Source organism: Flavobacterium sp. YO12, from assembly GCF_004119495.1.
Lineage (GTDB): Bacteria > Bacteroidota > Bacteroidia > Flavobacteriales > Flavobacteriaceae > Flavobacterium.
On the sequence record NZ_NRQU01000028.1, the window covers coordinates 1 to 57,671 of the forward strand.

Below are 57,671 nucleotides of genomic sequence, written 5' to 3' on the forward strand. Positions count from 1 at the left end.
AAAAATTTAAACTAAATTTTTAAACGTTTACTAAATAATTAATTAAAATTTAGTTAGTATTTATTTTCTAAAAACAAATAAATTATCAACTTATTTTTTTATTCGATACTATTTTTACAAATTTTCAATCAACAAAAAAACCTGCTCAAAAAATGAACAGGTTCTGAAAAAATATCTTTTTAAGATTTAAGAAGCAATTTCCATACGCTTCAATAAGTTTTTACTCAAAGTATGTTCTGCATAATCTTTATCGATCGATAAAACTTTATCATCAGAACTTGGCAGTTCGTACATTGCATCTGTTAGGATTGCTTCGCAAAGCGAACGTAATCCACGAGCTCCTAATTTATACTCTAATGCTTTATCAACAATGAAATCTAATGCTTCATCTGTAATTGTAAATTCAACCTCATCCATTAAAAATAATTTCTGATATTGTTTTACTAATGCATTTTTAGGCTGTGTTAAAATAGCACGAAGTGTTTCGCGATCTAACGGATCCATATGTGTTAAAACTGGCAGACGACCAATAATCTCTGGAATCAATCCAAAATCCTTAATATCTTTAGGAATAATATATTGCAATAAATTGTCTTTGTCAATATTATCGACATTTTTAGAAGTTGAATATCCAACTGCTTGACGGTTTAAACGTTTTGAAATAATACGCTCCACTCCATCAAAAGCTCCTCCAGCAATAAACAAGATGTTTTGAGTATTCACCTCTACAAATTTTTGATCTGGGTGTTTACGTCCTCCTTTTGGCGGTACGTTTACAACTGTTCCTTCTAATAGTTTTAATAATGCCTGTTGAACACCTTCTCCAGAAACGTCACGTGTTATTGATGGATTATCGCTCTTGCGGGCAATTTTATCAATTTCATCAATAAATACAATTCCTCTTTCGGCTTTGGTTACATCATAATCCGCAGCTTGCAGTAAACGTGTCAAAATACTTTCAACATCTTCTCCTACATAACCTGCCTCTGTTAATACAGTTGCATCAACAATAGCCAAAGGAACGTCTAACATTTTTGCAATTGTTTTAGCAACTAATGTTTTTCCTGTTCCGGTTTGACCAACCATGATAATGTTACTTTTTTCAATCTCTACTTCGTCGTCTAATTGCTGCTGCATTAAACGTTTGTAGTGATTGTAAACGGCAACCGACATTACTTTTTTAGTTTGGTCTTGCCCGATAACGTATTGATCTAAGAATGCTCTAATTTCTTTTGGTTTCTTTAAAATTAAGTCACCAACAAGTTTTGAGCTTCCGCTTGATTTTAATTCTTCTAATACAATTCCGTGTGCTTGTTCAATACACTTATCACAGATATGTGCATTGATACCCGCGATTAATAAATTAGTTTCTGGCTTTTTTCTTCCACAAAACGAACATTCTAATACTACTTTTGCCATTCTTTATTTAAGTTACTAAGCTGCAAAGATACTAAGTTTCTAAGCTTTTTAATTTAAAACTTAAAAACTTAACTCCTTTACAGCTTAATCTTTATTTTTTGTTTCAAGTTTAATTTTGTTTCAGGTTTCATGTCAAGCTTAGTCCCGAGGCCTCGGGATAGTTCCTGCAACTTTCAACCTTAAAGAAAATTATCCTCTTCTTAATACTTCATCAATCATTCCGTATTCTTTTGCTTCGTCAGCAATCATCCAGTAATCACGCTCACTGTCTTTGTGTACTTTATCAAAAGTTTGTCCTGAATGATGCGAGATGATATTGTATAATTCATCTTTCAATTTCAACATTTCACGTAAATTGATTTCCATATCAGTTGCAACTCCTTGTGCTCCTCCTGACGGCTGGTGAATCATAACTCTTGAATGTGGTAAAGCCGAACGTTTTCCTGCCGCTCCTGCACATAATAAAACTGCTCCCATAGAAGCTGCCATTCCTGTACAAATTGTTGCTACGTCTGGTTTGATGTATTGCATTGTATCGTAAATCCCTAATCCTGCATAAACGCTTCCACCTGGAGAGTTTAAGTAAATTTGGATATCTTTTGAAGCATCAGCACTTTCTAAGAATAGTAATTGAGCCTGAACGATGTTTGCAATTTGATCATCGATACCTGTTCCTAAAAAAATAATTCTATCCATCATCAATCTTGAAAACACATCTAATTGAGAAATATTCAACTGACGCTCTTCGATAATATATGGAGTCATATTAGTTGGATTCATCGCCGCTATGATTTTGTCATAGTACATCGCGTTTACTCCTTGGTGCTTTGTAGCAAATTTTTTGAATTCTTTACCGTAGTTCATATGTATCTGTTCTAAGTTTTACTTTATTTAATGTATATATTCTTTTATCAAAGGTTGTACCTCTTTCTAAAGGATGTCAATTTGTCTTCTTTTTTAAGATACTAAGATTCTAAGCTGCTAAGATTCTAAGTTTTTTTTAAACTAAGAAACGTTCACCAACTGAAACCTGAAACAAAAAAAGAACGTCAATAGAAGAAAAACTTCCATTGACGTTCAAATATAATTATTTTTATCTTTCAGTTTCTGTAATAAAATCTTAATTTTTAGAATCAAGTTAATGAAGTCTTCTTCTTAACTTTTGACTTTACAACTCTCGACTTTCAGACTAAAATTTATTCTCCGTAAGAAGCAGCAATAAATTCTTCGTAAGTTACTTCTTTAGTTGTTGGATTTGCTTTTTCTTTAAACAATTCTAACAATTTCTCTGCTACAACTTGCTCAGAAAGTCTTTTCACCTCTTCTTGGTTAGATAAAACTCTTGCTACAATTCCTTGAACTTCTTCGTCAGTTGGGTTAGTTTGACCAAATTGAGCCATTTGCTGTTTGATAGCATTTGTTGTAAAAGCTTTCAAATCATCAAATGTAATTTGGATATTACTTTGAGCCATAGCTTTTCCTTCAATTAATTGAAAACGTAAACCTTTTTCAGATCTTGCGTATTCAACTTCAGCTTCTTCTGCAGAAAGTTTTTTCTCTCCAACAGTTTGTAACCATTTTTTAAGGAACTCAGCTGGTAAATCAAATTTTGTGCTTTCGATCAAGAAATCTTGAACGTCTAATAATAATTTTTGATCTGCTTGTTGTGCAAATTGAGCTTCAGCATCTTCTTTAATTTTAGATTTTAAATCTTCTAAAGAAGCTACTTTTCCTTCTCCAAAAAGTTTATCAAATAACTCTTGGTTTAATTCAGCTAATTCAGCTCCGTTGATTGCTTCGATTGTAAAGTTTACTTCGATATCTAAACCGTGAACATCATCATGAGATACTTTTAAGTAATCCATTAATTGGTGATCGTCTTCAAATAAACCTTTTGTGCTTACTGCAACAACATCTCCAACTTTTTTACCGATGAATTTGTCTCCAGCAGTTTTATTGAAAGTAGATAATGAAATTGTAGTTGTATTATTGATACCTTTTTCTTCGTTTGAGAAAGTTCCAGTTAAATCAGAATCTGCAGACACCACTTCTTGCGGGATTGCTTTTCCGAATTGTTTTTGGATACGCTCTACTTGACCGTCGATTAATTTATCATCAGCCGTTACGATATATTTTACGATATTATTTTTTGCTTCTAAATCAATTTCGAAGTTAGGAACTAAACCAATTTCATATTCGAAAGTTAGTTCTTCAGCATCCCAATCAAAGTTTTCGTTTTCTTTAGCAAGAGGAGTTCCTAAAAGATTTAATCTTTCAGATTGAACAAAACGCTCTAAAGCTAAATCAACTACTTTTTTAACTTCTTCTTGCTTGATTGCTTTTCCGTATTGTTTTTCAACAAGGTCTTTAGGAACTTGTCCTTTTCTAAAACCTTTAACGGTAGCCAATGGCATTTTTTCGTTTATTCTTTTTGCTACTTGACCTTTATAATCCATGTGAACAACGTTTAATACAATCGTTTCATTCACAGCGTCTATTGCTACTCTTTTAATATCCATCTTCTTCTTTAATTTACATAATAAAATTGGGTTGCAAAATTATAAAATTTTTGCAACCCAACCAAGTTTTTAATATATTGTATTTGAAGTGGTTTTTAAGTCACTTTAATACCTTTTATTTATCGTCTCCTACTATTTTATATGCAATAGATTGCAGAATAGATAATATAACACTAAACAATAAAGCTGTCCAGAGTGAATCAACTGCAAATCCTCCTACAATATTAGTGCACAACAAAATGATGACGGCATTAATAACCAATAAAAACAATCCCAAAGTAATCACTGTTACCGGCAATGTCAAAATAACCAATATTGGTTTTATAAAAAGATTCAATAATCCTAAAACCACTGCAACGATAATTGCTGTAGTAAAACTGGCCACATGCACACCCGGCAAAAAGTTAGCTATTAACAAAACCAAAGCAGCCGTAACAAGAAGTCTAAGTAATAATTTCATATCTTTTTCTTTTTAAATTTTAATAAAAGTAACACTTTTTTTATCAAAAAAATTACTCTTTTAAAAACGTTGTTGTCAATTCAAAAAACATTTTTGGATTTTCAGCATGAAGCCAATGCCCCGCATTTGGAATGGTTTCTAATTTTAAATTTGGAAAATGTTTTCGAATATCTTCAAGATCTGAATCCTGAATATAGCCTGAATTTCCACCTCTTATAAATAATGTCGGCTTAGCAAAAACCAAATTGTCTGCCAGCGGTTTTCCAATTGCATCCAAATTATTATTAAAAACAGCGAGATTAAATCTAAACGCTAACTGTCCAGGTTCCTTCCAATATAAATTTTTTAATAAGAACTGACGAGTTCCAAAGTCAGGCACATATTGCGCTACTATTTCCTCAACATCATTTCGACTTGGCTTTACAGAAAAATCAACCGCATTCAACCCCGCCAAAATATCTTGATGGTGCTGTTTGTAGAATTTAGGCCCAATATCTGCAACGATTAATTTATCTACAATCTCAGGATGTGTTGCCGCAAAAAGCATAGCTACTTTTCCACCCATTGAATGCCCGAGAATATCAATTCTGGTCAAATTATTCGCATTACAATATTCAAATACATCCTGAACCATTGCTTCATAACTCCATTCATCAGAATGAAAACTACGCCCATGATTACGTAAATCTAAAATATGAACCTGAAATCCTGCTTCTACATATTGTCCTGCAAGTGTTTTCCAATTGTCAGACATACCAAGAAATCCATGCATGATAATAAATGGTTTTCCTTCGCCTTCTATTTTTGAGTATAACATTTATTTTTACATTAAATATTTATTTATCCTTTCTAAGAGTCTTTTAGAAAACTTATTTCAATTTATTCAAATACATATTTACAACATTATCCAAACCAAGATAAAGCGCTTCTGAAATCAAGGCGTGACCAATAGAAACCTCTAATAATCCTGGAATGTTTTGTTTGAAAAACTGAATGTTATCTAAGCTCAAATCATGTCCGGCATTTATTCCTAAACCTAATTCATTTGCCAGTTTTGCAGCTTCAACATAAGGATCTATTCCTTTTTTATTTCCCAAATCATATTGATGTGCAAAAGCTTCAGTGTACAATTCAATTCGATCTGTTCCTGTTTTTTTCGCTCCTTCAATAACCTCCAAAACCGGATCTACAAAAATAGAAGTCCTAATTCCGTTTCGTTGAAACTCTTGAATAACTTCTGTTAAATAAGATTGATTTGCAATCGTATCCCAACCTGCAGAAGAGGTAATTGCACCAATTGCATCTGGAACTAATGTTACCTGATCTGGCTTACATTCAAGAACTAAATCAATAAAATTATGCTGCGGATTTCCTTCGATATTATATTCTGTAGTAACAATTGCTTTTAAATCGCGCGCATCTTGATAGCGAATATGTCGTTCGTCTGGACGTGGATGAATCGTGATTCCTTGTCCTCCAAAACGTTGAATATCGACAGCAACTTTTAATAAATCAGGAACATTTCCGCCGCGAGCATTTCTAAGCGTTGCGATTTTATTGATATTTACACTTAACTTTGTCATATAAATAGATAATTAATTCTAGTAACACTATATTTGTTACGACAAAAATACAAAGTAAAACGCAGCAGTTTTTGGTATTTTTTGATTATTTTGCATGAAATATCTCCAATTGATTTATGACAGAAATTACAAACTATATCACCAATGATTTCGGACCAATTGATGGTCAGGAAACTATAGCATCGGTTCAAGACTTTTTTGCCGAGGTAAATTTTTCTCATTTCCCTGTTTTGGAGGAAGGAATTTTCATTGGAAGTATTTCTTCTGATGATGTTGAAACTTTTGATTCAGATAAAAAAATAATTGATTACAAATATACTTTAGAACGTTTTTTTGCTAGAAAATCAATGATTTGGCTAGATGTCCTGGAAGTTTTTGCAAAAAACCATACTAATACTATTCCCGTTCTTGACGAAAACAACTCCTATGTCGGCTATTATGAAATAGAAGATATAATGAAGTTCTTTCAAGAAACTCCTTTTATAAAAGAGCAAGGCGGAATTATTATTGTTCAAAAAGGTCTTTTAGATTATTCGATGAGTGAGGTAACGCAAATCGTTGAAAGTAATAACGGAAAAATATTAGGATGCTTTGTCTCTGAAGCTGATTTAGAAAATGTTCAAATTACCATAAAAATAGGATTAGGTGCAATGAATGAGATAATTCAAACTTATAGAAGATATGGTTACGAAATAATCTCAGAACATCAAGAAGACACTTATATCAACAGCTTAAAAGAACGCTCTGATTATTTAGACAAATATCTCAATATTTAAATTAGAAAATGTTCTCAACTAAATAAATTATCAAATTAACACATTTCCTCATTATCTAATTAAGACGAATGAAAATAGCCATTTACGGACAATACTATCAAAACAGCACTGAACCAATTATAAAAGACATTTTCTTGTTTCTTACTTCAAATCATGTCGAAATTGTAATTGAAGAAAACTTTTTGGAAATGCTCTATGAAAAGCAGCTTGTCAAAAAAGAATATGCTACTTTTTCATCAAGTACAATTTTAGATGATAGCTTTGAGATGTTGATTAGTATTGGAGGTGACGGAACAATGTTAAGAGCTGCAGCTTTAGTTCGCAGTTCAGGCGTTCCGCTTTTAGGCATAAACGCTGGCAGATTAGGTTTCTTGGCGAAAGTTCAAAAAGAAAATATCGACAGCTTACTACAGTATGTTATCGATCAAAACTACACCACATCTGAACGAACTTTACTTGGTTTAACGTGCGAACCTAAAAATGATGCCTTTGCAGAACTTAATTTCGCAATGAATGAAGTTACAGTAAGCAGAAAAGATACTACTTCGATGATTACTGTTGAAACTCACCTAAACAACGAATACTTAAGTTCGTATTGGGCAGACGGCTTAATCATTTCTACCCCTACTGGCTCTACAGGATATTCATTAAGTTGCGGCGGACCAATTTTAACACCGGATGTAAAAAGCCTAGTCATTACTCCTATTGCGCCGCATAACTTAACCGCAAGACCACTTGTTATACCAGACGACACAGAAATTACATTGCGTGTTTCAGGCAGAGAAGATCAATATTTGGTTTCATTAGACTCTAGAACTTCTTCCGTAAAAAATGAATCGATTTTAAAGATCAAAAAAACTGATTACAAAATAAAAATGGTCGAAATACCAGGCGAAACTTTCTTAAAAACATTAAGAAACAAACTGCTCTGGGGCGAAGACAAGAGAAATTAACCCTATTTCTTACTGAACACTATACGATAATAGAACATTTTCTCGTTCTGCCTGTAGTGAATCATCATTAAATGTCTCAAATTCATATTGTAAATTGAAAAAAAAGCACATTTATGTAAAGGAACGTTGATTCGTATCGATAATTATTATATTTGCACGCAATTCTGAATTAAATGAAGAAAATTTTTAATTTATTGTTATGTTTTTTTCCCTTTATTACACTAAATGCTCAAATCAATGAGATTGGTGTTTTTCTTGGTGGAAGCAACTTTGTAGGCGATGTAGGAAGCACAACTTACATAAATCCAGATAGGCTGGCTTTTGGCGTTTTGTATAAATGGAACAAAAGCCCTCGTCACTCTTATCGAATTTCTTACACTCAATCTACAATCTCGGGAAATGATTTAGACTCAGATGAAACAGGAAGAAACGGAAGAGGATATCGCTTTGAAAATAATGTAAAAGAAATCTCTGCGGGTTTGGAGTTTAATTTTTTTGATTTTAATTTGCATGATTATCACAGAAAAATTACACCTTATATATACTCTGGATTAAGTTTTTTTATTTATGATGGATTGTATCGCTATAAGACAACCCAAAATATTACACAAAGTACAAACTCAAGCTCATTTGCAATACCAATGACACTGGGTATAAAATCTAATATAACATCTCGCTTTGTCCTAGCGGCCGAAGTTGGAGCACGATATACATTTACAGATAACATTGATGGCAGCAATCCAAACACCAGCAATGCAAACATTTTAAAATTTGGAAATTTAAACAACAATGATTGGTATGTTTTCTCAGGTTTAACGCTAACGTATACCTTTGGACAAAAACCTTGCTATTGCGCACAATAATACAATGAATTTAATAGACTCTATAGATCAATCAAACTTACCAAAACATCTGGCCATTATTATGGACGGAAACGGACGCTGGGCTAAACAACAAGGCTTCCTAAGAGCATTTGGACATGAAAATGGCACAAAATCTGTAAAAAAAACAATTACAACTTGTGCTAAGCTTGGTATCGAGTACTTAACCTTATATGCTTTTTCTACCGAAAACTGGAACCGTCCTAAACTAGAGGTTGAAGCATTAATGAAAATTTTAATCAATTCATTAAAAAAAGAGCTAGTTACACTTCAGGAAAACAACATCAGACTTAATGCAATTGGGAATCTTGAAAAATTACCAAAATCTGCACAAAGAGAACTGCTTGATGTAATTGATAAAACTAAAAACAACACTCGTCTTACTCTTACACTAGCTTTAAGTTACGGATCAAGAGAAGAATTGGTAAATGCCGTTAGAATCATCAGTGATAAAGTTAAAAATAATATAATTTCAATAGACGCTATTGACGATTCAATTATAAATGAGCATCTTTACACGCAAAATTTACCTGATGTAGATTTGTTAATACGAACAAGTGGAGAACATAGAATAAGTAATTTTTTGCTATGGCAGATCGCCTATGCAGAATTGTATTTTACTAATGTCTTGTGGCCAGACTTTAAAGATCAAGATTTATATGAGGCTATTATTAGTTATCAAAAAAGAGAACGTAGATTTGGAAAAACCAGTGAACAAATTAAATAATTTTTTAGTGTTACAAAAAAGAATACAAATAGTCTTTACCCTTTTACTTTTGGGTAGTTTTTCACAAATTAAAGCACAAGAAAGAGTTCCTTTTGATCAAGGAAAAAAGTATATACTAGCCAAAGTTTCTGTAGTTGGTAAAATTAGCTTTAACGAACAAACTGTAGTAACGTTTTCTGGACTTCAAACAGGTCAAGAAATAACTGTACCGGGAGAAGAAATCACTGGTGCAATTAAGAAATTAGGTAAACTTGGTCTTTTTGATGAAATCGCTTTTTACATTAATAAGGTTCAAAATGACAGTATTTATTTAGACTTAAATATTGTTGAACTCCCGAAACTTAATGAAGTTAAAATCACTGGTGTAAAGAAAAGCAAAATCGAAGCTTTAATTAAGGATAACAATTTAACCAAAAACAAAATTGTAAACGAGAACTTAATTACTACCACGAAAAACTACATCGAAAACAAATACAAAAAAGACGGTTTTTACAATACTAAAGTTACCATTACAACGACACCAGATACAATTGCTGGTAATCAGGTTAATATGTTGGTGCGTATAGATAAAGGTGACAAAGTAAAAATCAGCAGCATTGACTTTATTGGAAATAAACAACTTACAGAAACTCAATTAAGAGGAGCGATGAAAGACACGAAACAGAAAAATGTTTTCCGTGTTTTAAAAGCCTCTAAATTTATTCCCGAAAAATACAAAACTGACTTAGAAAAAGTTATCTCGGCATACAAAGAAAAAGGATATCGTGATGCACGTATTATTTATGACTCTGTTAAATATAACAAAGACAAAAATATGCTTGGCATTAAAATTAATGTCGAAGAAGGAAACAAGTATTACTTTGGAAATATCAAATTCTTAGGAAACACAGTTTACTCAGATCAGCAGTTAAATCGTTATTTAGGAATCAAAAAAGGAGAAGTTTATAATGGTGTAATGCTTGAAAAAAGAATTGCAGATAATTCAAAACCTGACGGGGAAGACATTACAAACTTGTACCAAAACAATGGTTATTTGTTCTCAAAAATCAATGCTGTAGAGGTAAAAACTGTAAATGATACTATTGATTTTGAAATTAGAATTACTGAAGGTCCAATTGCCTATTTCAACAAAATATACGTTACTGGTAACGACAAAACAAATGACCACGTAATTTATCGTGAGTTAAGAACTAAACCAGGAAACAAATACAGCAAAGAAGAACTAGTTAGAACAATTCGTGAAATTGGACAATTAGGATTCTTTGACCCTGAGTCTATCAAACCTGAATTTAGAAATGTTGATCCAGGAGCAGGAACAGTAGATATCGAATACCAATTAGTAGAAAAAGGATCTAGCCAGGTTGAACTTCAAGGAGGTTACGGCGGCGGCGGTTTCATTGGAACATTAGGATTATCATTCAACAACTTTTCGGCACGTAAATTATTTGACAAAGATGCTTACAAACCGCTTCCAATGGGAGATGGACAAAAAGTATCATTACGTTTACAAGGAAGTACTTATTTCCAAACTTACAGTTTATCATTTTCTGAACCTTGGTTTGGAGGAAAAAAACCAGTACAATTTAGCTCGTCTATCTCGTACAGTAAACAGTTTAATAATAATTATGTTACAAGAACTGTTGATAGAAGCCAAAGTTTTAATATTTTTACAGTGCAAGTTGGTTTAGCAAAACGTCTTACTGTGCCAGATGATTATTTCGTATTATCACAATCTGTAAGTTACCAGCACTATGATTTGAATAATTACTTTACTGGTTTGTTTACCTTTGGTAATGGAGCGTCACGAAATTTAGCTTACACTATTGGAATTTCAAGAAGTAATAAAGGGGTTAACCCAATATTCCCAACTTATGGTTCTGAGTTTAGTGTCTCAGCTAAAGTAACACCTCCATATTCATTATTTAATGGAGTAGATTATGCTAACTTAGGAAATGAAAAAGAATACAAAACAAGATATACTGGTACAACCACTACTACAGGAGCTGACGGGCAACCAATAAATCCTGGAGATTACACAAAAAGTGAATCTATAAATGGTAGTAATCAAACAGTAAGTGTGGGATCTGACTATGCAAATGCAGATACGGATCAAGCAAAAGTGGATCAGAAAAAATACAATTGGTTAGAATATTATAAAGTTAAATTTAAAGCAGACTGGTATACTAAGGTATATGGAAAATTAGTTTTAAGAACATTAACAGAATTTGGTTTCTTAGGTGCTTACGATCAATCTAGAGGTGTTGTACCGTTTGAACGTTTTTATTTAGGAGGAGACGGAATGGCACAGTATTCTATGGATGGTAGAGAGACTGTACAGCTAAGAGGTTATCCGAACAACTCATTGACGCCAATTATTGAAGACAAAACTAGTTCTAGATACGGGCAGCAAATTGGAGCAACTATTTACAACAAATTCTCAATGGAGTTACGTTATCCAATAACATTAAAACCATCTGCATCAATCTATGCATTGACGTTTTTAGAAGCAGGTTCTTCATATCCAACATTCAGGGATTACAACCCGTTCGATTTATATCGTTCTGCTGGAGCTGGTTTACGTGTATTCATGCCTGCATTTGGATTATTAGGTATCGATTTTGGTTATGGTTTCGATGCTCTGCCAGGATCTGTTACAAACAAAGCAAATGGCTGGGAAACTCACTTTATAATTGGACAACAATTTTAGGAATAATACGTTTGGTTAAAAATCATCGAATAAAGTAATGTTATGAGAAAACAATTTTTATTTATATTTTTAGCCTTGATTGTAGCTAATACAAGTCAGGCACAAGGCAAGACAACAAGAATTGGTTACATAGATATGGAATATATCTTGGAGAATGTTTCTGATTATAAAGAAGCAAAATCACAATTAGAGTTGAAAGCTCAAAAGTGGAAACAAGAAATAGAAACAAAAAAAACAAACATCAATACGCTTAAAGAAAATCTTAAAGCAGAAAAAGCTTTGTTAACCAAAGAATTAATTGATGAAAAAGAAACTGAAATTAAGTTCTTAGAAAACGAAATGCTGGATTATCAGCAAAAACAATTTGGAGCTGACGGAAATTTAATTCGACAAAAAGCAGCTTTGGCAAAGCCAATTCAAGATCAGGTATTTACTGCCGTTCAAGATATTGCAGAAGCTAAAAATTATGATTTTATTTTTGATAAATCATCAGATTTGACAATGCTTTTCAGTAACAAAAGATTTGATATCAGCGATCAGGTTATACGAATCTTGAACAGAACTGACAAAAGAGAACAGTTGACGAAAAAACAATTGAAGGATCAGGAAGTACAAGAAAGTAAAGAAAATGCCATCGATGAAAATCCTGCTATGGCTGATCGACAAAAAGTTCTAGATGAAAGAAAAGCAGCTAGAGAAAAGCTTATTGAAGACAGAAGACTAGAGCAGGAAGCTAAGAAAAAAGAGTATGATGACAGGCGAAAAGCAATACTAGAAGAAAGAGAAGCTAAAAAAAATGGCACGGTTTCTGAACCTGCAAAATCAACTCAGGCAGCAAAAACAACCGAAGCAGTTAAAACTGATGGCACAACAGCAAAACCTGCAGCAGCAACTGAAACAACAACAGCTGCACCTGCAGTAGATAAAGCTGCCGAAAGACAAAAACTTTACGAACAGCGTAAAAAAGAATTAGAAGAAAGAAGAAAAAAAATATTAGAAGAAAGAGAAGCGGCGAAAAAAGCAAGAGAAGCCGAAACACAAAAAACTAATACGACCAATAATTAATTAATATTTTAAAAATGATGAAACAAATCAAAACTTTACTAATTGCTGCAATACTAATTTTAGGAGCAAGTAACACAATGAACGCACAGGCGAAGGTTGCCCATGTTGATGTAAGCGACATTATGTCGAAAATGCCTGCTATGCTTGATGCTCAAAATCAACTGCAAAAATTAAGTGGTACGTATGATGCTGAATACAAAAAAATGGTTGATGAATATCAAACTAAAATCAAAAAGTACGAAGCTGAAGCTGCAACTGTAACAGAAGCTGTTAATGGAGATCGTTCTAAAGAAGTTCAAGACATGCAAAAAAGAATTGTTGACTATAGAGACAATGCTCAAAAAGAATTGCAACAAAAAGAAACTGACATTGTAAAACCATTAATGGAAAAAGTAAGAGCTTCTATCCAAAAAATTGGAAAAGCTAAAGGTTTCCAATATGTTTTAGATGGTTCTACTCTTTTATTAGCTGATGGTCCAAACATTACTGCTGACGTAAAAAAAGATTTAGGATTCTAATAAAACCGAATTCTTGAATTAAAACTGTTCAAATTTTTTAAAAAATTTGAACAGTTTTTTTTTACATTTATTTAAAATAAAAAAGACGTATCATTCGCAAATTACAATTAATTTCAACTATCATTTTGTTTCAAAAAATACTAAATTTGTACTATGACAAACGATAATCCTATAGGTGTTTTTGATTCTGGAATTGGAGGAACTTCAATTTGGAGCGCTATTCATAACTTACTTCCAAATGAAAAAACAATTTATCTAGCCGATAGTAAAAATGCTCCGTATGGTCAAAAAAACAAAGAGCAGATTGTTGCTTTAAGCAAAAAAAATGTTGATTTTTTACTGGAAATGAAATGCAAATTAATTGTTGTAGCCTGCAATACAGCGACAACTAATGCTATTCGTGAACTCCGTAATGATTATGACATTCCGTTTATTGGAATTGAACCTGCAATAAAACCTGCAGCCAATAACTCTAAAACACAAGTTATTGGTATCCTGGCTACAAAAGGAACATTAAACAGTGAGTTGTTTAATAAGACTGCAGAAATGTTTCAAAATACAACCATTATTGAACAGGTTGGTTATGGACTTGTTCAGTTAATTGAAGATGGAAATTTGTATTCTCCGGAAATGACACAGCTTTTAGAATCATACTTGCAGCCTATGATAGATGCAAACATTGACTATCTAGTTTTAGGATGCAGCCACTACCCCTATTTAATTCCTCAGATTAAAAAAATACTTCCTGAACATATTCAGATTATAGATTCTGGAGAAGCAGTAGCAAGACAAACTCAAAATATTTTACGCGATAAAGTAGGTTTTACAACAGCTCAAAAAAGCGAACCTATATTTTACGTTAATTCAAATCCAATTGTTTTAGACTCCATTTTAGAACATAAGTACAACGTAGTCCAAAAAGATTTTTAATTTTATTCTATTTTTCTCTTAACAAACCAAATACCATCTAAAGATAAGTTTACAGACAATTTATGATAATTTTCTTTAATTAAATTGTTTGAAATACTTCCTTTTTGCCCGTACGAATATGAAATATTTAAGGCAGAAAAAGTATTTTCGATAGGCAGATTAACTCCAATTGAAATTGAAGCATTGTTGATTCTTTTTCCGTCTATTTCAAGATATCCCGTATCAAAATTTGCACCTGCAGAATATTTGACCCTGTCCCAATATTTTCTGTAATTTCGTTTTTCGTTAAAATAAGTAAAACCTAACGCAAATCTGTCTTGATTTACATAATCTCCATAGAAATCAGATTGTTTTGTATCATTCCATAAACTTTTTTCATAATCAAAAGTCATATTCAATACTTTTTTGAATCGTTTACTAATACCAATTCCAATTTCTAAAGGCATATAATAATCCTCTACATCAGAAACTGTTTCAGGTTGAATATCACTCACCACCTCATCATTTATCGACTCAACCGACTGTACTTTTGAACCTTTAATTTGTGCCGGTAATTTAACTGTTGCGCCAATAGTAAACGTAGAATCAATTTTATACTGAGTTCCCAACGTTGCACGAAGTCCATTATAATCTGTGTTTTTATGTATAGTGGTGATTGAATTGAGAATTGTAAAAACTCTGTCATCAACTGTGTTTCCAAACAACAAAGCTGCAGACGCTCCTACTGTAAGTTTTTTACCAAATCGATATCCATAAGAAAAATCAAAATTATTCAATCCTCCTGAACCTGTTGCTGATAAACTATACGATTCCTGACTATCTGAAATTGGCAGGATAAGATTAGAAATTTTAAATGCCGAGCTAGAATACGGACGCAATGCAACACTAAAACCAGAATTTTTAGTAACTGGAAAAGCAAAAGCAATATGAGAAAATTGAAAATTGTTACGATTCTCCTTTTTTGAATTGTTTTGATAGGTTGTCGCAATAGCTTTTCCGCCAACATCAAACATAAAATGATTTAATGGCAGCGAACCTAAAGAAGCTGGATTAAGATTATTAATAAAACTATCTGATGGCAGTGCAATTCCTGCAGAACCTATTGAAGGAAGCAATCCAAAATCAGCATCATACAAACTGCCTACTCCATACAATGAATATGGCGAGCTGGAAATACTTTGAGAAAATGATGAAAACGATATTAAAATGGCGCAGTAAAAAAAAACTATTTTATTTTTCATTTAATAAGAGATGTAATATATTTTTAGTTGAATTTTATTGTTTAAATGCTTTTGATCTCCTAAAACAATTCGATTTACAGTTTTAGAAATACCTGGAAGCGTAAGGATTAAAGAAGATTTAGAATCAGAGGCTCGAAGCATTTCCTTTTGCAAAAAATTACCTAACGGAATTGTATATCCGATGTTCTCATTAAACTCATCACTTTTCTTATTCAAAATACCATACACTTGTGCTCCCGCAGAATTTAGCAACGAACTGCTGATTCTATTTAAATTGTCGCCTACGTATATTTTTAAGGAATCAGCCAGCGGATATTTTTCAGAATAAGAATTATTAACTGGTTTTAAAATCAATTGTGCGTCGACAATGGCGCCATTATCTGAAATATATTTCAATTGTCTTAAGTTTGGAAAATCGATCCGACAAGCCACTCCTGTTCCAGACTGAATAAATCCCTGTCCGTTAGTCGCTGTGCTCAAAAGTTTACTGCTCGATATAGGCAGGTTTTGAATTAAAGTTCCTGTTTTATCTAAAGAAATAGAATTAAACTGCTTTGTGGCATCTAAAATAGAAAAATCTATCACAAAGGGAACCTCATCAACGCCCGCTCGATATTTGGAGTAATACAAACGTACTAAACTCTTAGAAGTATTAAACCCAATAACACTTGACGAGTTAGATGATGATGGTACAATTACAAGCCCTTTTAGATACTCTGTAAAAGTGTCAAAATCTGTAATATCTCTTTTCTTTATTTTTTGAAAAAGAGCTTCTCCAAATGCATTACTCATTTTTATATTAATCGAATCTTTTCCAACTGGGCGCGGCTTGTATGAGAATGTTCCCAAACTTTCCTCCTCATAACTCAAACTCGAATTATTGTAAAAACTTCCAGAATCAGTATTTGGTTTAACTTTTTGCGTTAAGCGATGAATATTAAATGTTTGAATTTTAGTTGTATCGCCATAAAAATAGTTATCATACTTTAATACCATGGAAATAGAATCAAAAACGTAATTTACATTCTCGGTATCGGAACCTTCATTATTTAAAGCATAATTACTTGATGACAATTGAAAATAACTACTCGATTTTATCTTCCCAAAAATGGGATCATCGTAGTTTCCAACCAAGATTCGACTCTGGTTTGAAGTCACCAGCGAATCAAAATTTATGGTAGACATTTCGACCGTTACAGTATCAATCATAACAACCTTATTGTTCAAAGCCAAATAATCAGATCCAACTACAAACTCTCCTGCATCAGTATCTGTTCCGCATGAAAATAATGTAAAAGCAAAAAACAACACAAACAATAACTTACGCATAATCAATTTTTTGCGCAAATATATAATGGCGTGGTTTAGACGGCATCATAACATATACAGTCTTACATTTTTGCTCTATAAAAGGCAAAAAAGCATCTATAATAGATAAAGTAACGTCAAGAACTCATTCGCCTTTAAAAAGCCTGATTTAGTCTATCAAAATGGGCAATACATATATCTTCTTTTTTTTAAATCCTTCCCCTGCCTACTTTTGAACCAATAAATAAATTTTAATACACTATGAATAATTTTAAAAAAGGAATATTATTCGCTTCATTACTTTCTAGTCTCTTCTTTATAAGCTGCAGCAATGACAACGAGGATGATGAATTAATGGGAAACTGGGTAAAGAAATCGGCTTTTGATGGGCCGGCAAGGTCTAGCGCCACAAGTTTTGTAATTGGTGATTATGCTTATGTTGCCGCTGGTTATACTGGCGATGTATACTTGAAAGATTTATGGGCTTACAACTCAAATGGAGACTATTGGGAGCAAAAAGCAGACTTTATTGGTGTAGGAAGAAGTTCTGCCTCTAGCTTTGCATTAAACAATAAAGGCTATATTGGACTTGGTTATGACGGAACTAATAGACTTAAAGATTTTTATCAATACGATCCTTCCAACAACAGCTGGACTCAAAAAACAGATTTTGCTGGAACAGCTCGTTATGCTGCTGTAGGTTTTCAGGCTGGCGGTAAAGCTTATTTTGGAACGGGCTATGATGGAAATTATCTAAAAGATTTTTATCAATATGATGATCAAGCAAACACCTGGACACTTGTAAATGGTTTTAGCGGTAATAAAAGACGTAATGCAACCGTATTTGTAATTGCTGATAAAGCGTATCTGGCAACAGGAATTAATAATAGTGTTTATCAGGGAGATTTTTGGGAATTTGATCCTGCAACTGATACTTGGACAAGAAAAAGAGATATTGACAAAAATACTACTGATGATTATTCGTATAATGACGAATATGCAATTGTACGTGCCAATGCATCAAGTTTTAGCATGAATGGACTAGGATATGTAGTTGGAGGCGAAAACATAAAAACAATTTGGGAATATAACCCAAGTACAGATCTTTGGGTTGAAAGAACACCGCTTGAAGGAGCAACAAGAACTGATGCTGTAGGTTTTGCTATAAATAATCGCGGTTTTTATATGTTAGGAAGAATTGGCTCTTCTTATTTTGATGATGCCTGGGAATTTAAACCTTTAGAGGAACAAAATGACAATGATAATTAATAATAAACGATTCTTCTGGAGTAATATCCAGAAGAATTTGTTGCTTTTGTGTCTTGTTTTACAAATGGTTTCTTGCGGGAAAAAAGAGATTTATAGAACAGAGACATTTCAAACCAATTCTGGCTGGGGATACTCGATTTCATATAAAGATAAAATTATCATTAAACAATCGATTATACCCGTAATCAGTGACAACAAAAGTTTTTCGACAGAAGAAGATGCTTTAAAAACTGCCCATTTAGTAGTTGAAAAACTCAGCCAAAACTTATCGCCAACAGTAACTAAAAATGAATTAATTTTATTAAAAATAAAATTATAAATGAAAATCGGAGCCATCAAAAATACTAACTCAAACAAAATTCTATTCCATTGTATTATATGGGTTTTCTTTATTCTGACTTCTTTAATTCAGTTTTATGAAAGTCCGTTTAGAATCAATAATGATTTTTATGTTCAGTGGGCATCAGGAATAATGTTGTTTTACCTCAACTATTATTATATGGTTCCATCTCTTCTTTTACAAAAAAAGTACTGGCAGTATTTTTTATTTGCATTTATAATCATTGCCGTTTTCATGATTATCAGAATTAATTATTTTATTCCTGAATTCAGACATTTACCTCCTTCAAATATTGCTCGTCCGCATTTCATGCCAAATGACACTATTCTTTTACGAAAAACTGACAACTTAAAAATTGAGATGAAACGTCCGCTTTTCTTTAAAATCGGCCCCTCCTTTTTCTATATTTTAATTCTTACTATAAGTGCAATTATTAGAACCTTGGCAGAGTTTTACAGTAACGAACAAAACAAATTAATTGCCGAAACTCATCGAACAAATACGGAACTGACTTATTTACGCAAACAAACCAATCCGCATTTTTTATTCAATTCTTTAAACAGTATTTATTCTCTAGCACATAAAAAATCTGATTTGGTGCCTGACGCCATCGTGACATTATCTGAGTTAATGCGCTATATGTTGTACGAAACAGACAATAAAACGGTGGCTTTAGAAAAGGAAATAAATTACATTCAGAATTATATTGAACTGCAAAAACTACGACTTAACAACATTGAAGATATTGTAATTAATGTTCATGGCGACACTAAAAACAAGTTTATTGAACCTTTGCTGCTGATATCGTTTGTTGAGAATGCCTTTAAATACGGAACAGATTATAAAGGTGCGGCGCATATCAAAATTAAAATTTTCATTTCAGAAAACAACCTTGATTTTTGGATTGAAAATACAATTGAGAATTATACAAAAGACCCTGAAAATTCAGGAATTGGATTAGTAAACATTCAAAACAGATTGGATTTACTTTATCCAAATGCTCATGAACTAACTATAAACCAGGATAACCAATTTTACCGCGTGCATTTAAATCTAAAATTAGATGAAATTAAAACAACTGTAAATTAAATTTTGAGATTATGGACAGAAAAAAATTCATCCGAAATGGTCTTTTGGGCATCACAGCTTTGGCTGGTGCTTCAAAATTATTAGAGTCGTGCTCTAAAAGTGATAATGATGATTCTGGCACTGATTCATCTGACGACGGAAGCTGCACAGTTTCGCCATCTGAAACTAAAGGTCCTTTTCCTATCAAAACACCAAGTCAATTAGTTTTAGAAAATATAAAATCTGATCGAGTTGGAGTTGCTCTATTAATCAATTTAATTATTGAAAACAAAAACAATAACTGCCTGCCGCTCTCGAACGTTTTAGTTGACGTATGGCATTGCGACAAAGACGGCAATTATTCTGAATACGGCGGAACTCAAATGCAGCAGACAGATTATACTTCTGTTCATTTTTTAAGAGGTAGACAAACGACAAATGCCAAAGGAGAAGTTTCATTTATTTCTATTTATCCCGGCTGGTACCAAGGCAGAGCTCCGCATGTACATGTTGAAGTTTTGTCAAGCAGCGGATCTTCATTATTAGTTACTCAAATTGCTTTTCCTGAAAGTACTTCGAGTACTGTTTACTCAAGTACTAATTATGCTGCTCATGGACAAGCTGACACCTCTAACACGAGAGATAATGTTTTTGCAGACAGTCTTGCCAGCGAACTGGCAGTTTTAACAGGTAATTTGACTGATGGTTATACTTTGACCAAAACAATTACTGTAAACGGATAATTGAAATCAAACCAGTATTTTATGATAATTTTAAAACTTAATTTACTGGTTTAAAACTACTTTTGAACTCCAAACCGAATAAATTTAAACTCCTGCAGATGAAATGTGTAATTATAGATGACGAACCATTAGCTGTTGAATTACTGGAAGATTTTGTACAAAAAGTCGATTCACTTGAATTGATCAGTACTTTTAATAATGCTATTGATGCCGTTTCATTTATCAATCAAAATAATGTTGATTTGATTTTTTTAGACATTCAAATGCCGCATTTTTCTGGGATAGATTTTTTAAATACTATCGAGAAAAAACCGCTTGTCATTTTTACAACTGCTTATTCTGATTATGCTGTAGAAGGATTTAATCTTGGTGCTGTCGATTATTTAGTAAAACCAATTCCTTTTCACCGTTTTCTAAAATCAGTAGTACGCGCGCAGCAAATTGTTAATCCTGCTGCAACTGTTTCTTCAATTGCTGAAAATACACTTACTCCAGAACTTGAGCAGGATTTTATGTTTGTAAGAGCTGAATACGAAAATGTTAAAATGAATTTTGCTGATATCTTATTCATCGAAGGTTTAAAGGATTATGTAAAAATCTATACAACCGATAATAAATATACACTAACATTAATCAGCTTGATAAAACTTGAAAATTTACTTTCAAGCAAAGGATTCTCCAGAATTCATAGATCTTATATCATTAACATAAAACATGTGAAATCAATACAAAAAAATAAGGTTTTGATTAGTGATAAACGGATTCCTATTAGTGAAAGCTACAAGAATGCTTTCTTTGAAAAAATCAATTTATAATTCGATTAAATAAAAAAATCCAAATTCAAAGGTTTGACTCTTTTGGAATTTGGATTTTATATTTTTTGTGATTTTTTATAATTTATTCTTCATTTTTAAACCATCCAGAATACATCACATAATTGTTTGAAATACGTTCGATTTCACCTGCAAAATCAGACTGGTCAATATCTTTTACTTTCTTCGCTGGAACACCCGCAAAAATAGTTCCCGAAGGAACAACTGTATTTTGTGTTAAAACCGCTCCAGCGGCAACAATCGAGTTACTTTCTACAATACAATTATCCATTACAATTGCTCCCATTCCAATTAATACATTATCCTGTATTGTACAGCCGTGAACAATGGCATTATGTCCTATCGAAACGTTATTCCCTATAATTGTTGGATGTTTTTGATAAGTGCAGTGAATTATCGCTCCATCTTGAATGTTTACTTTATTTCCAATTTTTATAAAATGAACATCTCCTCTAATAACGGCGTTGAACCAAACACTGCAAGAGTCACCAAATGTAACATCTCCAACAATTGTAGCATTTTCAGCAACATAGCAATCTTCTGGAATCAAAGGCGATTTCCCATTTACAGATTTAATAAGCATGATATTTTTTTAATTAATTGCAGGACAGTTACAATCGTAACGTTCCTTTTTACAAAATAAATTAATTCCTAAAGTTATTTGATGATATCCTCCAGTATCAAATTTTACATCACCCATAACTTGAGAATAGGTATAAGCAAACATAAAATTTTTATAGTTTACTCCAATAATAGGAGTGAAATATTGCAATTTTTGAGATGAAACACCACCTCCCGAAGTAAATTGTGCACCATCAAAACTTCTTCGATAAGACAAAGCTGCCCACAAACTTCCAAAATCCATATTTTTGTAAGCTTTCATGTTTAAATCGATTGACTTTTCTTTCGTTTGATCAAACAATTGAAACAAAATTGAAGGCTCCCAAGTGATCTTGTCTCTTTTACCAAATACATATCCGGCACTTAAAAGAAACTTTCTTAAATTATTACTTTCGTAATCTGTATACAACTCTCGTCGTGTTTCAATCAGCCCCTGAATTGTAGCGTGTGCATAAAAATCAAGAAAATTATACGAAGCACCAATGTCTACATTAAAATAAGAGTCTTTTTGAATTGAACCAAAAACAATAGGATCAAAAGTTCCTCCAAATTTAGTTTCATCTAACTGGCTTTGAATCAATCCGCCGCTGATACCAAATGAAAGCTGATTTAAGTCGATTTCATCTCTTGAAAACATAAGATGATGTGCATATGTAACTTTTACGCCTTTTTGAGAATGATACCCATTTTTATCATTAAAAACAATAATACCTGCTCCTGATCGCTCGCCTACTCTGCCATTAAAACTTAAAGTTTGAAGCGAAGGTGCATCTTCCTGACCAAACCATTGTTTCCTAGCTGTCAATCTAATTTTTGCACAATTTGCTGCTCCAGCCATTGATGGATGAATCAAGTAATAATTATCTGACAAATAATCTGAATAAACTGGAATTCCTTCTTGAGAATAAGAAAAAAAAGTCGTGATTAAAAAAATAAATAAAAACCTGATTCTTAACATCATAATAACCGATGAGTTTACAAATATTTTATACTCTTAATAATTAAGTACGAATTTCTTGAAAAGAGTCATAATTATTTTATTAAAAAATCAAATATAGGTATTAGTAGAAAATAACTTTAGTAAATTTGCAAAAAATTACTACCATGACAAAAATCACTATAAAAGAAACACAAAATCCTACTATATTAAAGTTCGAATTTGAAGACTTCATTACTCAAAATCAAAACTTTGAGTTCAAAAATATCGACGAAGCACAAGCTTCTCCTTTAGCACAGCAATTGTTTTATTTACCATTTGTAAAAACGGTTTATATCTCAGGAAATTTTATTGCTATCGAAAGATACAGTATTGTTGAATGGGATGATGTAAAAGATGCTGTTGCAGAACAAATTGCAGCATTTGTAGACAAAGGCGGTGTTATTATAACAATCGATGAAAATAAGACTAAAAAGCAGCCTATTACGGTTTACGGAGAAACAACTCCAAACCCGGCAGCTTTAAAGTTTGTGGTAAGCAGAATGCTGACTAGAAATGCAATTGAGTATAAAAACATCGATCAAACGGCTTCGTCTCCGTTAGCACAAGAGTTATTTAAATTCCCTTACGTAAAAGAGGTTTTTATTGATGAGAACTATATTTCTGTTACTAAGTATGAAATCAACGACTGGGCAGAAATCACTTTGGAATTAAGAACTTTTATCAAACAATTTATCGAAAACGGAGGAACTGTTTTAGATGAAAGCTTAGTTCAAACAGCCACTAAAAATGACGTTACAAAAGATGAAGCATTTGACAAACTAGATGTTACGTCTCAGCAGATTATTAATATTCTTGAAGAGTACGTAAAACCTGCAGTTGCTGCAGATGGCGGAAATATCGCTTTTGATTCTTATAATGAAGATGATAAAACGGTAAAAGTGATTTTGCAAGGAGCTTGCAGCGGATGCCCATCATCTACTTTTACTTTAAAAAGTGGTATCGAAAACATGTTGAAAAGCATGCTTAATGATGAAGCTATTAAAGTTGAAGCAGTAAACGCATAACAATAGTTTTGCTTTAAATAAAGAAAAGCGTTCGATAATCTCGGACGCTTTTTTTATATCTCATTGTTTTTCAATAAATTATTACGTGATCAGATTACTATTTCACGAAAAATTCGTTAATATTGTATTATAAACCAATCAATTAGAAAATTATGGGATTAAATTCATTCTTTAAAAATTTATTTGGCACTGCCAAAGAAACTGTGGTTGATCTGGCTGACCAAGCCGAAAGTACTTTTGAACAAGCTAAAGAAGCCGCTGCTCCTTATATTGATAAGGCAGAAACCTTTGCTGATGAAACTATTTCGAAAGTCAAAGAAGCTTCTGAACCTATAATCGCGAATGCGGCTGATTATGCGCATCAGGCAAAAGACATTGTAAGCGAATATGCTGATAAAGCATCTGACGCATTAGACAATGTAGTTGAATCTGTAAAAGAAAAACAAACGAATTTACCAACAATACTAAAACAATTGCATCAGAAACCGTTGCCGATGCAAGCGAAGCCAGTGCTGCAGAAATAGACAAAATTTCTGATAAAACAGACAAAGATTAAGAATACATGGCTTTTCTATAAAAAGAAATATTTTTATATTTGCACCATTAATACACCTTCTCTGAGAGAAGGTTTTTTTATTCAAAAAAAAGATGAACATGAGTCCAGAACAACTGAGTAATTACGCAGCAAAATTTATTGACATTCTAATCGATTATTCGCCAAAGCTAATCTCAGCCTTTTTAATCTTATTTGTAGGTTTATATGCAATACGATTAATCAATAGAGTTATTAGAAAAATAATGGTTAAGAGAAATCTTGATCCTACTTTAACTAAATTCCTTGCCGACATTTTGTTGTGGGCACTTAGAATTTTATTATTCGTTACTTTTATTTCAAAACTAGGAATTGAAACTTCTTCGTTTGTAGCTATTTTAGGAGCAATGGGACTTGCTGTTGGTTTATCACTGCAAGGATCTCTTTCTAATTTTGCAGGCGGTATGCTGATTATTGTTTTCAAACCTTTTAAAGTAGGCGATACTATCGAAGCTCAAGGGGTTATTGCAACTGTTTTAGAAATTCAAATTTTTGTTACCAAAATGCTTACAGGAAATAACCAAACGGTTTTTGTTCCAAATGGGGCGTTATCAAACGGAACAATTATTAACTACTCAATGCAGGGAGAAAGAAGAGCCGATTTGACATTTTCAATTTCATATGATTCTGATATTAAAAAGGCAAAAGATATTCTTTTAGATGTTTTAAACAAAAATCCAAATGTACTTAAAGCGCCGGCACCAGAAGTTTTTGTAAAAAATCTGTCTGCCAGCTCTGTTGATTTTGCAGTACGCCCGTGGGCAAAAAATGCTAATTATGGTACTGTTTTTTCTGAAACATTAGAGAATTGCAAAACAGCTCTAGATGAAGCAGGAATTTCTATTCAGCCATTTACAATTCAAAAATAAAATAAGTGTTATTTTTTTGATGGCAGTGTCATCATAAAATCTTTTAGATAATACGGTTCAAAATAAGCGACATCTACAGTGTCGCTTTTTTGATACTTATCATAACTGATTTTACTCATTTCTCTAGCCGAAGGATATTTAACTTCTTCTAAAAAGATAAAATTTTCTTTTGTTAAAACAGCTTTACATTTATCAGCACAATCTCCAACAAAATAAATAGTATCTGTATAGTCAACAAAAGAATCTTCGTTTATAATCTCTGCTTGAATTGGTCTTTCTATTTCAATTTTTGCATTAAAAACAGCGCTGTAAACTTCCATTCTTCTAGCATCAAGCATTGGAATAATTTTTCCTTCAGAAACAGAAACCTGCGAAGCTAAGGTTTGCAAAGTATCAACTGCAATTAGCGGAATGTTTAACGCATAGCACAATCCTTTTGCAGCCGAAACTCCAATTCTCAAACCTGTATAAGATCCTGGCCCTTGACTTACTGCGATTGCATTTAAATCTTGAACTGAAACTCCAGATTCAGCAATAACCTCTTCAATGAAAACGTGCAGTTTTTCAGCATGTGAGTAACCTTCTTCAGCGATCTCTTTACATAAAATAGTTTCCCCGTTTTTTGCAATGGATACTGAACAATTTTTGGTTGCTGTTTCGATATTTAAAATAAAAGACAAAATATTAATTTTAAAAATTTGTATTATTTAGAAACTACTTTTTAGCTGTTTCTTCTTTTTTAAGCTTCACTTTATCTCCAGAATTTAAATCTTTAGATACTGTTGTATAAGGACCTGTAATTACAACATCCCCTGCTTTTAAACCAGACATTACTTCGATATTCGTATCATCCTGAATTCCCGTTTTAATGATTCTGATTTTTGCTTTATCTCCTACTTTTACAAAAACACACTCAAACTTTTTATCGCTTTTTGGAGCTGCTTTTTTGTCTTCATTTGGATCTTCAACTTTAAAGTCTTTTACAGCAGTAGTATCTGATTTTACAACTACAGAACTAATTGGCACGGCTAAAACATTAGTTTTAGTTGTTGTAATAATATCAACTGTAGCGGTCATTCCAGGTCTAAAAGGAGAATACGTACTAGGTTTTCCTTCTAATAAATCTTGGTAAGATTCTTTTAAAATACGAACCTTAACTTTAAAATTTGTTACTTGGTCTGACGTCAAAGTTGTACTTGCTGAGTTTGAAATACTGGTTACAATACCTTTAAATTTCTTTTTTAAGTAAGCATCTACTTCAACATTAGCTTCGTCGCCAATTTTTACTTTTACAATATCATTTTCGTTTACATCAACTTCAACTTCCATATTGTTTAGGTTTGCCACTCTCAAAAGCTCTGTACCAGCCATTTGTTGCGTCCCTAAAACACGTTCTCCTAACTCAACATTTAAAACTGAAATCGTTCCGTCTGCAGGAGCATAAATTGTTGTACGGCCTAAGTTATCACGTGCTTCTGTTACCGATGCTGATGCACTTTGAACATTGTAATAAGCATTTTGCTTTGTCGCTTTTGCAACTTCGTAGGTTGAAATAGCCTTATCCCAATCTGATTTTGAAATTACACCTTTATCGTACAACGTTTTATTACGTTCGTAACTTGCTTTGGCTTCTTTAAAACTCGCTTCAGATTGCGTTAAACCTGCTTTTGTTCCAGATAAATTGGCAACCGAACGCTCTAAACCAGAAGTATACAAATCAGGATTTATCTTAACTAGTAAATCTCCCTTTTTTACAACTTGACCTTCTTTTACATTTAAAGCAATAATTTCACCTGAAACCATTGATGATAATTTTACTTCTATTTCAGGCTGAATTTTACCAGTTGCTGAAACTGTTTCAACAATTGTTGATGATGCTACTTTAGAAATTTCAACTTCTTTTCCTTCATCTTTACTTCCTATTACTCCTGCTTTGGAAAGACCAACTAATGCGAAAATAAGTACAACAGCTCCGCCGAGTAAGAAGTAAATTGTTTTTTTTGACATAATAAATTATTTTGAAATAATTGGAACAATTGGAATTCCGAAATAGAATTCGATTATTTTAATCTTAAACATATAATCGTATTTCGATCTAATAACATTTGACTGTGCATTTGTCAACAAAGTTTGTGCTTGTGTAAAATCGAATGAATTCATTAAACCAACATCATACTTTTCTTTAGCATAATTATATGCCTGCTGTCTCGCTTCTAACGTTACTACTGTTGACTCATAAGTATTTAAAGCGCCTTTTGCATCTGTAAAAGCAGTATAAACGTTACGTTGCAAATCTAAACTTTTTTGCTCTAAATCTATTTTAGATTTCTCTAAAGTTACTTTGTTTCTTTCAACATTATTTCTAGTAGCAAAACCATTAAATATAGGAACATTCAATTGAAAACCAAAGTTATGTCCTTTATTCTTACTAAACTGATCAAAAATAGGATCAGGTCCTACTGTATAAGGTTTATCATTTGCATCTAGTTTAATCTGATCGCTGTAACTTGCTCTCGTATTAAACCCATAAAAACCTGTAAGTGTCGGCTGATAAGCTCCTTTTGCGATTGCTACATTTTTCTCAGCAATTTCAAGATTAGTTTGAGCCAATTTTAACTCTGTTCTAGTCTCTTTTGCTTTATTGTAAATATCAATAGGATTTTGCGCCATGATGTTATTTTCATCTTTTGCATTAGTGTCATCAACAACATCAAAATCTGTAAATTCTTTAAGCTGTAAAAGCTGTGCTAAACTTAGTTTCGAAATCAATAAATTATTCTCTGAAACGGTAATATTTTGCTGATCAGTAGCAACTGTAGCTTTTAAATCATATAAATCGCCACGAGGAATTGTACCTGCATTTACCATTTCTTCAGAACGTTTTAAACGCTTTTCATCAATAATAAGCTGCTCTTTTTTAATTTTCAAATCTTCTTTATTCGATAAAATTTGAAGAAAAGCATTTGCCACATTCAGCGAAATATCTTCCTGCATTTTTAACAATTGATACTTTGAAGCTACAATCGCTAATTTAGCTTTTCGATATGCGTTTTGATTTTGCAGACCTTTGTAAATATCAACACCAGCATTAAGTCCTACAGAAGAATATTGCGTGGTTTGATTACGCAAAAGTCCTGTTGTAACATCCTGATTCAAACCAATATTCCAAGAATGCGAAGCATTTCCGCTTACTGATGGTAAGTAGTTGCCAAATGCTCCTTTTTTATCAATATCAGCTGTTTTAACATCTAGTTCTGTCTGCTTTATAGTTATATTATTATCTAATGCATATCGTACACATTCCTCTAGTGTCCATTGTTTTGTTTGAGCATGCCCTGATAATCCTAAACCGAACAACATGGCGAAAACAAGACTATTATATTTATTTATTTTCATATATTTTGAGTGAAAGTACAGCGGCCAAGCTGCACAAATTTAACATTTTTTAAAACCAAAAAACTTCTTACAATTTCAATCTATTTTTTCTCGCCTTCGTTGATTAAACCTTGGTTCCAGATTTTAATATTATCGGTGTTTTTAATACCGCTTTTAACCTGAACATAAATTCCATCGCTTACTCCTAAAACTAAATCTCTTCTTTCGAATTTCTTAGGAGCCGTTTCGACTTCAACATATGGTTTTTGTGTTTTTTTGTCAAACTGAACCAATGACTCTTTTATAGCCATTACTTTATCCGCTTTTTCAAGAATAATAGATGCATTTGCACTTAAACCAGCTCTGATAAAAGTACCGTCATTATTTTCTAATTTGGCTTTAATTTCAAACTGAATTGCTCCATTTTCTGTTACTCCTTTTGGCGCTATATCAGTAAGTACGGCTTCAAATTTTTTGTTTTCAATTGCTCCAACTGTAATTTCGATAGGCATTTTCTCTTTAATTTTACCTACTTCAGATTCATCAATTTTTCCAATAAAAATCATTCTTCCAACATCGGCAACGCTGGCAATAGTAGTACCCTCATTAAAGTTGTTACTTTCAATAACCTGATTTCCTACTTTTACAGGAACCGCCAAAACCATTCCGTTTACAGTTGAACGAATTAAGGTATTTGCGTAATTTCCTAATGATGTTGTTGTTCCTGTTTTAACAATATCTAAGCTTTGTTTTGCAGCTAAATAATTTTGCTTCGCTTGTTTGTAAGCCAATTGCGCTGCATCAAAATCGTTAGCAGAGATTACATCTTTATCAAAAAGTGTTTTTTGTCTTTGATAAATTTTCTCTTGATTATCTAAAGCAATTTTTGCTGTTTGCACTTGATTTTGAGTACTGCTTACATTAGATACATTGGCAACGACTCTAATTTTTGCAATCATGTCGCCTGCTTTGATTTTTTCTCCTGCTTTGATATAAACTTCTTCAATAATACCTGAAATGTTTGGTTTGATTAAGACTTCTTCATCAGGTTGAATATTCCCAGTCGCAATTGTATTTTTTACAATTGTTTTAATTTCTGCTTTCTCAGTTTTAAATACTATAGGCGGCTCTTGATTCTTTGCGTACAAATAGTAAAGTGCGCCAAAAAAAACTACGGCAATTAAAATTAAAATGGTTACAGTAAATCCTTTTTTCATTTTGTTTTTGGTTTAATCGATTATTTTTGATTGATAATTTTATTCTGTTCGTAAAGCATCTACCGGCTTAACATTAATGGCAGTTTGTGCAGGAATAAAACCTGCCAGCAAACCGGATCCTACTAGTATAAGTAAAGCAACGAATACAACTCCTAAATCTACACTTGGATTGGCAAACATAGTATTACTGCCCGGGGGCATCGAATCTAAAACCATATTTAAAATCGCAATAATTCCAGTTGCGACGGCTATTCCTAACATACCTGAAATAATAGTTAAAAATATAGATTCAGCTAAAATTTGACCACGAATAGCAGCAGGTGTTGCGCCCAGTGCTCTTCTAATTCCAATTTCTTTGGTTCGTTCTTTAACTACAATAAGCATAATATTTGAAATTCCGATAACACCCGAAATCAAAACCAGAGTTCCAACAAAATAGGCAATGATTTTCAAAATATTAAACAAACTTTGTACTTTATTAAATTGCTCATACAAATCAAAATTCCCCACTGCTCTGTCATCAGTTGGATTTACAGAATGAAGCGCTTTAATTAATTCTAGAATTTTTGGTTTTAATGAAGTAATCGAAGTTTCATCTTTTGCAGTAATAGCCATCCAACCCACTTTGTCTCCAAAATTAAAAGCCTGCTGAAAAGTGGTAAAAGGAATAAAGATATTCTTTTGCTCTTGCTCTGCATTTCCTCCTTGCTGTTTAGAATTATAAACTCCAACAACCATAAAGTTTATGCCGTTAATTTTTACATAGGTTCCAATACATTCCTCTTCTTTACCATAAAGTTCGCTGATAACACCTTTACCAATTACTGCAACTTTTCTTCTTTCTTGAATATCTTGCTGATTTACAAATCTACCTTTTATGATATCCATCGGCTGCTGTTTTATCAGCTCTGGATAATCTCCGTATACTGTAAATGCAGATGTTTTTGTACCACGAACCACGTTATTTGTCCCATTAAAATCTCCTAACTGATTCCTTGGCGAAACATATAATAAGTCTGGTAATGCCGCTTTTAAGGCTGCAACATCACTATTTCTAAAATCGTAACGACGTATTTTAGGAAGTCCTTTATAGGCTTTTGAAGTCGTCTGACTCCACATAAACATGGTATTAGTAGCAATTCCGTCAAATCCTTTTTTAATTCCATTTTCCAAGCCATTACCTGCCGCAAGTAGAATTACAAGAATGAAAATTCCCCAAAAAACACCAAAAGCAGTCAGAATCGTTCTGAAAGGATTTGCCGTTAAGGCCTGTAAAATCTCGTCCCAATTATCTTTCTTAAACATAATTATTCGTCTCTAAGTGCTACAATAGGTTTAATTTTGGCTGCTCTGTATGCTGGAAAAAATCCAGCAAGTGCTCCTGCAAATACAAGCAATGCAAGCGTTGTTAAGGCTACACTGAAATCTACCTCAGGATTCTGAAAATATTCACTCTGTACCATCGGTCCAACAAATTCCAACAATAACAAACTGGCAAGCAATCCGACAAAACCAGCAATTGTGGTAATAAATATAGATTCATGAAGAATCATTGTAATAATAGAAAATGGAGATGCGCCTAAGGCTTTTCTAATTCCAATTTCTTTTGTTCTTTCTTTTACAATAATCAACATAATATTACTAACACCAACAACCCCGGCAATAATAGTACAGATACCAACCCACCAAAAAAACAATCTGATGTATAAATTTAGATCATAAAACTGCTTTGCATCTTTAACCGAGTTGTAAACTCCTACTCCACCATCATCATCTGGAGCAACTATATTTTTACTCTTCAATAAATCTTTTAAATCCTGAGTAAACTTTTCAGATTGCGCCAAAGCTTCATCATAATCATTTGTCTTTTTTAAAGTAAAAACAAATTACTGATTTTATCTCCGGCACCAAAAGTTCTTTGTACAGTACTCAATGGCAGATACGCTCTCGTTTCTTCTCTTTCTCCTCCCGGATCACTAAAAATTCCAACTACTTTAAAATTAATTTTATTAATTGAAATTTCTTTCCCAAGAGCTTCTTTGTCTTTAAACAAATCCGTTTTTAATTTCATTCCGATAACAGCGACTTTTTCATTATTCTGTAAATCTTTAGCATTTACATATCGCCCCTGAACTATCGTAAGATTTTCAACAGCGCCATAATCTGGATCAACTCCTCTGTACTGATAATTCCCTGATTCCTTTCCGTATGCAAAAGGCGCTCCCCAATAATTCTGTGTTGAAGCTCTTAAATCTAGTTTATCTTCAAACTTTTGAACTGCTTGATTAAAATCACTGTTTCGATACTGAATTCTTCTGCCTGGGTTAAGTCCTTTGTACTCTTTTGTTGTTGTACCAGACCAAACCTCGATAAGACCAGCAGCATCACGTTCAAATTGTTTTTCAATACCATTTTGAAGACCTTTACCAGCTCCTAGTAAAATCACCAAAATAAAAATCCCAGAAGCAACGGAAACACCTGTTAAGAAGGTTCGCAGCCGATTTTTGGAAATTGCCTCAAATATTTCTTGCCAACGCTCAATATTAAACATAAGATGAAGCTCTAACTTGTTCTACTAATTTATCATCGATAATTAATCCGTCTTTCAGGACAACATTTCTTTTGCACATTGCGGCAATATCTGGTTCGTGCGTAACGATCAAAATAGTCTTTCCTTCATCGTTAATTCCTTGAATAAGCTCCATAACTTCGTATGAAGTCTTAGTATCCAATGCACCTGTTGGCTCATCAGCCAATAAAACTTTAGGATTTGATGCTAATGCTCTTGCAATCGCAACACGTTGTTTTTGTCCTCCTGAAAGTTCATTAGGTAAATGATGTGAATGCGAGCCCAAACCTACTTTTTCAAGATACTTTAACGCAATATCATAACGCTCTTTTCTTTTTATTCCTTGGTAGTATAAAGGCATTGCAACATTATCAAGAGCTGATTTGTAGTTTATCAAATTAAAGGATTGAAATACAAAACCTAAAAACTTATTACGATATTTTGAAGCCAAAGTCTCGTTTAACTTCTTAATTGGAGTTTTGTCTAAAATATAACTTCCCGAATCGGCCTCATCTAAAATTCCCAAAATATTAAGAAGCGTAGATTTACCAGATCCAGACGAACCCATAATCGCAACTAATTCTCCTTCGGCTATATTAAAATTTATCCCTTTTAACACATGTAATTCCGAACTTCCCATTTTATAGGATTTGTGTAAATCTTTGATCTCGATCATGGTATTGTTAAATTTTTAAACAATAATAATATTTTTTATAAGTAATTTATGATAACAAAACGTTAATAATTTCGTTTCCATATCTAAATAAGACGGCGATCTTAACCAATTGTTACACTTTTTTAAGATAATTTAATTGTTTTCTTAATTTTGTTGCACTTTAAAAATTTAATACAAATGAAATTTCTTTTAAGGTTATCATTATTTACTGCATTTACAGTAATTTCCAGCTGTTCAACAACTCAAAAACTTGAAACGCTAAAGCCTGAGCCAGATGACGCAAGCCCGTTGGTTTATGATGCAAATCCATCATTTATAAATTTACCAATAACCGTAAAACTTACCGATATTGAAAGCCAGACAAACGCTTTATTAACGGGATTAATTTATGAGGATAATGATATCGAAGATGACGACATTCAAATGAAAATTTGGAAACAGGCTCCTATAAAAATTCAAAATGATCCTGCCAATCCGGATAAAAAAATAAAAACAATCCTGCCATTAAAAGCCAATATAAAATACAGAATAGGAACCAAGAAACTAGGAGTGGATCTTTACGATATACGCGAATTTAATTTAAACGGCGTAATTACTTTATCCAGTGAAGCGGCTTTGACAAATTGGAAACTGAATACCAAAACAGAATTCAAATCACTTGATTGGAACGAAAGTCCTACAATGAGTGTTTTTGGAAAAAATATGCCTATTACTTATTTAATAAATCCTGCTATCTCCATTTTCAAATCTAAATTGGAGCGCAAAATAGATGACGCAATTGAAAAGTCTATGGATTTTAAACCTAATGTTTTATCTGCTTTAGAAAAAATCTGTACACCATTTCAAATGAGTGATACTTATGAAAGCTGGCTTCGAATTGTTCCTGTCGAAATTTACTCGACAAATGCAAAGCTAAAAAACGATTCTTTTTTAATGGATATGGGTATGAAATGCAATATGGAAACTATTGTAGGCAAACAACCAGAATCTAAATTCAATGCTAATAAAATTGTTTTAAAGCCCGTTACAAAAATTCCGAACCAGATTTCAGCAAATATTGCCGCAATTTCAAGCTATGTAGATGCTTCAAAAATTATGACTAAGAATTTTGCCGGACAAGAGTTTGGTTCTGGAAGCAAAAAAATAACAGTTAAAAATGTTACTATTTGGCATAAAGACGGAAAAATGGTAATCGCTCTAGATGTTTTAGGTTCTATAAATGGAACGCTTTATTTAAACGGATTTCCGCAATACAATCCACAGACTAAAGAAATCTATTTTGACAAACTTGATTACGTTCTAGACACTAAAAGCAAGCTAATGAGAACTGCAAGCTGGCTTGCGCAAGGATATGTAATTCGAAAAATGGAACAAAGCTGTCGTTATTCTATACAGCCTAATTTAGAAGAAGGCAAAAAAAACATGGCTGCTTATCTTAAAAACTACTCGCCAATGCCTGGAGTTTTTGTAAATGGAAAAATGGAAGATATTCAGTTTGACAAAATACAGCTGACGAATCAAGCGATCATTGCTTTTATAAAAATCAACGGAACGGTTAATGTATCGGTTAACGGATTGAAATAAAAAGAAAAAGGCAGAATAATTATTCTGCCTTTTTCTTTTTAGATTGGTACATCTTATAAATAAGATACCCAATTATACCTACAAGTAAATATGGAATAACCATTAAATAAACGATTCCATCATTTACTGCTTCCGCTTTTTTTACATTTGAATCACCGCCAAGTGCCGCTCTACACATTGCACATTGGGCATTTGCAACAACTCCAACAAAGAACAACAAGATTACAAAAAATATTCTCTGCATCTTGAAACTTAAAACTTGAAACTTACTTTTATTTTTAATTAGCATAATAAGGAGAAATCATTAAATAAACCACAACACCTGTAACCGCAACATACAACCAAAGCGGAAAAGTAATTTTAGCTATTTTTTTATGTTTGTCAAATCGTTTTGCAAGTGCTCTTACATACGTGATTAACACTAATGGAATTATCGCAATTGACAACAAAATATGAGTTAATAAAATAAAGTAGTATACATAACGTACAATACCTTCTCCTCTAAACCTAGTAGAATCTGCCGTCATATGATACGCCACATACATCACTAAAAAAGCAACCGACAAGCCAATTGCAAGAGTCATTAATCTTTCATGCAGCTTTCGTTTTCCGTTTTTAACAGCAATTACTGCCCAAACTAAAACAATTGCTGTAATACCATTTGTTGTAGCGTATATAGGAGGTAAAAAAGAAAGCGGCTCTACATTAATTCCAAAATTTTTCAATTTGATTCCGAACAAAATTCCGACAACCACCGGTATCACAATCGAAACGGCAATAATAAATTTGCTGAACTTTTTTTCTAAAGACTGATCTTCCATTTTTATTCTTCTAATAATATTTTAATATCTTGTTGAATTTCTCTAACTCCTTTTTTATCTAAACCATCATAATAAATACTTGGGTTACCATACTCATCTTTTCTGCAGCGTATATTCCCATCTTTATCTATTAAAGCAAATAAACCTGAGTGCTCAAAACCACCGCTTACTTTTTCATTTTCTCCTGCATAAAGATTAAATCCTTTATTCGATAAATCCATAATTGTAGTTTTATCTCCAGTTAGAAAATTCCAAGTTGATGATTTCACTCCTAATAACTTTGCATGATCTTTTAACACTTGCGGTGTATCGTGAGCCGGATCTATGGTTATAGAAACTATTCCGAAGTTTGGATTACCAAAGAACGTTTTCTCAATCTCCAACATGCTTAAATTCATTTTTGGACATATTGACGGGCAAGTAGTAAAGAAAAATTCTAATACATAAACTTTCCCTTTGTAATCAGCGTTAGACACTTTAACGTTGTCTTGATTAGTCAATTCGAATTTCGGCGCCGGGCCAATGGTTATTAATTTTCCATCTGCTTTAGAATTTTTCAATCCTACGTTATCCAAACGGTTTCCTTTTACAACTTCACCATTCTTTATTCTATCTACTATTTTAGGTACTGCATAAATTCCAAAAATTAGAATAATAAATGAAATCCCTATGTATGATTTATTTTTGAACATTATATGTGAGTTTAAAGTTGTTTAGTAGCGTTATGATTCTTTTTTAATGCTGCACGGTATTCGTACAAAATAATCTTAAAATCATCGAGCATTTCATTACTCAATTCTGACGGATGAAAAGTATTGTACCCTTCTTTGTACTCGTCCTTTTTATCTTTATCTCCGCCTTTACGACCTCTTAAGTTTCTTTCTTTATCTATGATATAAACATTTGGAGTTCCAAGGTTTTTATCTAGTTTTCCTTTTAAATGCAATTGATTGTAAAAAGTTTCAATTTCAGCAGGTGGAGCAAAAATAAAATTCCATCCTTTAACATCTGTAAAAGGCTTAAGTGCGTCAAGTACTTTTTGAGCTTCTTCTTCTGTACCTTCTGGACAGACTACTACGAATTGAAGGTCTTCAAAACCATAATAACGTTTGTATATTTTTTCGTTGAGATTAAAATAATTTCCTCTGTTACTTAAAATATCAGAACCCGAAAATCCTAAAACCGTAATTTTTTATCGAGAGAAACTTTTTTGCCATCTAAAGATTTCCAATCTCCAAAATCAGCAATCTTTGGTGTAATTACCGGAAGTGTTGTAAAACTATTTACGCCTGAAGCAAAAAACAAATAGGCTACAATTGGCAAAACAAAAAGTACAAAAAGAACTATATTTTTTTCATTGTATTAACAGAAGTTATTGAGGTACAAAAATAAAAAAAGACTCCGCAAAACGGAGCTTCTTTTCGAATTAATATCATGTTAAAAAATTCCATTTAATAGTAGAATCTTTAAAAACCCCATAAATATAATGTCCTTCTGTCAATAGAATAAACAATAAATATAAAACTAGGAATATAACAGGCGATACAACAGACCATCTAAGGTTGCTTTTTTCACCTTCCATGTGCATAAATGCCCATACTATATAATATGCTTTGAAAATAGTTAAGATATAAAATATCCAGTTTAATAAATTCAAACCAACAAAATGAGTAAGTTCTAATGATTCTGGTTTAAGAATACCTAAAATAACTTCTACTGTAGTTACTACTGATAGTAAAGCGAAAACAAACCAGATTCTTTTTGTATTTGATACGTGCTCGTGTGACATAATAATTAAAATCTAAAATTAAACTAAGTAGAAAACTGTAAATACAAATACCCAAACTAAATCTACAAAGTGCCAGTATAAACCAACTTTCTCTACCATTTCGTAGCTTTTTCTTTTCTCGTAAGTTCCTAATAATACATTAAAGAAAATAATGATATTAATAATTACTCCAGAAAATACGTGGAATCCGTGGAAACCTGTAATAAAGAAGAAGAAATCAGCAAACAATTTGTTTCCGTACTCATTTCTAATCAAGTTTGCACCTTCTACTACATATTTTGCAGTTGCTAAATGAGCTTCAGATTCTGCTCTATCAAGAACAGTTTTCTTCTTTTTCTCAGTAAGCTTTTCTGTTCTGATCAATAATTCAGGATGTGCTTTAAATCCTGCTTGAACTTCGGCAACTGTGTAAGATGGCAATGCATGAGCATCTTCCATGAACCAAGTTGTTTTATTTCTTGTCAAAGCTTCTCTTTGTTCTGGTAATTTTACAGCAAAATCTGCAAGAGCAACTCTTTTACCGTCTTTGTCAACAAATTGTAACAAACTACCTCCTACTGTTTCAACTGCACCGTACTCACCTTTAATGAAGTTTTTCCATTCCCAAGCTTGTGAGCCCACGAAGATTAAACCTCCAATAATTGTTAAGAACATGTAAATTGCAACTTTTGTTTTCTTTAATTGATGCCCTGCATCAACAGCCAAAACCATTGTTACAGATGAAAAAATCAAAATAAAAGTCATTAAGGCTACATAATACATAGGAGCCGAAACACCATGCATAAAAGGAAAGTGTGTAAACACATCATCAGCCAATGGCCAAGTTTCAATAAATTTAAATCTAGAAAAACCATAGGCTCCTAAAAATCCAGAAAAAGTCAAGGCATCTGATACGATAAAAAACCACATCATCATTTTACCATAACTTGCTCCTAGTGGCTGAATCTCATGACCGCCTCCCCAAGTTTTTTCGTCGTTGTTTGCAGTAGTAACTGTCGCTCCCATAAAAGATATTCGTTAAAAAGTTCCCAAATTTACGTTTTTTTCTTATTTAAAGAAATATAAAAATAAAAATAAATATAACCATAATAAATCCAAAAAGTGCCAATACATCGCACCTAGTTCTATTCCAAGAGTTTGAGTCGAATTGTATTTTTGTTTAAAATGATTATAAATTATAATTAAAAGTGAAATTAACCCTCCAGCCAAGTGCAATAAGTGCGTAACGGTTACTACATACAAGAAAGTTGTAGTAATTGAGCTACCTTCTCCAGTAAAATAATACCCGCTTTGAACGATTTGTCCAAAACCAGCAAACTGCAGCACAACAAACAAGATTCCTAAAGCTAATGTTCCTAATAAAAAAGCAGTTGTAGCGCTTCTATTTCCTTTTTGAATGGCTTTTTTAGCCAAATAAAAAGTAACACTGCACCCAATAATAACTGCTGTACTATAATAAAACGCTGTTGGCAATTCAAAATTCTTCAACCAGTCAGCTCTTGACTTACTCACCACAAATGCACTTGTAAGTCCAGCAAACATCATGGTCATACTAACCATCGCGAACAACAAAATCAACTTAGCTGATTTTGATTTTCTTACTTGCTCTTCACTTTTTGTCATTGTCATTTCCATAAATAACTATCTTAAAAATTTATCTACTATATATACTATCTGCAACAGCGAAATATAAGACACACTAACTAACATTAATGTTCTTGCTGCTTTTGCAGTTCGAAGCTGATACAAACGAACAGCAAAAAATAACATCCATAAACCTAATAAAAACACTAGAACTGCAGCTATTGGCGAAATAAACAATTGCCCTGTATACCCTAAAACCGGCAGTAATGAAGCAATAATAAGCCAAACTGTATATAAAATAACCTGCAGAGCTGTCCCTTTATCTTTTTTTCCGGTTGGAAGCATAAAGATTCCTGCTTTTTCGTAATCTTCATATAAAAACCAGCCAATTGCCCAAAAATGAGGAAACTGCCAGAAAAATTGAATTAAAAATAATGTACCTGCTTCTATGCCAAATTCTCCTGTCGCAGCAACCCAGCCTAACATAAAAGGAATTGCTCCAGGAAATGCACCTACAAATACAGACAATGAAGTTACTGTTTTTAATGGTGTATAAATACTTGTGTATAGAAATATTGAAATTGCAGCAAACATTGCTGATTTCGCATTTATTGTATAAAGCAATGAAATACCAATAATAGTAAGTAAACTAGCAACAATTAGCGCTGTTGTTGGTGACATACGTCCTGAAGAAACTGGACGGTTTTTTGTGCGATCCATTAAAGAATCGATATCTTTTTCTATTACTTGGTTAAAAGCATTTGATGCTCCAACCATACAATAACCTCCAACTGCTAAAACCGCCAAAACACTCCATTTAAAAGGATGCTCATCATTTACACCTAATAAATATCCAGCAATTGAAGAAAACAAAACACTAATAGCTAAACCTGCTTTAGTAATCTCTTTGAAATCCTGAAATATTGCTTTTATTGAAAATGTTTTTTTTGAAGCGTTCAATACCGTAGTGTTTGTATTTTTTTTGAGTGGTGCAAATGTACAAATTTGATTGTAGAATTTAGAACTATAAATTTAGATTTTTTTCAATAAAACTGTCCCAAATCGAGAAGTTTCAATTCTTTAACACAATTACTTCGAAAAATCTTATTAAAAATTTCAATAATCGAAGTACCAATTAAAAATATCAGAGCGCAATCCTACCGTAAACCAAGTGGTATTTTGTTTAAAAGTTAACGTAGTTTCTTTTGTTGGATCAAAATTTCTATAAATAAAATTTCCAAAAAGCTTTAAATTAGTAATTGGGTTTATTAAATAACCGCCTTGAATATCGCTAATAAAAATACTTGTTTTATTTCCCTGCCCTACTTTTACGCCAGTATTATAAGGTCTTTTTTCATCATAACCTTTATAAATATTTCCACCATAATTGTAATTGTCTTCTGCAGTGTCAAAATCTAATCCTCTTGTACCGGTTGTAATTTTGGCATCTGCAAAAATACGCCCTTTATGATAACGTGCAATTGCCGCTAGTTCTTCAAAATTACCTCCCCATTGATGCCCAATACTTTGATTATTGTGTCCGTAGTTTGTAATTACAGCACTGTGCGAGTACACATAAGGTCGAACGTGATTGTATTCTAACTGCAAAAACAGATTTTTTACTTGAAATGCATTATAATATTTGGCTCCAATTTGACTTCCAAATTTATTCTTCCAACTTTTATTTGCTGCTTTTACATCTGATACGGAAAATTCATCTATTAAAAACTGTCCGTATAAATTGATCTGATTATTCCATTTGAACTTTGACGTTATCCCTAAAAGTGCATTTCCGCTTTTTGAGGAAGATGTAAATTCAACTGTGCGATAAAAAATAATTGGGTTTACAAAATTAACATCAAATCCTCTATTATTAGAATCTGTCCAAACTACAGATTCAAAAAAGCCAAAATTTAATTTGTTTGAAACATTCCAGCTTAAGTAATGATTTGCCATAAACTTTGATGCATATGTTTTCTCGATTGTCACATCTGGGCGAACATCCTTAAGCCACATATAAGTATTGGTGTATTTTATCTTCCAAAAAGTGGTATTAATTTTAAAATAAGGATATGGACTGGCTCCATCACTTTCAAACAAAGAACGATACCCGTCTCCAATAAAATTTCTTCCATAACCCAACTGAAAATCGAAAACTTTACTTGGTGTGAAAGTTATATCAGCTTCTGCTAAAGGAAAATCATAAGCATCAGTTTTAAATCGCTTGGCAATTCCAACTCCCGGGATAATTGCAGGATTTCCCCCTGACGGTTTTATCGATTCGGCATAATCATTAAAATAACCAGCAAAACGACCTTGACTTTCAAAAACTGTTGTAGTGAAATTAATTTGCTTTCCTAATCCTCCTCTAAAATTCAACGCGCGAGTATTGACATAAGTATATGAAGCATCAATATCTGAGGCCTTTCCCATTTGCAAATCGACAATTGGATTTAATGCCAGCCAATAATCCTCTCCTTGAATCTGAACCATATTTTCATTCCAAAATTTTCTTCCCAACCAAGTCGAACCTTTTTTTTGAAGTGATTGATTTACCGCTTTCAGATTATAATATTTAGACACTTCTGTATAAGTATAGGGTTTTGAAGCTGTATGGTTATTAATTCCTACTTGATTGAGAGCTCCATCAAACTGTGCATAATAACTGTGTGAAAAAGGTACATTTAAATGACTTTCAAATTCAGGCATTTTGTACTTTTTATAGACTATACTATCTAATTCTGTTGTAGGTTTTTCGACTGGTCTTAAAATTTCGGCGGCAGCCAAAGCTTCTTGGGCTATTTGATCTGCATTTTTTAAAGGTATGTCAACGGAAATGGTATATTGGGAGTAAGTTGGTTTTCCACTGTAAGTTGAAGGTTTTACTTTAGGAAAATTACTAAAAACGCGTTTGACTTCATCAGACAATAACTCATTTGCCGCATTGACATAAATTACTTTAAAACTGCCATTGGCATCAACTTCAAAAAGCACTTTAACTTCTCCTTTATAATTGTTGTGCCGAAGATTTTCGGGAACTTTAAAATTATTAAATACAAAATCCTGAACTTCTTTATAAAAGCAGTTTTCAAGATTTTTAGATTGAAGATTTTCACAATTTGAAAAAACTGGAAATTGCTCTGTGGAAAAACCGAGCTTTATTTTTGTTTCTTGTGAAAAGAGAAAATAAGGATATAAAAGAGCTACAACAAGTAAAAAAATCTTGTTCACGTAAATTTAGACTTATAATTAATACCGATTTGTAGTATTGCCACCGTCTGAAATTACTTTTGCTGCTGAAGTTCCAATACGTTTAACTCCTAAACGAATCATTTCTACTGCATCTTCATAAGAGCGAACGCCGCCTGCAGCTTTTACAGACAAAGGAGATGCATTTTCTAACATTATAATTACAGCAGGAATTGTTGCACCGTTTGGCAGATCATTTTCGGTTTTATAAAATCCTGTTGAAGATTTCACAAAAACTGATGCGTAATCTTCTTCATTAAAATTGGATACAACTACATTTTTTATAAGTGAAGAAAGCTGAATAATTTCTTTCTCGTTTAAAGCTGCTACTTCTATAATCCATTTTACGGTTTTATTATTTGCCAGCCCAATCTGAGTTCCTATTAGAACTTCTTGTTTCACTAATTCCGTATTACCATTTTTGAACGCTTCATAATTACAAACAAAATCCAAATCATCGGCTCCATTTTCAATTGCTTCATTGGCTTCTTTTATCTTAATTTCTAAACTTGATTTTCCTTCTGGAAAATCTATTACGGTACCAACAAGTAAAGCTGAGTTTGCTTTTACAATCATTTCTTTAGCCATAGTCACGAAATTTGGCCTAATCATAATTAATTTAAACTTCTCCTGAATCGCTTCTTCAATTGCTTTTTTTACGACAATAGTATTCTCTTCTTCTGTAAGTCCGGCTTGAGAAGCTGTTTTTAAATATGTTGAATCTAAATATTGGTTAACATTCATAATTTTGAAATTAGATCGAATTCTACAAAAATACATTAAAATTCTGACAAAATAAGTTTTTACAAACCTTTATTTTAAATCATAAAAAAACCCACCGAAGTGGGTTATTATATTCTTATATTTTGCTAATCTGTTTTTTAAAAGCTATCGCAGAAAAAACTGCTACGACTGCACCTAATGCATTTGCTAAAATATCTGTTACATCTGAAGCTCTGGTAACTGTTAGAATACTTTGCAAAATTTCGATTGTAATTCCGAAAAAAACGGAAAATATAAACGAAATCAAATAGGCTTTATAATCATCTGCTTCTTTGCCTTTAAGTTCCTTTTTGAAAAACAAGATCCATGAAATTGTAAATCCAAAATGAAAACAAAAGTGCACGATTTTATCTATACTCGGAAAATTAACTGCTGGTATTTTGCTTGAATCTATCAAACAAAAGTATGCAATGATTCCCGAGCAAATAATCGCCCAGATTAAAAGGATTTGTTTAGGCACCTATTAATTGTTTGTATGCTTCATCAGACAATAATGATTCTATTTCTGAAGCATCTGCAATTTTTATCTTAATCATCCATCCTGCTCCGTAAGGATCAGAGTTTACTGTTTCTGGAGCGCTTTCTAAACTATCATTAAAAGCAATAATTTCTCCTGTTAAAGGCAAAAACAAATCTGAAACTGTTTTTACAGCTTCAACTGTTCCAAAAACCTCGTCTTTATCAAGTGTTTGATCTAAAGTTTCTACTTCAACATACACAATATCTCCTAACTCTTTCTGTGCGAAATGAGTAATTCCTACTGTTGCAACATCTCCTTCGATGCTAACCCATTCGTGATCTTTTGTGTACTTTAAATTTGCTGGTATGCTCATAATTGTGTGTTTGAAAATTGATAATTTAATAATTCTGCAACAAATGTAATAATCTTCTAAGAAATTCCTGTTTAGAAACCCAAATTTAATTTCCGAAATTATATCGAAGCGTGAACCCGGATCTAATATTCGTTAAAGGAAATGATGTTGAAATAACAGCCTTTGAAAATGAATGATCGTAATAAAATATTGCTGTCAAGTTTTTACTAAAAGAATAATCAGCTGTTAATTTTAACGACCAGATATTTTGTCCTGCCGCAAGTTGATTATTATCGTAATCTAAATATCGTACTAATGTTTCATTATTTCTAAATGAGAAATCGGCCTTAATATTTATATCACTCTTAATAATTCCTGTTGGAGAATCTGCTAATCTTGACGAGAAAATAACATCTTTAAAACGATATCCTAATCCAACTATATATTCGACTCCTCTAACTTCTGTCAATAAGTTATTATCAAAACTCATTGATAATGCTCTATCTTTTTTAATCTCAGAGAGCACTCGTAAAGAACTCTTCAATTCAAAATCCATTCGAATTAATGGACTAAACTGCTCAACTAAGTTAACGTTAGACATAATAATTTGATTATAGAAATTAGTATTAACGTCTTGCGTTTTAGCAGGATCATTAAAATCAAAGTTAGATCTAAACTGATTCACAGTATAAGATGCTCTATAATTATGCTGTAATGAGAAACGCTTAAACTTATCTTTAAAATACTTATAGCGCATTAATCCATTATATTTAATACTCCAGTTTGGAATTGGAAAGCTTCTAAAAATATCTGTAGATGAACCAGAAGCATCAGCGCCTGTATATGCCGCCAAAAATGATGGTAACAAAACAGCTTGATTACTTTTTGTATATCCAATAGGATACCCTTGATTGGAAACATATATTTTATAATTAGGATCTGTTTCTGCTGGAATTGGATTATTTGCATCTCCATATCTAGGAATTTCTACTCCTGCGCCATAATGTTCTTCTGCCAAACGGTTTGCAATTATTAAACGATTGTTTCTAAAATCATCAAATGCTGCAGACTGTGTTTCATTACTAGTTGAAAAAGCTGTTTTAATCAAAACTGTCGAAATAGAAAACATTCCATAAGTATAAGGCGACAACGGCAAATATTCTCTCGTTGCTGGATCAACACTAAACTGTTCTGATGAGTTTTCAGAATAGGCGCGATCCATTGCCAAATCAATTTTTAAGTCGGGAAGCAAATCAATGTTTGCTGTAACTTTTAAAAGCTTATTTGAAACTTGTGTAAAACTTTGATTGAAATCTTGGTAAGTTGTCAGCCATCCATTTTTTGCAGCTTCGTAACGAACGTCATCTTGGCTTCCAAATACAAATCCTAAACTTGGTTTTGATGTTCCTAAGAAACCAATACTTGGCGTATATCCAGGTAAAACGGTACCGCTGTTTTTGGTGTAATTAATTTGAACATTTTTCACACTGGTCAACACTCCAATTAAACCATCATAAAAAGGACTGCTGCTTACAACTGGTTTTGCTGTATTAACAATTTTCTCACCTGGTTTTGGCGGTGCTGCTGTTTTAGGTTTTGCGGGAGATTTTGCACCCGGCGTTAATCCTAAATACTTATACAACATATTCATGTTTAAGGTTGTAGTAAGTGTATTAGAATTTGCGTTTTGAATTGTATTTCCTAAATCATATATATTACCATTGGTATCTTCGTATTGTGTAAATGCAGTTGAAGCACGATTCCAACTGTAGTCTGCTGTATAAGAATAACTCGCTTTTACAAAACTAAAGATTGGAATTTTATTGATTGGAATATCATAGTTCAATATTAACTGTTGAACGTGCTGATTTGGCGTACCAATGTCCCAATAATCATCCCAAATATTAAAATCTTCTTTTGGAGAGTTATCATCGTTTAAGAAATTTCGAACTATATTATTTGATGCCGCTGAGTAATTTAGTTTTAATGATTTAGTTAAGTTGAAACCAAAACCATATTGATAATTAAAGGCAAAATTTCTTCTGTATAAAGGATCAAGTCCAATACCTTCAACTTCAACTAGTCTATACTGCTGACGGTTGCTTTGTCTTAAAATATTAGTATTAAAAGATATGTTTGACGGCAGATAATTAAAATTGATGTCGCTTAACATTTTCCAATAATCGCTTTTCTTCATAAACTTTGTAGTCTTGAACGGAACTACTTCTTTGGGCTGAAATGTATAGGCATAATTTACTGCTGTACTAGACTGCTCGTCTTCATAACTTTCAACTTCATAATCGTGTCTTTCGACCTGATTGTATGATTGTGAAAATGTAAAATTCTCTACATCATAAACATGAGGTTTCTGCTCTGGAGCTCTATCTTTTCTAACACCTATAAAGTTGATGCTTTTACGTTTCGTATAGTCTACAGCACGAGTTCTAATATTGTCTTTTTCAGCCTCGTTTGTCGTTTCTCTTATTAACTGATCTAACTTAATATCCTGATTAAAAGGGTCATATTCTGGCGTAATTACTTCTTCACCGATTGCATAATTAAACGGCAGGTTGATTCCCCATTTTGGAGGCAATAATTTTCCTAAATTCAAATTCGTTACAATGTTGTATTGCTGTACATCTTCACGACTGCGTTCGTTTGCTCCTTGCTCTAAAGATCCAAAACCTATTGTACTTTTTCTACCAGTTGCAGAAACAGTTGCAAAATCGGCCATATTAGTATCAACATTTAATATTGCTGCCATTCCGCCTTTATTCTCTAAATCTGCTAATCGAAGTTCATTAAACCACACTTCTCCTTTTATATCTTTATGATCGGCCCTGCTTTTTACTCCAACCATTAAGTTTCGCACTAAACCAAAATTAGGATTTCCTTTTATACCTAATTTTAATCTTCCATCACCATCTCCTCCACTTGATAAATCATCATCTGGATAATAAATTCCGTTAATATCACGCTTATCAGAATTGATATCAATAGACATGGCTTTAATTTTCATACTGGTCAATAAATCAAGAGCTAAGTCTATGTTATTCTCTTCCATCCAAACCAAATCTGGACTTATAGTACACGAACCTCCTGTTCTGGTAACTTTTAATGGAATTTCTACTTGATAGAAGTTTTGTGTAAAGTCATTTCCAAAACGAATGAAACCAACCATTTCATCATCTTCAAGTGTATTTTCATTTGGCAGAGATTCAGCATGTAAAAACATTTTAAGTTTTTTGTATTGACGCATATCAACACTTACGTTTTTAAAAACTGCTCTTGAATCTTGATACTGTAAACCTACACCGCCAATTCGCACTGCCAAAGATTGCTCGTTTTGATTGATAACAGTATTGTTATTATACAGTTGCTCTCTTCGAACTCCGGGTGGAATTACATAATTTACTGGACACTTGGTTCCGTTTTCTTGAATATTTACTGCTGCTACATCAAACTCTACTCCATCATCGTCTGGATTTGGGTCATTTGCATCAAGGGTTCCTGTATATCTTCTCCATTCTCCTCTCACTAAATCTAAGGCTCCAAAACGCACGGTAGTCTGATTATTAAATCCAGTCATGAACATACGCATGAAACGAATAGATCTAAAATCTGTAATATTACCAATCGTGTTTTGTGGCTGAGAAACTGGAATTTTAAACTGAATCCATCTTGCTGTTGTTGTTCCTCCGTTTGGCAGTTCTACATTACTTACTTCTCTAATATCTGTAACATAATTTTGCCCTACCTGCATTCCCGGCTTTACATCAATACTATATTCATAATAAGCATTTATGGTACTCATTGTATTATCGCGATTAATATCTTCAACATCTGGAAGAGTCGTTGAACCACGATTTGGATCATTAATACTTACTGCTGAGTTGCCTTCAACTCCATTATAGTTTTTATAACGTTCAAGAACCCCGCCATCAGTATTTAAATAATAGGTATAATCGTCTGCTGCAGGGTCAGCTTCTCCTGCATAATTTGTATAAATTGCTCCTTCTTTTGAACTTGGCAGACCGTCTAAACCAACATCTTGATTTCTTCGGTTATCTGGATTGGTGTCAAAAGCATAGATTAAAGATTGTGATGCAGGGACATCTCCCCAAAGCGGCTGCGGATTAACCATAATTTGATCTGGCCCCAATCCGTTTTCATATTGTTTTCTTCCGTCTTTTAAAACGTCTTCGGAAATTTCTCCTAAGTTGAAATATATTTTACCTGTATTAGTTCCCGGTGTTTCTCCATTTCCAACATAAGGATCCAGCACCCAAAACTGAATATACTCTACATTTCCTTGTTCAAAATTTGTTGAGTTTAAAGCTCGCATGATTCCACCAAAATTTGACGATGGATTGCTTGAACTAAAATTTGGGTTATTATTATAAGGTCCTCTATCTGATGGATAGTATGTTAAATCAAGTGTATTAACTACCTGAATCTGTCCTTGAGCAATATCGGTATTTGGATATAATTCTCGGCTGTAAATTCTTCTTGTTGTATTTAAAGACAAATCATCATTTGAAATTCCAGATGGTTTTGAGGAATAAAAAATTGGATCAATGGTATACCAAGATAGTTTTGCTCTTTTATAACCGTATTCTAAAGTGTTTGAATTGGCATTAAATGTATTATCATTTATAGAATTTACAAATGGTGTTGATGCTAAACTCCAAGCATAAGCAGATCGCATATCGATTGTAGTCTGTGAACCTTCAAAATCATCAACATAAATGGTTGCCTCTCCTTCAAAATCACTTGCTTTTGGAGCATCTGGTCTTAAAAATGCAACTTCACCTCGTATAGATAAATTCGATGGCACATCTGTATCAATATTAGGCAATTTGTTTGCTAATCTTGTCAAAAACGGAACTTCTGTTGAGTAATTTCCATTAAAACCAAAAATGGTATTATTTACTGACTCTTGACCATAACTTGATTTTTGAGTAAATGGTCTTTCGGTCATTTTTAAGTAAGTTCCTCCAACAACAAATTTATCTGAAATTTTATGCTCGACATTGAACCCCATAAATCTTCTAGTCTGCTGCCCGAAGATTGAATTATTTTCTAACGAAACTTCGATTGGCGTATTTGATGCCTGAAGTGAAGGATCTAAAATTTGTACTCTTCCTAGTTGGTAATCGACACTATAATCGATCCCTTCAACTAGTCTTCGTCCGGCTGCAGTAACAACGACAGATCCTTGAGGTACATTAAATGCTCCAATAGGTATTCCGTTGCTTCCTGACGATTTATATTTTCCTCTTAATAAGAATTTATTTTTATCACTGTCTTGCAATGCTCCTGCCTGAGTGTTTTTATACATATTTCTAAAAACATACTTTTGCTGATTGGCATTGTAAGTTGTTGGATCGTTATATGTTTCTCCTGCGCTGTTTTGTAATTTTTTAAAGATAAGCTCTCCAAAAGGTTCTTTTGTTGTAAAAATTACACGCCCGTTCTGAACATCGACTGTTATTCCAGGAATGTAATCAAAAAATCCATCTCCACCTGTTTGCGGATCATTATTGTAGTTTAAGCGATCTAAGTTGAAAACGTTTAATAATGGCGTTTGTTCCACTTTACTATCTGGCGCTGGATTTGGAGGAAAAGTAGTTCCTTGAACTGGTGTAATGTAGTTTATAGGCGATGGATCTGTGTAAAGGATATTTAACCTAAAATCATCTTGTTTAATTTGATAGGCTTGTGGAATCTGATAAACGTTTTTCATCATCAAATTCCAAACTGGATTCTTAACGTTTGTCAAATTACTTTTCAGCATTTTCAAAACTAAGCTCTGTGTTATAATTGCCTGATTGCCATTATTGTTTCCAGTAACGACTGTTCCGTCAATACCATCACTTCCAAATTCTCCTACTTGGTACACTTTCCCGCCAACTGTATATTCAAAAGCTACTGCTAGAATTTCATCGTTTGCCAAACGCTGCTGTAACGATAAATATCCTAATTGAGGATTAAATGTATATTCTGCCGCTGTTAATTTTCGAGCATTTTCTAATACTGAATAATCAGTGGCTTCGCTTACATTGGTGTTGTTGAATCCTGATTTTGCAGTTACTATCTCTCTAATATTAGAATTTAAATATGCTCCTGCTTGACCAATGGTCGCTGGATCATATTTATTATTGGTATTATTTGTTGGTGTATCTACAGGATTATTAAAAAATCCAGTGCTAGAACTTATTACAACAACTTCGTTATCTGGAATACCACTAATCTGGCCTTCACCTAAATCCTGAAGCGCTATAATGTTTCTTAAGTTATTATTGTTTGTGCTTATACGATTTTGTTTGTTGGTTACCCAAACTTCTAATCTTGTTATCTGTACACGACTATCAATAATTGGATAATTCCTTAGAGATGCGTCATACTTATTTCTAAAATATTGAGATAAGAAAAAGTGTCGATCGTTATCATAATCTAAAGCATACAAATCAAAGTTTTGAACTGTTCCTCCGTTTTCGGCAACGACGCTTTTTGTTTGTGATTTTTGTTCTGAAAAAACGCCTGTAATGGTTGTTTTTCCAAATTGCAACTGTGTTTTAACTCCAAACAAACTCTGAGCTCCACGAATTAAGGTACTATTAAGCGGCATGCTGACATTACCTACTTCTACTTTTTGGATGATATCATCTTCTGACGGGGTGTATGCCAGTTTAAACAAGTTTTGAAATGCAAATGTTGATTGTGTATCGTAGTTTGCATTTACCTCTAATCTAGTTCCTACTTTACCCATTAAACTCATACTGATTCGCTGATCGAAATCAAATGTAAGACTTGATCTATTGCGAGGTGAGAACGAAGGGTTGTCTTGTTTTGTATAACGCATACCTAAATCCATCTCAACAGATCCGGTAGGTTTTACGTCGATAGTATTACTTCCAAATACGCTTTCAAAAAGGCTTGAATTAATATAGTAACGTGGCAGTAAATCTTTTTTGGCAGCTTCGCTGTTTGCTTTCTTGCCATCGATTGCATCGGATTTCTTTCTAAAATAATCTCTTCTGGATTCTTTTAAAACTAAATCTTCGTATTCTTTGGGTGTTAAAATAAGGGGATAATCAATGGAAAAACCATCGACTGATTTTGTATAAATGTAACGATCTGTAATTGGATCATATCGATAAGCTGAGAGTATACTAGGCGGATTTTCTAACTCTAATTTTCCAACAGAAAACTGAGTTTTGGTTGTATCTTGAGCCGCCGGATTTACTTGTGATCGCAAAACGTTACCACATAATAAAACCAGCAAAAAAATACAAATTTTACGCATACAATTCGTTTATCAAGATTGGGTTTACAAGCTTTTTAATGCTTTTTTAATAATCGTTTCTACGGTAGCTTCCGGATCTTCTTTTACAATCTTCTCGACTACTTTTTCTGAAGTTTTTCTAACAAATCCTAAAACTTCCAAAGCAGATAACGCTTCATCTCTATTTGTATTGTTTTGAACTACGGAAACTTCATCTAAATCGTACAACTTTAACACTTTTTCTTTTAAATCAAGTATTACTCGCTGTGCAGTTTTGTTTCCTATTCCTTTTATAGACTGGATAACACCAACGTCACCCGATGCTATGGCATTAATAATTTGTCTTGGTTCAATAGAAGACAACATTGTTCTTGCAATATTGGCTCCAATTCCTGAAACAGACAAAAGCATTCTAAATATTTCTCGCTCTGATTTTTCGACAAAACCAAATAAAGTATGCGCATCTTCTTTGATTTGAAGATGCGTATACAATTTTATAAAATCAGCATTAGGAATTAATGAAAAGGTATGCAACGATATGTTTACATGGTATCCCACTCCACCACAATCAATTACAACTTCTGTGGGATTTTTTTCAACTAATTTCCCTTGCAAATGTGCTATCATAGTATTATTTATAAGTATCAAATATAACAAAAATGCAATAAAATTAAGACAATATTATTTGACCCTTACTTTATTGTACTACTCTGCTAATTTGTTTTTTTTACTTTCTTTTTGCTGCGCGTCAATTACCGCAATTGCTGCCATGTTGACCATTTCTTCAACACTTGCTCCTAATTGAAAAATGTGAACTGGTTTACCCATTCCCATCATAATTGGCCCAATAGAGTTAACTTTATATAACTCTTTCAACAATTTGTATGTAATATTTGCTGACTCTAAGTTAGGAAAGATTAATGTATTAACTTTTTTACCTGCTAATTTAGAGAAAGGAAATTTTTCTTTAAGCATATCTGGATTTAAAGCAAAATCTGCTTGAATTTCACCATCAACAATCATGTCTGGATGATTTTTATGCAAGTAAGCAACTGCTTCTCTTACTTTTGAAGCACTTTGACTTGTTGATGATCCAAAATTCGAATAAGAAACCATTGCAATAACAGGCTCAACACCAAACATTTTTGCTGTTTTTGCTGTCATAATAGCGATGTTTACTAAATCTTCTGAACTTGGGTTGATATTTATTGCTGTATCTGACAAGAACATTGGCCCACGAGATGTAAGCATCATGTTTGCAGTTGCAACAAGTGATGCACCTGGTGCTTTTTCAATTAACTGAAGCATTGGTTTTACAACACTTGGATAACTTCTTGAGTAACCTGTAACTACAGCATCAGCCTCTCCTTCATTAACCATCATTGCTGCAAAATAATTTCTTTCGCGCATAAACTTCTGAGCATCAAGCAATGAAACTCCTCTTCGTTCTCTTGTTTCCCAATAAGAATTTGCAAATCGATTTCGTCTTGCTTCTTCTTCATTCGTTTTAGGATCAATAATTTCAAGATCAGCATCAAAACCTAATTCAGCTTTTAATTCTAAAATTAATTCTCTATTTCCTAATAATACTGGCGAACCAATACCGTCTTCATAAACAATTTGAGCTGCTTTTAAAACATTTAAATGATCTGCTTCTGCAAAAACAACTCGTTTAGGATTTAATTTAGCACGATTGGTAATTAAACGCACCATTTTGTTATCGTTACCCATACGTTCACGAAGCACATCTTCATAAGCTGCCCAATCTGTAATAGGTTTTTTTGCTACGCCAGATTCCATTGCTGCCTTAGCAACTGCAGGCGCTACAATAGTAATTAATCGAGGATCAAAAGGCTTAGGAATGATATATTCTTGACCAAAACCAAGCTTTGTTGCACCATAAGCTACGTTAACTTGTTCTGGAACTGGTTCTTTTGCTAAAATAGCTAAAGCTTTTACAGCCGCCATTTTCATTTCTTCATTAATTTTAGTAGCACGTACATCTAACGCTCCTCTAAAAATATATGGAAAACCTAAAACATTATTTACTTGGTTAGGAAAGTCTGAACGTCCTGTAGCCATAATAACGTCTTTTCGCGTTTGAACAGCCAAATTATAATCGATTTCCGGATTTGGATTTGCCATTGCAAACACAATCGGATTTTCTTTCATTGTCAATAACATTTCTGGTGACAGAATATCTCCTGATGATAATCCGATGAAAACATCTGCTCCATTAACTGCATCTGCTAAATCAATTTTAGGACCGTTAACTGCGTACTTTAATTGTAATTCTGAAAGTGAAGGATTGTCTTTTGTTAAAAGTCCTTTACTATTATACATTAAAATATTTTCGACTTTTACTCCTAATAAAACATATAGATCAGTACAAGCAATTGCTGCCGATCCTGCTCCTGAAACAACCACTTTTACATCTTCGGCTTTTTTGCCTGCTAATTCAAGTGCATTGATTAAGGCTGCAGAAGAAATAATCGCAGTTCCGTGCTGATCATCATGCATTACTGGAATGTCTAATTCTTCTATTAATCTTCTTTCAATTTCGAAAGATTCTGGTGCTTTGATATCTTCAAGATTGATACCTCCAAAGGTTGGAGCAATATTTTTTACGGTTTGAATAAATTCTTCAACATTTTCTGTATCGATTTCTATATCAAAAACGTCTATATCTGAGAATATTTTAAACAATAGACCTTTCCCCTCCATTACTGGTTTTCCTGCCTCAGGACCTATATTTCCAAGACCTAAAACAGCTGTACCATTTGAAATTACAGCTACTAAATTTCCTTTTGCGGTGTATTTATAAACGTCTTCTTTGTTTGCTGCGATTTCTAAACATGGTTCAGCAACTCCCGGCGAATAAGCCAGTGATAAGTCTCTTTGGGTTGCATATTTTTTTGTTGGAACTACTTGAATTTTTCCTGGAGTTGGCTCTGCGTGGTACAGTAATGCCTCTCTTTTTTTACTCTCTTTGTTCATTATTTTTAGCTTTTATTCTAGCTTACAAAGATATAAGTCTTAGCTTAAAAAGGTATGTTTTTACTACTTTCTTTTGTTAAAATGTTAAATTAATAACGTCAAAAAAATAGCCCATGACATAATGGACTATTTAAAAAGTTATATTTCATAAAATTATTTACTGTGAGATATAGGAATTTAAGTGATTAATGGTGTCTTTTTGAATTTCGATAACAGCTTTTACCACATCGCTGATCGAAATTATTCCTACTACAATTTCGTTTTCTAAAACTGGGAGATGCCTGATTCTCTTTGAGCTCATCAACTCCATACAATCCTCGATATTATTAGATAATTTAACCGAAAAAACATTGCTTTCCATGATTTCATGCACAAGGGTTTCTTTGGAAGATTTATCTTTTAAAACTATTTTTCGAGCATAATCCCTTTCAGATAAAATTCCTTTTAAGTCATTTCCGTCAATAACTAGGATTGCTCCTATGTTTTTTTCGCCCATTACTTTCAAAGCTTCATAAACTGTTGTTGTTGAATGTACCGAATAAACATTTTTACCTTTTGCGTTTAGTATTTGATCTACAGTCATATCTGAAAAATTTTAGATTTATAAAGTTAAAAAAAAATCGCACACTATTTACTTCTAACACTATATTTTAAAAACACAACATACTCATTTTAAACATTATACATTGTTTTATAACTTTTTAAAACTATACACTAAAGAACAAAAACATTTACGGCTCTTTTTTGCCAAAAATCAGCTTTTTTAACTTTTAAAGTATTCTCAAGAAAAAAGCCCTTTTCTAGATTTAGAAAAGGGCTTATTATATTTTAAAGAAACTTATATTTACATAGCAACTACAATAAATTCGCTGCGTCGGTTTAATTGGTGTTGTTGTTCGGTACATTTTACGCCGTCTGCACATTTATTAACTAACTGTGTTTCACCATATCCTTTTGCTGTTAATCTACTGGCATCAACTCCTTTACTTATTAACCAGTCTCTTGTTGACTGGGCTCTTTTATCAGATAAAATTTGATTACTTTCAGATGAAGATCGGCTGTCTGTGTGCGATCGAATATCTAATTTTAAATTCGGATACTGATTTAAGGCTTGTACAACCTTAATTAGTGAAGCTTCGGATGATTTTTTAATTGTAGCTTTTCCTAAATCAAAAAAGTTCATCGGAATGTGAAGTAATTTTACCAAATCTGACCCGACGTTAATAGTTCCTATTTTCAAAGGTTTAATAGCCAATTTATTTACCGCTATTTTCTTAATTTCGGCTGGCTGCACATTTTTATGCAATCCAATTGGTAATTCAGTTTTACCATTTTCTTTCTTTAAAGCAATTGAAACATCTTTTCTGTTAAAACCGTCTTTGACAACTCTGATAGAATATTTCTTTCCGCATTTTACATTTTCAAAAGCATAATTCCCTTTTTCATCTGATTCAACATTTTGCAGCGTATTGAAATTTTCATCAAACAAAATAAGAGAAGCATTTGCTAAAATTTCATTTGATTCAGCATCTGTAATTATTCCTGACAGTCCTTGTTCGCATACCAATTTTTTTATTTCTGTAAATCGATAGATATTATCTGAATCATTCATATTTTCGCGATTTGACGAAAAGAATCCATTTCTCTTTTTACTGTCGATTACAAAAGCAAAATCATCTTGTTTACTGTTTACTGGCTGTCCAACATTTTGAACTTCGTCCAACGTTCCGTCTTCATTCATTTTTACAACATACACATCAAGACCTCCTAGTCCTGGACGTCCGTCTGAAGAAAAATACAATTCATTATCACCTGAGACAAATGGGAATGTTTCTCTTCCTTCTGTATTTATATGTGCTCCTAAATTTTCAGGTGCTCCAAAAGTTCCATCAGTATTTATGGTTACTTTGTACAAATCAGATTCTCCAAGAGTTCCAGGCATGTCTGAAGCAAAATACAACGTTTTCTCGTCTATGCTTAGAGCAGGATGTGCGGTGCTGTATTGATCACTTGTGAAAGGCAACTCCTTTACATTACCCCATTTATCACCAACCAATTCTGCTTTATAAAGTTTAAGAAGCGTTACATTCTTATTATTTTCTCCTCTTTTACCATCAATAAAATTATTTCGGGTAAAATACATTGTGCGTCCATCTTTTGTAAACACGGGAGAAGATTCATTAAAATTTCCATGGTCTTTTTTATAGAAAAGTTTCACTTTTCCAACACTTCCATCTGGTAATAAATCTGCTGTAAAAAAAGTAGAAAAGGATTTATTTGTCCATTTAAAGTTTTTTCTAGCTATTCCGCCAGTATCTCTTGCAGAAGTAAAAACAATCTTGTTATCATAAACTACTCCTCCGTAATCTGAAAATTCAGAATTAACTCCAGCATCGGCGATTACAAAACGTCCCGAATTGGATTTAATTTCGTCTAAATAATTTTTCTCATTTCTAACTAAAGCAGCTCTATTTTGTGACGCAGCTCTGGTGTTAAATATTTCTAAGATTTGATCTGCTCTTTGATAATGTCCTACTGATTTTAGGGATTGTGCATACTTGTATAAATATTCTGGTAACTGATTTTTATTGATTCTGTAAAGTTCTCCATACCATTTTTCTGCATTTCTTAAATCGGCTGTAAAATAATAAGAGTCTGCAAGTCTTTGAAGCAGTTTTTCGTCATAATCTCCTTTTGCCATTACGCTTTTGTAGGCCTTTATAGCGTCTACATATTCATAATTATCATATTTTTTATCTGCTTTACTTACTAGTTTTGCATATTCTTTTTTTGCTTTCTCCTCTTTTTTGGCAAGTTTAACTTCCTTGCTGCTTTTAGTTTTATTTTCTTTACTTATAAGTTTTGTCTGCGCATTTATTTGGAAAAAGAAGCATAGTAATAGAACTGAATAACCTATTTTTTTAATTTTCATTATGGCATATATTAGAAGAATCTTGGAGATATCATTTTATTATAATTATTAAAAAACTCAAAACGAAGGAATATTTCGTGAGAACCTGAATTATAGTTGTTTAACTTAGTAGTTTCGCGATCATAAGCGTAACCTATATACATTCCTTCTGAGACTTGAAAACCTGCCATTGCGCTTAATGAAGCACTCCATCTATAAGCCAATCCTACGACAAACTTTTCATTAAACATAAAATTTCCTGATAAATCAACTTGTAAAGGGGCTCCTTGCACCATTTTTGTTAGAACAGCTGGTTTAAATTTGACATAATAATTAAGATCAAATACATAACCTGCCATTAAGTAATAGTTGATTTTATCTTTAAAAATTGCGACATCATTGTCATCATATCTATTTGTTTCTATGAAGTTTGGAATAGAAAAACCAACATAAGCTTTGTCTGAGTGCCAATAAACTCCTGCTCCAATATTTGGTGAGAACTTATTATTTAAGTCTTGAAACTGTGGATCTCCCTGATCTTCGGGATTAAGTTTGTTTATGTCTAAATTGAATAAATTAGCTGTTGCTTT

At 32.8% G+C, this 57,671-nt stretch carries 50 protein-coding genes and 2 pseudogenes (1 of these 52 running past the window's edge); 17 read left to right on the plus strand and 35 right to left on the minus strand.

From position 1 onward, the window contains the following. Positions 1–186: 186 nt before the first annotated feature. The 6 genes from clpX to BOW55_RS10975 all read right to left on the minus strand — a co-directional run bounded on the left by clpX (position 187) and on the right by BOW55_RS10975 (position 5,981). Complete coding sequence (clpX, locus tag BOW55_RS10950; RefSeq protein ID WP_089054474.1) at positions 187–1,419, minus strand: ATP-dependent Clp protease ATP-binding subunit ClpX; 1,233 nt, start codon at positions 1,417–1,419, stop codon at positions 187–189. A gap of 189 nt (positions 1,420–1,608) precedes the next feature. Then, positions 1,609–2,283: an ATP-dependent Clp endopeptidase proteolytic subunit ClpP gene (clpP, locus tag BOW55_RS10955; protein ID WP_129024150.1), complete on the minus strand. Its 675-nt coding sequence runs from the start codon at positions 2,281–2,283 to the stop codon at positions 1,609–1,611. A gap of 332 nt (positions 2,284–2,615) precedes the next feature. Next, positions 2,616–3,938: a trigger factor gene (locus tag BOW55_RS10960; RefSeq protein WP_129024151.1), complete on the minus strand. Its 1,323-nt coding sequence runs from the start codon at positions 3,936–3,938 to the stop codon at positions 2,616–2,618. Positions 3,939–4,053: 115 nt separating this feature from the next. Beyond that, positions 4,054–4,398, minus strand: a complete 345-nt coding sequence (locus tag BOW55_RS10965; RefSeq protein WP_129024152.1) for a phage holin family protein — start codon at positions 4,396–4,398, stop codon at positions 4,054–4,056. Between the two features lie 52 nt (positions 4,399–4,450). Beyond that, complete coding sequence (locus BOW55_RS10970; protein ID WP_129024153.1) at positions 4,451–5,215, minus strand: alpha/beta fold hydrolase; 765 nt, start codon at positions 5,213–5,215, stop codon at positions 4,451–4,453. 52 nt (positions 5,216–5,267) lie between these two features. Continuing rightward, the gene (locus BOW55_RS10975; protein WP_089054469.1) at positions 5,268–5,981 is read right to left on the minus strand and encodes a pyridoxine 5'-phosphate synthase; all 714 of its coding nucleotides are present in this window, start codon (positions 5,979–5,981) and stop codon (positions 5,268–5,270) included. Between the two features lie 116 nt (positions 5,982–6,097). Here BOW55_RS10975 and BOW55_RS10980 point away from each other — a divergent pair, with 116 nt between their 5' ends. The 8 genes from BOW55_RS10980 (at position 6,098) to murI (ending at position 14,538) form a co-directional block, all read left to right on the plus strand. Beyond that, positions 6,098–6,757, plus strand: coding sequence for a CBS domain-containing protein (locus BOW55_RS10980; RefSeq protein ID WP_089054468.1), 660 nt, complete (start codon positions 6,098–6,100; stop codon positions 6,755–6,757). 68 nt (positions 6,758–6,825) lie between these two features. Then, complete coding sequence (locus tag BOW55_RS10985; protein ID WP_129024154.1) at positions 6,826–7,710, plus strand: NAD kinase; 885 nt, start codon at positions 6,826–6,828, stop codon at positions 7,708–7,710. A 173-nt stretch (positions 7,711–7,883) separates the two neighbouring features. Beyond that, complete coding sequence (locus BOW55_RS10990; RefSeq protein ID WP_129024155.1) at positions 7,884–8,573, plus strand: DUF6089 family protein; 690 nt, start codon at positions 7,884–7,886, stop codon at positions 8,571–8,573. 4 nt (positions 8,574–8,577) lie between these two features. After that, a complete protein-coding gene (locus BOW55_RS10995; RefSeq protein WP_089054504.1) occupies positions 8,578–9,318 on the plus strand; it encodes an isoprenyl transferase in 741 nt (246 codons plus the stop codon). Beyond that, a complete protein-coding gene (locus BOW55_RS11000; RefSeq protein WP_164975025.1) occupies positions 9,251–12,025 on the plus strand; it encodes an outer membrane protein assembly factor in 2,775 nt (924 codons plus the stop codon). Before BOW55_RS10995 ends, BOW55_RS11000 begins: the two co-directional genes overlap by 68 nt. A gap of 42 nt (positions 12,026–12,067) precedes the next feature. Beyond that, positions 12,068–13,090, plus strand: coding sequence for an OmpH family outer membrane protein (locus BOW55_RS11005; RefSeq protein WP_129024156.1), 1,023 nt, complete (start codon positions 12,068–12,070; stop codon positions 13,088–13,090). A 14-nt stretch (positions 13,091–13,104) separates the two neighbouring features. Then, the gene (locus BOW55_RS11010; protein WP_199170255.1) at positions 13,105–13,608 is read left to right on the plus strand and encodes an OmpH family outer membrane protein; all 504 of its coding nucleotides are present in this window, start codon (positions 13,105–13,107) and stop codon (positions 13,606–13,608) included. A gap of 153 nt (positions 13,609–13,761) precedes the next feature. Next, the gene (gene murI / locus BOW55_RS11015) at positions 13,762–14,538 is read left to right on the plus strand and encodes a glutamate racemase (RefSeq protein ID WP_129024157.1); all 777 of its coding nucleotides are present in this window, start codon (positions 13,762–13,764) and stop codon (positions 14,536–14,538) included. 2 nt (positions 14,539–14,540) lie between these two features. Here the strand turns inward: murI and BOW55_RS11020 are convergent, their stop codons facing one another. Together BOW55_RS11020 and BOW55_RS11025 are read right to left on the minus strand one after the other, a co-directional pair. Then, the gene (locus BOW55_RS11020; protein WP_129024158.1) at positions 14,541–15,779 is read right to left on the minus strand and encodes an aromatic hydrocarbon degradation protein; all 1,239 of its coding nucleotides are present in this window, start codon (positions 15,777–15,779) and stop codon (positions 14,541–14,543) included. Further along, positions 15,780–17,108 (minus strand): DUF4270 family protein, encoded by a 1,329-nt coding sequence (locus BOW55_RS11025; RefSeq protein WP_129024159.1) that lies wholly within the window; start codon positions 17,106–17,108, stop codon positions 15,780–15,782. Positions 17,109–17,348: 240 nt separating this feature from the next. Between BOW55_RS11025 and BOW55_RS11030 the strand changes: the two genes are divergently transcribed. The 5 genes from BOW55_RS11030 to BOW55_RS11050 all read left to right on the plus strand — a co-directional run bounded on the left by BOW55_RS11030 (position 17,349) and on the right by BOW55_RS11050 (position 21,322). Continuing rightward, the gene (locus BOW55_RS11030; protein ID WP_129024160.1) at positions 17,349–18,356 is read left to right on the plus strand and encodes a kelch repeat-containing protein; all 1,008 of its coding nucleotides are present in this window, start codon (positions 17,349–17,351) and stop codon (positions 18,354–18,356) included. Further along, on the plus strand, positions 18,346–18,675 hold the full coding sequence (locus BOW55_RS11035; RefSeq protein WP_241686539.1) for a DUF4907 domain-containing protein: 330 nt from the start codon (positions 18,346–18,348) through the stop codon (positions 18,673–18,675). The genes BOW55_RS11030 and BOW55_RS11035 overlap by 11 nt, the downstream gene beginning before the upstream one ends. Further along, a complete protein-coding gene (locus BOW55_RS11040) occupies positions 18,676–19,785 on the plus strand; it encodes a sensor histidine kinase (RefSeq protein WP_129024162.1) in 1,110 nt (369 codons plus the stop codon). 11 nt (positions 19,786–19,796) lie between these two features. Then, positions 19,797–20,507 (plus strand): intradiol ring-cleavage dioxygenase, encoded by a 711-nt coding sequence (locus tag BOW55_RS11045; protein WP_129024163.1) that lies wholly within the window; start codon positions 19,797–19,799, stop codon positions 20,505–20,507. A gap of 98 nt (positions 20,508–20,605) precedes the next feature. Beyond that, positions 20,606–21,322, plus strand: a complete 717-nt coding sequence (locus tag BOW55_RS11050) for a LytTR family DNA-binding domain-containing protein (protein WP_129024164.1) — start codon at positions 20,606–20,608, stop codon at positions 21,320–21,322. Between the two features lie 82 nt (positions 21,323–21,404). On the opposite strand, the gene BOW55_RS11055 is transcribed toward BOW55_RS11050, so the two are convergent. After that, positions 21,405–21,923 (minus strand): gamma carbonic anhydrase family protein, encoded by a 519-nt coding sequence (locus BOW55_RS11055; RefSeq protein WP_099720282.1) that lies wholly within the window; start codon positions 21,921–21,923, stop codon positions 21,405–21,407. Positions 21,924–21,932: 9 nt separating this feature from the next. Next, the gene (locus tag BOW55_RS11060) at positions 21,933–22,922 is read right to left on the minus strand and encodes a type IX secretion system membrane protein PorP/SprF (protein WP_129024165.1); all 990 of its coding nucleotides are present in this window, start codon (positions 22,920–22,922) and stop codon (positions 21,933–21,935) included. Positions 22,923–23,065: 143 nt separating this feature from the next. Between BOW55_RS11060 and BOW55_RS11065 the strand changes: the two genes are divergently transcribed. From BOW55_RS11065 to BOW55_RS11075, 3 genes are all read left to right on the plus strand, one after another. Next, entirely contained in the window at positions 23,066–23,965 is a 900-nt protein-coding gene (locus BOW55_RS11065; RefSeq protein WP_089059108.1) for a NifU family protein, read from the plus strand. Between the two features lie 152 nt (positions 23,966–24,117). Then, the gene (locus BOW55_RS11070; protein ID WP_241686540.1) at positions 24,118–24,489 is read left to right on the plus strand and encodes a YtxH domain-containing protein; all 372 of its coding nucleotides are present in this window, start codon (positions 24,118–24,120) and stop codon (positions 24,487–24,489) included. 124 nt (positions 24,490–24,613) lie between these two features. Then, positions 24,614–25,426, plus strand: a complete 813-nt coding sequence (locus BOW55_RS11075; protein WP_129024166.1) for a mechanosensitive ion channel family protein — start codon at positions 24,614–24,616, stop codon at positions 25,424–25,426. Positions 25,427–25,434: 8 nt separating this feature from the next. On the opposite strand, the gene tsaB is transcribed toward BOW55_RS11075, so the two are convergent. From tsaB to BOW55_RS11110, 7 genes and pseudogenes are all read right to left on the minus strand, one after another. Further along, positions 25,435–26,106, minus strand: a complete 672-nt coding sequence (gene tsaB / locus BOW55_RS11080) for a tRNA (adenosine(37)-N6)-threonylcarbamoyltransferase complex dimerization subunit type 1 TsaB (RefSeq protein WP_129024167.1) — start codon at positions 26,104–26,106, stop codon at positions 25,435–25,437. Between the two features lie 34 nt (positions 26,107–26,140). Continuing rightward, the gene (locus BOW55_RS11085; RefSeq protein ID WP_129024168.1) at positions 26,141–27,433 is read right to left on the minus strand and encodes an efflux RND transporter periplasmic adaptor subunit; all 1,293 of its coding nucleotides are present in this window, start codon (positions 27,431–27,433) and stop codon (positions 26,141–26,143) included. A gap of 6 nt (positions 27,434–27,439) precedes the next feature. Then, a complete protein-coding gene (locus tag BOW55_RS11090) occupies positions 27,440–28,822 on the minus strand; it encodes a TolC family protein (protein WP_129024169.1) in 1,383 nt (460 codons plus the stop codon). Positions 28,823–28,902: 80 nt separating this feature from the next. Continuing rightward, positions 28,903–30,018, minus strand: a complete 1,116-nt coding sequence (locus BOW55_RS11095) for an efflux RND transporter periplasmic adaptor subunit (protein WP_089054449.1) — start codon at positions 30,016–30,018, stop codon at positions 28,903–28,905. Positions 30,019–30,057: 39 nt separating this feature from the next. Continuing rightward, positions 30,058–31,323, minus strand: coding sequence for an ABC transporter permease (locus tag BOW55_RS11100; RefSeq protein ID WP_089054448.1), 1,266 nt, complete (start codon positions 31,321–31,323; stop codon positions 30,058–30,060). Positions 31,324–31,325: 2 nt separating this feature from the next. Next, positions 31,326–32,569: pseudogene (locus BOW55_RS11105) on the minus strand (ABC transporter permease). Then, on the minus strand, positions 32,562–33,263 hold the full coding sequence (locus BOW55_RS11110) for an ABC transporter ATP-binding protein (protein ID WP_089054446.1): 702 nt from the start codon (positions 33,261–33,263) through the stop codon (positions 32,562–32,564). Before BOW55_RS11110 ends, BOW55_RS11105 begins: the two are co-directional and overlap by 8 nt. 177 nt (positions 33,264–33,440) lie before the next feature. On the opposite strand from BOW55_RS11110, the gene BOW55_RS11115 reads away from it, so the two are divergent. Further along, entirely contained in the window at positions 33,441–34,847 is a 1,407-nt protein-coding gene (locus tag BOW55_RS11115; RefSeq protein ID WP_129024170.1) for a DUF4403 family protein, read from the plus strand. 19 nt (positions 34,848–34,866) lie between these two features. On the opposite strand, the gene BOW55_RS11120 is transcribed toward BOW55_RS11115, so the two are convergent. From BOW55_RS11120 to BOW55_RS11205, 18 genes and pseudogenes are all read right to left on the minus strand, one after another. Beyond that, a complete protein-coding gene (locus tag BOW55_RS11120; RefSeq protein WP_241686541.1) occupies positions 34,867–35,091 on the minus strand; it encodes a hypothetical protein in 225 nt (74 codons plus the stop codon). Between the two features lie 34 nt (positions 35,092–35,125). Next, on the minus strand, positions 35,126–35,668 hold the full coding sequence (locus tag BOW55_RS11125) for a DUF420 domain-containing protein (RefSeq protein WP_129024172.1): 543 nt from the start codon (positions 35,666–35,668) through the stop codon (positions 35,126–35,128). A 2-nt stretch (positions 35,669–35,670) separates the two neighbouring features. Further along, entirely contained in the window at positions 35,671–36,360 is a 690-nt protein-coding gene (locus BOW55_RS11130; RefSeq protein WP_129024173.1) for an SCO family protein, read from the minus strand. Positions 36,361–36,371: 11 nt separating this feature from the next. After that, positions 36,372–36,991 (minus strand): annotated as a pseudogene (locus tag BOW55_RS11135) (hypothetical protein). A 109-nt stretch (positions 36,992–37,100) separates the two neighbouring features. Beyond that, a complete protein-coding gene (locus tag BOW55_RS11140; protein WP_129024174.1) occupies positions 37,101–37,457 on the minus strand; it encodes a cytochrome C oxidase subunit IV family protein in 357 nt (118 codons plus the stop codon). A gap of 18 nt (positions 37,458–37,475) precedes the next feature. Beyond that, positions 37,476–38,462 (minus strand): cytochrome c oxidase subunit 3, encoded by a 987-nt coding sequence (locus BOW55_RS11145; RefSeq protein ID WP_089054439.1) that lies wholly within the window; start codon positions 38,460–38,462, stop codon positions 37,476–37,478. Positions 38,463–38,504: 42 nt separating this feature from the next. After that, the gene (locus BOW55_RS11150; RefSeq protein WP_089054438.1) at positions 38,505–39,092 is read right to left on the minus strand and encodes a cytochrome c oxidase subunit 3; all 588 of its coding nucleotides are present in this window, start codon (positions 39,090–39,092) and stop codon (positions 38,505–38,507) included. Between the two features lie 6 nt (positions 39,093–39,098). Then, entirely contained in the window at positions 39,099–40,001 is a 903-nt protein-coding gene (cyoE, locus tag BOW55_RS11155; protein ID WP_089054437.1) for a heme o synthase, read from the minus strand. A gap of 156 nt (positions 40,002–40,157) precedes the next feature. Further along, on the minus strand, positions 40,158–42,272 hold the full coding sequence (locus tag BOW55_RS11160) for an energy transducer TonB (protein WP_129024175.1): 2,115 nt from the start codon (positions 42,270–42,272) through the stop codon (positions 40,158–40,160). A gap of 18 nt (positions 42,273–42,290) precedes the next feature. Next, the gene (gene deoC / locus BOW55_RS11165) at positions 42,291–43,034 is read right to left on the minus strand and encodes a deoxyribose-phosphate aldolase (protein ID WP_129024176.1); all 744 of its coding nucleotides are present in this window, start codon (positions 43,032–43,034) and stop codon (positions 42,291–42,293) included. Positions 43,035–43,149: 115 nt separating this feature from the next. Further along, on the minus strand, positions 43,150–43,533 hold the full coding sequence (locus BOW55_RS11170; RefSeq protein WP_129024177.1) for a VanZ family protein: 384 nt from the start codon (positions 43,531–43,533) through the stop codon (positions 43,150–43,152). Beyond that, positions 43,526–43,906 carry a glycine cleavage system protein GcvH gene (gene gcvH, locus BOW55_RS11175; protein WP_089054433.1) on the minus strand — a complete coding sequence of 127 codons (381 nt, stop codon included), beginning with the start codon at positions 43,904–43,906 and terminating at the stop codon, positions 43,526–43,528. The genes BOW55_RS11170 and gcvH overlap by 8 nt, the downstream gene beginning before the upstream one ends. A gap of 85 nt (positions 43,907–43,991) precedes the next feature. Then, the gene (gene sprA, locus BOW55_RS11180; protein ID WP_129024178.1) at positions 43,992–51,194 is read right to left on the minus strand and encodes a cell surface protein SprA; all 7,203 of its coding nucleotides are present in this window, start codon (positions 51,192–51,194) and stop codon (positions 43,992–43,994) included. A gap of 24 nt (positions 51,195–51,218) precedes the next feature. Next, positions 51,219–51,800, minus strand: coding sequence for a Holliday junction branch migration protein RuvA (gene ruvA / locus BOW55_RS11185; protein ID WP_089054431.1), 582 nt, complete (start codon positions 51,798–51,800; stop codon positions 51,219–51,221). Positions 51,801–51,878: 78 nt separating this feature from the next. Continuing rightward, positions 51,879–54,170 (minus strand): NADP-dependent malic enzyme, encoded by a 2,292-nt coding sequence (locus BOW55_RS11190; protein ID WP_129024179.1) that lies wholly within the window; start codon positions 54,168–54,170, stop codon positions 51,879–51,881. Positions 54,171–54,327: 157 nt separating this feature from the next. After that, complete coding sequence (locus BOW55_RS11195; RefSeq protein ID WP_089054429.1) at positions 54,328–54,753, minus strand: CBS domain-containing protein; 426 nt, start codon at positions 54,751–54,753, stop codon at positions 54,328–54,330. Between the two features lie 261 nt (positions 54,754–55,014). Next, positions 55,015–57,102, minus strand: a complete 2,088-nt coding sequence (locus BOW55_RS11200; RefSeq protein ID WP_129024180.1) for an OmpA family protein — start codon at positions 57,100–57,102, stop codon at positions 55,015–55,017. Between the two features lie 11 nt (positions 57,103–57,113). Then, positions 57,114–57,671, minus strand: the 3' portion of a protein-coding gene (locus BOW55_RS11205; protein WP_129024181.1) for a type IX secretion system membrane protein PorP/SprF. It continues 348 nt past the right edge of the window; only the last 558 of its 906 coding nucleotides appear in the window; its start codon lies beyond the right edge, outside the window; its stop codon occupies positions 57,114–57,116.

Coding starts and splice junctions, on each gene's coding strand:
- clpX (WP_089054474.1), bottom strand. CDS start 1,419: ATGGCAAAAGTAGTATTAGAATGTTCGTTTTGTGGAAGAAAAAAGCCA.
- clpP (WP_129024150.1), bottom strand. CDS start 2,283: ATGAACTACGGTAAAGAATTCAAAAAATTTGCTACAAAGCACCAAGGA.
- BOW55_RS10960 (WP_129024151.1), bottom strand. CDS start 3,938: ATGGATATTAAAAGAGTAGCAATAGACGCTGTGAATGAAACGATTGTA.
- BOW55_RS10965 (WP_129024152.1), bottom strand. CDS start 4,398: ATGAAATTATTACTTAGACTTCTTGTTACGGCTGCTTTGGTTTTGTTA.
- BOW55_RS10970 (WP_129024153.1), bottom strand. CDS start 5,215: ATGTTATACTCAAAAATAGAAGGCGAAGGAAAACCATTTATTATCATG.
- BOW55_RS10975 (WP_089054469.1), bottom strand. CDS start 5,981: ATGACAAAGTTAAGTGTAAATATCAATAAAATCGCAACGCTTAGAAAT.
- BOW55_RS10980 (WP_089054468.1), top strand. CDS start 6,098: ATGACAGAAATTACAAACTATATCACCAATGATTTCGGACCAATTGAT.
- BOW55_RS10985 (WP_129024154.1), top strand. CDS start 6,826: ATGAAAATAGCCATTTACGGACAATACTATCAAAACAGCACTGAACCA.
- BOW55_RS10990 (WP_129024155.1), top strand. CDS start 7,884: ATGAAGAAAATTTTTAATTTATTGTTATGTTTTTTTCCCTTTATTACA.
- BOW55_RS10995 (WP_089054504.1), top strand. CDS start 8,578: ATGAATTTAATAGACTCTATAGATCAATCAAACTTACCAAAACATCTG.
- BOW55_RS11000 (WP_164975025.1), top strand. CDS start 9,251: ATGAGGCTATTATTAGTTATCAAAAAAGAGAACGTAGATTTGGAAAAA.
- BOW55_RS11005 (WP_129024156.1), top strand. CDS start 12,068: ATGAGAAAACAATTTTTATTTATATTTTTAGCCTTGATTGTAGCTAAT.
- BOW55_RS11010 (WP_199170255.1), top strand. CDS start 13,105: ATGATGAAACAAATCAAAACTTTACTAATTGCTGCAATACTAATTTTA.
- murI (WP_129024157.1), top strand. CDS start 13,762: ATGACAAACGATAATCCTATAGGTGTTTTTGATTCTGGAATTGGAGGA.
- BOW55_RS11020 (WP_129024158.1), bottom strand. CDS start 15,779: ATGAAAAATAAAATAGTTTTTTTTTACTGCGCCATTTTAATATCGTTT.
- BOW55_RS11025 (WP_129024159.1), bottom strand. CDS start 17,108: ATGCGTAAGTTATTGTTTGTGTTGTTTTTTGCTTTTACATTATTTTCA.
- BOW55_RS11030 (WP_129024160.1), top strand. CDS start 17,349: ATGAATAATTTTAAAAAAGGAATATTATTCGCTTCATTACTTTCTAGT.
- BOW55_RS11035 (WP_241686539.1), top strand. CDS start 18,346: ATGATAATTAATAATAAACGATTCTTCTGGAGTAATATCCAGAAGAAT.
- BOW55_RS11040 (WP_129024162.1), top strand. CDS start 18,676: ATGAAAATCGGAGCCATCAAAAATACTAACTCAAACAAAATTCTATTC.
- BOW55_RS11045 (WP_129024163.1), top strand. CDS start 19,797: ATGGACAGAAAAAAATTCATCCGAAATGGTCTTTTGGGCATCACAGCT.
- BOW55_RS11050 (WP_129024164.1), top strand. CDS start 20,606: ATGAAATGTGTAATTATAGATGACGAACCATTAGCTGTTGAATTACTG.
- BOW55_RS11055 (WP_099720282.1), bottom strand. CDS start 21,923: ATGCTTATTAAATCTGTAAATGGGAAATCGCCTTTGATTCCAGAAGAT.
- BOW55_RS11060 (WP_129024165.1), bottom strand. CDS start 22,922: ATGATGTTAAGAATCAGGTTTTTATTTATTTTTTTAATCACGACTTTT.
- BOW55_RS11065 (WP_089059108.1), top strand. CDS start 23,066: ATGACAAAAATCACTATAAAAGAAACACAAAATCCTACTATATTAAAG.
- BOW55_RS11070 (WP_241686540.1), top strand. CDS start 24,118: ATGGGATTAAATTCATTCTTTAAAAATTTATTTGGCACTGCCAAAGAA.
- BOW55_RS11075 (WP_129024166.1), top strand. CDS start 24,614: ATGAACATGAGTCCAGAACAACTGAGTAATTACGCAGCAAAATTTATT.
- BOW55_RS11085 (WP_129024168.1), bottom strand. CDS start 27,433: ATGTCAAAAAAAACAATTTACTTCTTACTCGGCGGAGCTGTTGTACTT.
- BOW55_RS11090 (WP_129024169.1), bottom strand. CDS start 28,822: ATGAAAATAAATAAATATAATAGTCTTGTTTTCGCCATGTTGTTCGGT.
- BOW55_RS11095 (WP_089054449.1), bottom strand. CDS start 30,018: ATGAAAAAAGGATTTACTGTAACCATTTTAATTTTAATTGCCGTAGTT.
- BOW55_RS11100 (WP_089054448.1), bottom strand. CDS start 31,323: ATGTTTAAGAAAGATAATTGGGACGAGATTTTACAGGCCTTAACGGCA.
- BOW55_RS11110 (WP_089054446.1), bottom strand. CDS start 33,263: ATGATCGAGATCAAAGATTTACACAAATCCTATAAAATGGGAAGTTCG.
- BOW55_RS11115 (WP_129024170.1), top strand. CDS start 33,441: ATGAAATTTCTTTTAAGGTTATCATTATTTACTGCATTTACAGTAATT.
- BOW55_RS11120 (WP_241686541.1), bottom strand. CDS start 35,091: ATGCAGAGAATATTTTTTGTAATCTTGTTGTTCTTTGTTGGAGTTGTT.
- BOW55_RS11125 (WP_129024172.1), bottom strand. CDS start 35,668: ATGGAAGATCAGTCTTTAGAAAAAAAGTTCAGCAAATTTATTATTGCC.
- BOW55_RS11130 (WP_129024173.1), bottom strand. CDS start 36,360: ATGTTCAAAAATAAATCATACATAGGGATTTCATTTATTATTCTAATT.
- BOW55_RS11140 (WP_129024174.1), bottom strand. CDS start 37,457: ATGTCACACGAGCACGTATCAAATACAAAAAGAATCTGGTTTGTTTTC.
- BOW55_RS11145 (WP_089054439.1), bottom strand. CDS start 38,462: ATGGGAGCGACAGTTACTACTGCAAACAACGACGAAAAAACTTGGGGA.
- BOW55_RS11150 (WP_089054438.1), bottom strand. CDS start 39,092: ATGGAAATGACAATGACAAAAAGTGAAGAGCAAGTAAGAAAATCAAAA.
- deoC (WP_129024176.1), bottom strand. CDS start 43,034: ATGAATGTTAACCAATATTTAGATTCAACATATTTAAAAACAGCTTCT.
- gcvH (WP_089054433.1), bottom strand. CDS start 43,906: ATGAGCATACCAGCAAATTTAAAGTACACAAAAGATCACGAATGGGTT.
- sprA (WP_129024178.1), bottom strand. CDS start 51,194: ATGCGTAAAATTTGTATTTTTTTGCTGGTTTTATTATGTGGTAACGTT.
- ruvA (WP_089054431.1), bottom strand. CDS start 51,800: ATGATAGCACATTTGCAAGGGAAATTAGTTGAAAAAAATCCCACAGAA.
- BOW55_RS11190 (WP_129024179.1), bottom strand. CDS start 54,170: ATGAACAAAGAGAGTAAAAAAAGAGAGGCATTACTGTACCACGCAGAG.
- BOW55_RS11195 (WP_089054429.1), bottom strand. CDS start 54,753: ATGACTGTAGATCAAATACTAAACGCAAAAGGTAAAAATGTTTATTCG.
- BOW55_RS11200 (WP_129024180.1), bottom strand. CDS start 57,102: ATGAAAATTAAAAAAATAGGTTATTCAGTTCTATTACTATGCTTCTTT.